The sequence below is a fragment of the Microbacterium sp. cx-59 genome, assembly GCF_020805625.1.
Taxonomy (GTDB): domain Bacteria; phylum Actinomycetota; class Actinomycetes; order Actinomycetales; family Microbacteriaceae; genus Microbacterium.
Map to the genome: position 1 here is coordinate 55,991 of NZ_JAJHGO010000003.1, position 57,671 is coordinate 113,661.

Here is a 57,671-nt window from a genome sequence, read left to right on the forward strand (position 1 = left end):
CTGATCTACCGGTATCAGGAGTCTCTGCGCCCATTCCGGATCGTCGCCGGGCAGGTGCTGCTCACCGCAGGAGACCTGGAGAACCCGACGCACCGCTCCAATGCGCGCCGCGCGATGGAGCGGCTCCTCGGGCTCCGGATCCTGCCGATCGTCAACGAGAACGACACGGTCGCAACCCACGAGATTCGCTTCGGCGACAACGACCGGCTCGCGGCGCTCGTCGCGCAGCTGATCGGCGCCGACGGTGTGGTGCTGTTGAGCGACATCGCCTGCCTCTACACCGCGCCCCCGGATGAACCGGGCGCGCGGCCGATCCACGAGGTCTCCTACGGTGACGACCTGTCGGGCTATCAGTTCGGCTCGGTCGTGGTGAACAGCGTCGGTACCGGGGGAGCGGCGACGAAGGTTTCGGCCGCGCGCCTCGCGGCAGCATCCGGAATCGGCGTGCTCGTCACGAGCGCCGACCTGGTTCACGAGGCACTCGCGGGCGGCCCGGTCGGTACGTGGTTCGAGCCGAATCCGACACCGTTGTCCGTGCCCGCGACCGGCCCCGTGGGAGTGGCTCGCTAGACTGGCGCGATGACGCAGGCCATCGCCACTCCGCTCGCTTCCGCTGCCCCGGCCACCGCACGCGAACGGATGCTGCGGGCGAAGGATGCGGCCCGCGAGATCGCCCTTCTCGATGACGCGAGCAAGCGCGATCTGCTCTACGCGATGGCCGACGCGATCGAGCGTGCGGTCGACTCCGTCGTGGCGGCCAATGGCGCCGACCTCGCCCGTGGGCGGGAGACCGGGTTGAGCATCGCCCTGCAGGATCGTCTGACCCTGGATGCGGGGCGCGTAGCCTCCCTCGCGGCGGCCGTCCGCGACGTGGCAGACCTGCCCGACCCGGTCGGACGGGTGCTGGAGCAGCGGACGCTTCCGAACGGGCTCGACCTGACGAAGGTCGCGGTGCCGTTCGGTGTGGTCGGATCGATCTACGAGGCCCGGCCGAACGTCACGGTCGACATCGCGGCGTTGGCGCTCCGCTCGGGCAACTCCGTCGTCCTTCGCGGGGGATCTGCCGCCGAGCAGACGAATGCCGCGCTGGTCGCGGCGATGCGGGAGGCGTTGGCCGCATCCGGGGTCGATCCCGATGCGATCCAGACGCTCGATGCGTTCGGACGCGAGGGGGCGAAAGAGCTCATGCAGGCGCGCGGGATCGTCGACGTTCTCGTGCCGCGGGGGAGCGCCCAGCTGATCGAGACGGTCGTGTCGGAATCGAGCGTGCCGGTCATCGAAACCGGTGCCGGCGTCGTCCACGTGTATCTGGATGAGACGGCACCGATCGAGCGCAGCCGCGACATCGTCGTCAACGCGAAGGCGCAGCGGCCCAGCGTCTGCAACGCCGTGGAGACCGTGCTGGTCCACGCCGCCGCCGCCGAGCGCATCGTGGGTCCCGTCGTCGAAGCGCTGCAGCAGGCCGGCGTCACTGTGCACGGCGACGATACGGTGGGCCGCTTAGCGCCCGGTATCGTGCCCGCGGAGGAGAAGGATTGGGAGACCGAGTACCAGAGCCTCGATATCGCGATGCGGGTCGTCGATGATCTCGACGGGGCGTTGGAGCATATCCGGCGTTACTCGACGCATCACACCGAGTCGATCATCACGGATGATGCCGCGGCGATCGACCGTTTCCTCGCGGAGGTCGACTCCGCCGTCGTGATGGCGAACGCATCCACCCGCTTCACCGATGGTGGCGAGTTCGGCTTCGGCGCCGAGGTCGGCATCTCGACCCAGAAGCTCCACGCGCGCGGCCCCATGGGTCTTCGCGAACTGACGAGCACGAAGTGGATCGTGCGCGGCGACGGTCAGGTCCGCGGCTGAACGCTGAGTGACTAGACTGGGGCACGACGCGGACGCGCCCCGCTGAATCGAACGGAGATCCCGATGAGCTTTGCCACGACCCTCGCCCTCCTCGCAGAAGAGGCCGAGCACCACGGCAACGTCGCTCTCGAGACCGTCGGCTTCGGCGTGATCGCGTTCATCGTCTTCAGCTCCCTGGCGCTCGTCACGTTCTCGTACCGCAACGTGTCGAACCGTCACGCGCACAAGGCGAAGGCGTACGCCGAGAAGCACGCGGCGGATCTGCAGCCCACCGGCCACGGACAGGGCCACTGACGGGCTCCGCGATGACCGCGGATCGACCTCCGCGTATCGGCGTGATGGGCGGCACCTTCGACCCCATCCATCATGGCCACCTCGTCGCTGCCAGTGAAGTCGCCACCTCGTTCGATTTGGACGAGGTGATTTTCGTGCCCACGGGTCGTCCGTGGCAGAAATCGACCGTCTCCCCGAGTGAAGACCGCTACCTGATGACCGTGATCGCGACGGCATCGAACCCGAGTTTCAGCGTGAGCCGCGTCGATATGGATCGCTCGGGGCCGACCTACACGATCGACACCCTGCGTGATTTGAAGACGCAGCGCCCGGATGCGGAGCTGTTCTTCATCACGGGAGCAGACGCCGTGGCGCAGATTCTCAGCTGGAGGGACCATGATGAACTGTGGGACCTCGCCCACTTCGTGGCCGTTTCCCGCCCCGGGCATCCCTTGAGCGCAGCAGGCCTGCCGGACGGCGAGGTCAGCTTGCTCGAGATCCCGGCCCTGGCGATCTCGTCCACCGACTGTCGGAACCGCGTGCGTAGCGGGCAACCGGTGTGGTACCTCGTCCCCGATGGGGTCGTCCAGTACATTGCGAAGCACCACCTCTATCGGAGCAAGGCATGAGCAACCCTGAAGATTCCCGCACGCCGCCGTTGACCCGGCGGCAGATGCGCGAGATCCGGAACACCGGATCGACACCCATCGTCACGCCCGACATGGCAGCGGCCGACGATGCCGAACGCGTGCCGGTCGAGCCCGTCGAGGCGCCGGTAGCGCCCGAAGAGCCGACCGCAGCCGAGTCGTCCGCGACGGCCGATGAGGCCCCGGTCGCGGACGACGTGGCCCCGGCGAACGAGTCGGCGCCGGAGAAGACGCCGTCGGCGGCCCCTCTCGCCCGCGAGGCTGCGCCCTCCGTGGTGCCGTCCGCGCCGCGCTCCGACGCGAGTGTCGATCTCGGCGTCTCGCCGCTCACCCGCCGCGCCGCGCGCGAGCAGGAGCGCATCCGCACGGCCTCCATTCCGGTCATCACGCCGGATGCCCCCGCGGCCACTGTGGCTGCACCGGCGGGCGCTGCATCCGAGTCCCCCGCGGAAGCGCCGGCGACGGAGGCCGACGAGCCGGAGACGGTGACGCGCACGATCGCGGGCCTCTTCGATGCGGTCGACGACGAGCGTCCCGCCGACCAGACGCCGCTGCTGACCGCGGAAGCCGCTCTGCAGGAGGACGACGCGCGCGAGAATGCGGAGCACAAGGGCGCGGACGCCGGAGTGTTCGCTCCGGAGCCCGCCGCCACGGTTTCACCGCAGCTCGGCTCGGCGTTGCTCGAGGGCGCTGCTCCCGAGGTGGAACTTCCGCCGTCGTTCGATCACCTGCTCACGCGCGACAGCGCGTCGACCGGCTCGTCGATGGCGCCGAACGCTCTGATCCTGTCGCAGACGCCCTCGACGGGTTCGCTCACATCGCCGATCGCGGCGACGGGCGAGGTGCTCATCACGGGTACCTTCGCGCTTCCCGAGGGACTCGGTTCGCACGGGCACGCGCCTGGAACGACCGACGGCAAGGAAGCAGACGCCATCCTCGTCGACGGTGAGCTTCCGGCCTCCTCTTCCCCTACTCCGATCGCGGCCAGCGCCGCGATCAGCACCGTCCGCAGTGCGGACGAGATCATCCGTCCGCCGGCTCCCGAAAAAGGCAGCCGGCTCATGCTCACCCTTGCGATCACGGCGGGCGCTCTCGCTCTTGCTCTGGTGGGCGTCCTCATCCTCGCCGTGGCGACGGGAGCTTTCGCATGACCGCAACATCCGCAGGTATCGACGCATTGCAGATCGCCGCACGCGCGGCGGACTCGAAGAGCGGTGAAGATCTGGTGGCGCTCGACGTCTCCGAGCCGCTGCCGCTCGTTGACATCTTCCTGCTCGTCACCGGACGCAACGAGCGCAATGTGGCCGCGATCGCCGATGAGATCGAGGAGCAGCTGCTCGAGGCAGGCGTCAAGCGTCTGCGTCGCGAGGGCCGCCAGGAATCCCGCTGGGTCCTGCTCGACTTCGGTGATCTCGTCGTGCATGTCTTCCACGAGCAGGAGCGTGTGTTCTACGGGCTTGAGCGCCTGTGGAAGGACTGCCCGACGGTGCCGATCGAGCTCCCCGAGCGCGCGACCACCGACTGACGCGCCCCTCGCGAGCGCTGTTCCTCGCGCGTTTCGTTGCCTTCGCGACGACACGCGCGAGCGGTGACGCGGGTTTCGAGGGGCCGTCTCGGATGTAGTACGCTAGGGGGGTTGCCCCGACAGGGGCGAAGGTTAAGGGCCTGTGGCGCAGCTGGTAGCGCACCTGCATGGCATGCAGGGGGTCAGGGGTTCGAGTCCCCTCAGGTCCACCCACGAAGAACCCCGGTCAGTCGCTGACCGGGGTTCTTTTCGCGTTCGGTGTGGGCGGGTCAGGACTGTGCTGCCGCAAGCTCCTGACGGACGATCTCGGCGCCCGCGCTGAGCGCGCTGAGCTTCTGGAGTGAGACGTCGCGGGGGAGCGGTGCCATGCCGCAGTTCGTGCTCGGGATGAGGTTGTCCGGGTCGACGAAGGCGAGTGCTTTCCGAAGGGTGTCGGCGACGTCCTCGGGACTCTCGATGCGCTCGCTCGCCACGTCGATAGCGCCGAGCATGACCTTCTTGCCGCGGATGAGCTCGATGAGGTCCATGGGGACGTGGGAGTTCTGGCATTCCAACGAGACGATGTCGACGGTCGACCGTTGCAGAAGCGGGAAGAACTCCTCGTACTGGCGCCACTCCGCCCCGAGGGACGCTTTCCAGTCGGTGTTCGCCTTGATCCCGTATCCGTAACAGATGTGGACGGCGGTTTGGGAGCGCAGTCCTTCCGTGGCCCTCTCGAGCGTCGCGACACCCCAGTCCTGAACCTCGTCGAAGAAGACGTTGAACGAGGGCTCGTCGAACTGGATGATGTCGACCCCCGCAGCCTCGAGCTCTTTCGCCTCCTGATTGAGGATGGTCGCGAACTCCCACGCCAACTTCTCGCGACTCTTATAGTGGCGGTCGTACAGCGTGTCGATCATCGTCATCGGGCCGGGGAGCGCCCATTTGATGGGCTGGTCCGTCTGTTGGCGGAGGAATTTCGCGTCCTCGACGAAGACGGGCTTCTCCCGGCTCACGGCGCCGACGACGGTCGGCACGCTCGCGTCGTAGCGATTGCGGATGCGCACGGTCTCGCGCTGCGCGAAATCGACGCCGCTGAGGTGCTCGATGAACGTCGTGACGAAGTGCTGGCGGGTCTGCTCACCGTCGCTGATGATGTCGATGCCGCGCAGACGCTGCTCCTGGACGGCGCTGCGCAACGCATCCTGCTTGCCCTCGGCGAGCGACGCACCATCCAGTTTCCACGGAGACCAGAGTGTCTCCGGCTGTGCGAGCCACGACGGCTTCGGCAGGCTGCCGACGATGGAGGTGGGCAAGAGCGTGTGCATGATCGATGTCTCTCCGCTGTTCATCAAACGACGGGCGCGGGGTAGTTGGCGGCCCACTGCTCCAGCGCTGTCCGGTGGGGGGTGATGAAGTGTTCCTCGGTGTACTTGCCCTGCGTCGCGGCGAGCCGATTTCGCTCGTCACGGTCGTAGGCGATCTCGGTCGGCGTGTAGTCCTGCCCCTCCAGACTCGGTCGATAGAGGTGCGCGGCGGAAGAGTTCGCGTTGTAGATCTCCGGTCGGTAGATCTTCTGGAACGTCTCCATGGTGCCGATCGTGCCGGCGAGCTGAAGGTCGGAGAAGTCGTTCGGGAGATCACCGCGGAAGTAGAACGCGAGGGGCGCGACGCCTCCGGGGGGCATGAAGTATCGAACGCGCAGCCCCATCCGCGCGAAGTACGCGTCCGTCAGGGAGTCGTCATCCTGCAGGTACTCGACGCCGAGCACCGGATGGCGATAGTCGCCCCGGCGGTAGGTCTTGCTGGTGGAGACGCTGATGCAGATCACCGGCGGCGTCGGGAACCGTTCCCGGTACTCGGGCGACTCGAGGAAGTGCTGGAACAGCTTGCCGTGCAGCTCGCCGAAGTCATCGGGCACCGTGAACGTTCCTGCGGCCGCGGTCGCCGCAGGCAGGCGGATGCTGAAGTCGTAATCGCGGACGTAGGACGAGAAGTTGTTCCCCACGATCCCGTGATGGCGTTCGCCTGTCCGGTGGTCGACGATATGGACGTCGAGAACCTCGAGCAGCGGGAAGATCTGATCCGCGCCTGCCGCAGCGAACTCCACCTCGACCGAGACGATCTCGAGCTCGACTCCGTATCGGTCCCGGTTCGGGTTGTCTTCGGGTGCGAGATCGTTGAATCGGCGGTCGATCATCGTCAGGGCGTTGCGGAGATTCTGCCGGCGGTGCGCGCCTCGGGCCAGGTTGGCGAAGTTCGTCGTGATCCGTGAGCTGTCGGACGGAGCGTAGTCCTCATCGAAGCGGGTGGTGGTGATGTGGAACGCGAAGTCGTTCGCCATGAGCGGCCAATCCGGTGGCTGGTCGGCCGGGCTCGGCCTTGCGGAAGTCTGTCGCTCCATCGTGCAGGCCCTCCGGAACTATCGAGTAACTTGGCCTGGCTATGCAGTCCTATAGGTTCTATCTATGGCTCGCGGATCAGGAGCAATCACGCTCCAGCAGTTGCATTACTTCGTCGAGGTTGCCGCGGAGGGATCCATCAGCGCCGCGGCCGACCTGCTCTACGTCTCGCAACCGACGATGTCGGCGGCGATGAAGGACCTGGAGGCGCGGGTGGGCCACGCCCTTCTCCTGCGCTCGGCGCGGGGCGTGACACTCACCACCGAGGGGGCCGAGTTCCTCGGCTACGCGCGGCAGGTCACCGAACAGGTGGCCCTCCTCGAGCAGCGCTATCTCGGTCGGCCGCCGTCCCGTCGCCTGCTCGGCGTCTCGGCACAGCACTACTCGTTCGTCGTCGACGCGTTCGTTCGAATGGTGAAGAGTAGCGGCGCAGCCGAGTACGAGTTCTCGCTCCGGGAGACCCGCACCTGGGACATCATCGAAGACGTCCGCACGCTCCGCAGCGAACTCGGCATCCTCTACCGGAACGACTTCAACCGGAACGTTATCGACAAACTGCTCCGGGACTCCGGGTTGATCTTCCACCCGCTGTTCCTCGCCGAGCCGCACATCTTCATCTCCCGGAAAAACCCGCTCGCCGCGCGGGAGCGCGTCACCCTCGCCGACCTCGCCGACTCGCCACGACTCACCTTCGACCAGGGTGCGAACAACTCGTTCTACTTCGCCGAGGAGATCCTTTCGACGCTCTCGAGTGCGCAGGAGATCCGGGTCTCCGACCGCGCGACGATCTTCAACCTCATGATCGGACTCGACGGCTACACGATCTCGACGGGCATCATCAGCGACGACCTGGACCCCGAGATCATCGCCATCCCGCTCGACATCGATGAACGGATCGAGATCGGCTGGATCGGCCACTCCGCCATCCCGCTCACGGAACAGGCGGAGCGTTATCTCGCCGAACTGCGCGCCGTCGTCTCAGGGTTCGGAGTGGTTCTGCTCGGCTAGCTCCGCGCCGCTCAGACCTCCCGCGTCTGCGTGTCGTCACCCACTCGCGCACGACGAGCCCGCCCGTACCCGTAGGCCCACCCCGCTGACGTAGAGAACGCCACGATCGCGACCGCGACGAACGCCGCCACCGGATTCTCCAGTCCGGTGAACACCCCGGACTGTGCGCTCCACGCCAGGACAGCGACGACGAATCCCACGCCGACGATCGCGCCGAGCGCGGCGAACGCGGCGACATGGATGCCGGGACTCGCCACATAGCGAAGTCGCTGCTCGATCGCCCGCGCGATCGGCGCCATGATCACGGTGACGATGGCCGAAACGATCGCCGATCCGACGATGTAGAACACGAACGCCAACATCTCCAGTGACGCGTACGTGCCGCTGGGTGGGTTCACGATCGTGACGGCGACCAGCAGACCGACGACGATGAGCATGAATACGCCCCACGCTGCCCACGCACCCCGCCACACGTCACGCCAGGTGAACGCCATCAGTGGCTGCGGTGCGTTGTCGACAGGCGTTGCCGTGCCCGACGGCAACTCCGGCCGGGAAGACTCTGCATCAGCATCCATCGTGATTCCCCTCGTTCGAACGATCGCGATCGCTGTCGTCTCTCATTCTGCGACGTCTCCCCGGTCGGAAGGACGAGTCCACGCCGGGGCCCGGGATCAGCGAAATCCGGGGTCAGCACTGCGGCGGCTCGCGATGCACCGGAGGCCGCTGGCGCTACGCCGGTCGCCTGACCAGGTGGTTCAGTCGCTCCGACATCAGCAGGCCGAGCGCAGCGAGCGCAGCGAGGAACACCGGGAAGATCCAGAGCCCGGAGGCCGTCGACATCGCGCCGAACAGCGGCGGGGCCACGGTGGAACCCGTGTAGGCCGCCGCCATCTGGATGCCGATGATGGCCTGCGAGTTCCGACGGCCGAAATTGACCGGGGTGGAGTGGATGATCGCGGGATAGATCGGCGCGCACCCGAGGCCGAGAGCGACGAGCCCGATCAGCGCCCCCGCATCCGTACCCAGCGGAAGCATCAACAGCACGATTCCGAGGCCGACCGTCACGAAGCCGCCGCGGATCATGTTCCGATCTCCGACCCGGTCGGCGAAGAACCCCGCGAGAAAACGCCCCGCGGTGACGCCCAGGAGGAAGAGCGATGCGAACGCGGCCGCGGTGGCGGGAGCGATCTCCCGCTCGGTGACCAGATACGTCGAGGCCCACAGGATCGCCGTGCTCTCGAGCGCGCAGTAGGCGAAGAACGCGGCCAGAATGGCGGGGACCCCCGGGATGCGCAGCACCCGACCGAGCGGGACGTGCGCCCCGCGCGTCTCGGGCTCGTCGTCGTCCGACTCAGCGGGTCCGGCACTGGGCGCGAGAGGGTTGACCTTGCCCCAGAGAGGAAGGCTGACGAGCAGCACGACCGTGAGCACCGCCTGCGCGATCCCGATGACGAGATAAGCGCCCGTCCAGCCCGCGCCGGCAGTCAGGGCGTAGCTCATGATGAACGGGCTGATCGACGCGCCCAGGCCCCAGCACCCGTGCAGCCAGTTCATGTGGCGGGCGGCGTAGTGCACGGCGACGTAGTTGTTCAGCGCCGCGTCCACGGCACCGGCGCCGAGGCCGTACGGAATGGCCCACAGGCACAGCATCCAGAACGAACCGGACATCGAGAAACCGAACAACGCCGCCGCGGTCATGCCCACGCTGACGGCTGTCACGGCACCGGCACCGAACCGGCGGGTCAGGCGCTCTGACGCGAGGCTCGACACGATCGTGCCGACCGCGATGATCGTCGTGACGATCCCGGCAAAAGCGACGGGCACGTCGAGGTCTCGCTGCATGACTGGCCAGCCGGCGCCGATCAGTGAATCCGGAAGTCCGAGGCTGACGAAGGCGATGTAGATGATCGCAAGCAGAAGGGAGTACACGGGTCCGGGAGTTGCCCTTCGATCAGCGGTCCGGAGCGTCAGCGGACACGCCGTCGCTCGACGCACGGAGCCCTCGCGGCCGCACGCACGGGACGTGCGCCTTGCGCGCACACCCCGACCATCATCTCGTACCGGCCTCCGCGAGAGCGACCGGCAGGGCGGCAGCGGTCCGCCGCCGAAGAGTCGTCCTGCGGGATGTGGCCGGACGATGTCACGACTTTTGACGGATGCCCGCGCTGGTTCGCGCTCCGAGACTGAACCCACGCGTGATCACGTCGAGACAGGAGTACGGAATGGAACCGTCCGAGAGCGCCGCCCCTCATCATGAAGCCCCGGTCCTGGGGAATCCGGACCTTCCGCCCGAGGGCGAGATCAACACGCGTCAGCACCCGCAGAGTCGCCAGATGAACGGACCGCAGAACACGGTTCTCGCAAGTCAGTTCCCGAACCAGATCGATGCACCCGGAACCGACATCAGCACCCAACCGTTCTTCTGGTCGTCCTTCAACATCTCGCCGCGCCGCGTGCAGGACGGCGGCTGGGCCCGGGAAGTGACGAAACAGGACTTCCACATCTCGGACGAGATCGCCGGAGTCAACATGTACCTGCAGGCGGGCGGCATCCGCGAATTGCACTGGCATCAGACCGCGGAATGGGCGGTGATGACGCGCGGAAAGGCGCGGGTCACGACGCTGAGCCGCAGCGGTGCCCCGAGCGTCGAAGATGTCGAGGAAGGGGACGTGTGGTTCTTCCCCGCGGGCACGCCGCACTCCCTTCAGGGCCTCGGGCCCGACGGCGCCGAATTCGTCCTCGCGTTCGATGACGGCAATCAGTCCGAGTCCAACACGTTGCTGCTGACGGACTGGTTCGCGCACACGCCCCCCGATGTGCTCGCGAAGAACTTCGGCGTGGCGCAGGAGGTCTTCACCGACATCCCGCTGCACAACCTCTGGATCTTCCTCGGCGACGAGCCGGGGGATCTCGCCCAGGACCAGGCGGACGCCGGCGTGGAATGGGGCGCGGCGGAGCCCATCATCTTCCGGCTCTCGCGGTCGCAGCCGCGGCACAAGAACAGCGGCGGCAGCATCCAGATCGCGGACAGCACCAACTTTCCGCTGTCGAACACGGTCGCCGCGGCCCTCGTCACGGTCGAGCCCGGATCGATGCGGGAACTGCACTGGCATCCGAACGCCGACGAGTGGCAGTACTACCTGCGCGGGTCGGCACGGATGACGGTGTTCAACACCGGCCCGCACGCGAACACGACCGATTTTCGAGCGGGCGACGTCGGGGTCGTGAAGAAGAATCTCGGCCACTACATCGAGAACACCGGCGGAGACGTTCTGCAGTTCCTCGAGGTGTTCCGCACCGACAGGTACGAGGAGGTGTCGCTCGCCAACTGGCTCGCGCACGTGCCCCCGTCGCTCGTGGCGGCCCACCTCAACATCGACGAGGCCACGCTCGCGACCTTCCCGCGCACGTCGCAGGGCATCACCCCGCTCCGCACCTGATCCGAGGTGCGAGGCGGACGCCGACCGATGACGTCCCGCGGTCAGAGGTCGGCGGATGCGGCGGCGATGGCCGAAAGCAGCGCGCGCCGGAGGGGTTGTGCGCGTGCGGTGAACTCGCGCTGGGCGGCGACGTAATCGGCTTTGCCGGATGCGGTCTCGATCGGCACCGGCGAGTATCCCCAGGCGCTCAGGTCGTAGGGCGATGCCCGCATGTCGAGCGTGCGGATGTCACGGGCCAGCTCGAACGCATCGAGAAGCACTGTGCCCGGAACGAGGGGACCGAGCTTGACGCTCCACTTGTAGAGGTCCATCCCCGCGTGCAGACAGCCGGGCTGCTCGCGCTCGGGTTGCGTGAGGCGATCCAACGGCGTCCGGTTGCGGGGGACCGCATCCGGGGTGAAGAACCGGAACGCGTCGAAGTGCGTGCAGCGGATGTCGTGGGCCTCGACCACGTCGTCGGTGCCGCGGCTGCCCAGGCGCAGCGGCACGTCGTGTCGGGGGGAGTCGTCTCGATAGATCATGGCCCACTCGTGCAGGCCGAAGCATCCGTACGAAGCCGGGCGATCGAGTGCCCCGCGGAGGATGGCTCGCACCGCGCGGAGGAGAACGCCGCGTTCGGCGACGTACGCCGGGGCATCGACGCGCAGGATGTTTGTATCGGCGCGGTACCACCGCCACGCCGCGCGCGGTGAATCGGTCGCGTCGGCGAGGGCGACCCCGATGCCCGGGTGCCAGCGCCGGAGCACCGACGGCTTGTACGAGTAGTACGTGTAGAGGAAATCGTCGACCGGGTGCGTTTGCCCGCGCGATGCGCGCGCACGTCGACCCGCGGTCAGGGCGTCAGCGCGATCGGTGTGCGCGGACTCCTGCGCATGCCAATCCGCACGCGACAGCACCGTTTCCGTCGCGGTCTCCACCGGTTGAGGATACGTCGTGTGCGCCGTGCGCGGCGCTCAGCCCTCGGTCGCGACCGGCTCGATCAGGTCGGGGGAGTCGTTTCGCACGTTGCCCACGGCGGCGGAGACGGGGTAGTCCTCGAGCGTCTCGGCGACGTCGGGAGCCGCGTCGTGGGCCGCATCCAGGACGTCGCCCACGTTCTCGGTGTCGGTGTCGAGCCACGCATCGGCGAAGTCGGCGTCGAGGAACAGCGGCATCCGGTCGTGGATCGAACCCAGGTGCCCGATGGCGTCGCGGGTGAGGATCGTGAACGAGAGCATCCACTTGTCGGCGGCATCGTCTGCTTTCGCCGGGTCGCGCCACCACTCGTACAGCCCGGCGAAGAACATCGGTGAGCCGTCGGCGGGACGGATGAAGTGCGGCGTCTTCGTGTCGCCCGTCACCTTCCACTCGTAGTACCCGGTGGCGGGCACGACGGCCCGGCGCTTGATCAACGCCTGCCGGAACATCGGCTTCTCTTCGAGTTCTTCGGCGCGAGCGTTGAAGGCCCGCGCGCCCACCTTCGGGTCTTTCGCCCAGGACGGCACGAGCCCCCAGCGCGCCGGCTCGAGACGCCGCGTCGGGGGGTCGGTCTTCGCCGAATCGAGCACGATCGCGGCCGTGCCGGTGGGGGCGATGTTGTACGAGGGCGGGGGGAGTTCAGGGTTCTCGATGTCGACTCGGAGGACACCCACGAGTTCGGACCCGACGTTGGCTACGACGAAACGACCGCACATGCTGCCGACCCTACGCCGCACCGCCGACATCGTTCAGAACGCCGACTTCGCCGAGCCGCTCCAACAGGTGCGCGCCGTCGCCGCCGGTGACCCAGGGCACCGACGCAGCCGAATGGTCGTCGACGGTCGATCGGCCACCGGCGAGCACGGCCTCGGCGGGCGTGAGCTGGCGGATGGCGACGGCCGCGACCTGCGCGGGATGCGCACTCGCGAACGCCGTGTAGATCTGTTCGTCGTGCTGGCCGTCATCGCCGATCAACAGCCAGGTGATGTGCGGGAACTCCTGCGCGAGCCGGTTCAGGTTCGAGGTCTTGTGCTCCTGGCCGCTGCGGAACCATCGGTCGTGCGTCGGTCCCCAGTCGGTGAGCAGCATGGCGCCGGAAGGGAAGAGATGGCGCCGCAGGAAGCGCGCGAGCGTGGGCGACACATTCCACGCGCCCGTGGAGAGGTAGATGACCGGCGCCCCGGGATACTCCGCGACGACCCGGTCGAGCAGCACCGACATCCCCGGAACTGGCTGACGCGCGTGTTCGTTCAGAACGAAGGAGTTCCACGCGGCGAGGAAGGGGCGCGGAAGAGCCGTGACCATGACCGTGTCGTCGACATCCGACACGACACCGAAGGTGGTGTCGTCTGCGACGACCAGAACACGCAGTCGTGTCGACTCGCCGTTCTCGACGCGGACGCGGAGGTCTTGCCAGCCGGGCGCGAGCGTTGCCGGAAGCACCGTGTCGACGACTCCGCCGCGATCGGCGACCACCTCGTGGTCTACCCCATCGATCGTGACGACGACCTGGGCGAAACCCACGGGAACCGCGGCGAAACTCCGCCACCCGCGCACGCCCGAGTAGTCGCCGTTCCGGCCGCGCGCGCCGCGCGGCGGGATGACGACGCGCCCGAGCACTCGCACCCAGCTCTGGGAGCCGTACCCCGGGAAGGCGCTGACCGTCGGCGTCAGACCGCGCGCGCGGGCGCGGCGTTCCCGCCAGGAGTGGAACCGACGTTCCAAGCGGGCGAGCCAGAGAATTTTGACGGGCAGGGCGGGTCGGGAAGATTCGGCCACGGCCTCAGTCTTCCATGTCTCCTCGCGCCCGCGTCGCATCCGGGGCGTGGTCCGCATCCGGGTCCGTCATGTGTCGGCGCTCGACGCGTTCGATGACCTTCTTCGCGATGAAGATCAGAACCAGGAACACGACGATGATGCCGACGAAGATGTAGCCCGCGAAGTGGATCTGATCGGCCAGCTCGCGATACGTGCCCGCGGCCGCGGCGGCTATTCCGATGTACAGCGTCGCCCACAGGATGCAGGCGGGGGCCGTCCACGCGAGAAAACGCCGGTACGAGTAGCCCGTCATACCGACGGTCAGGGGAACGAGTGAATGCAGGACGGGCAGGAACCGGGAGAGGAAGATCGCCGGACCCCCGCGCCGTTCGAGGTACCGCTCCGACCGGCGCCAGTTCGCTTCGCCGATACGGCGGCCGAGGCGCGACGCACGGATCGCAGGCCCGAGCCACCGCCCGAGGAAGTAGCCGATGCTCTCACCGAGCAGCGACCCCACGACGACGGCCACTCCGAGCAGAATCCCCTGCAGCGGGGTCTCGACCGCGGTGCCCGCAACGATCACGACGGTGTCCCCCGGAACGATGAGTCCCACGAGGATGCTCGTCTCGAGCATGATGGCGATCCCCGCGAGGAAGATGCGCAGCCCGGGGTCCACCGCGCTGACCGCGTCGAGGATCCAGGTGAGCACATCGTTCACAGCACGAAGCCTAGGGCGTGCCGCATCGATAGCCTGGGAGAGTGCCCGCCGCTGCCACGCCCGTCCTGCTCGAGGATTGGATCGACCCCGCGCGGGTGCACGCGGCCTTCCTCGACGCGTCGCACACCTTCTGGCTCGACGCGGGACCGAGTGCCACGACGGGTTGGAGCTGGGTCGGGATCGGATCACCCGCGGATGCGGCCGAGCTGCGGCGCACACCCCTCGAACGCCTGCACAGCGACGGCGCGGTGACGGCCCGGGGAGCAGCGCCGGACGCACCGCATCGCACGGGCGGACCCTTCCGCGGCGGCTGGGTGGGCTGGCTCGGGTACGAATCCGGAGCATCCGACGCCGGCGCACCGGTCGCCGCCGACGACCTTCCGGCCGAGTCGTGGATGCGCGCCGACACCCTCGTCGCGTTCGACCACGCCGCGCGGAGCGTCTGGATCGTCGCGGGCGATGCGGATGCGGTGACGCGCCGCATCCGCATCGCTCCCGACGCCGACGTTGCCGCGCCGCCGTCGGCGCCGGTCACGGCCGCCGCGCGCGTGGGCGCGGACGACTACGCCCGCCTGATCGAAGACTGCCGTGCGTCGATCGGTCGGGGCGAGGCCTATCTGCTGTGCCTCACGACGCGGTTCACCGTGCGCGGCGACATCGACCCGATCGCGGCGCACGCGGCGCTCCGTGCGGCGTCGCCGTCGCACCACGGCACGCTCATCCGCACCGGCGATGTCGCGCTGGTGAGCGCGAGTCCGGAACGCTTTCTCGAGGTCGCCGACGGGATCGTCCGGACCCGCCCCATCAAGGGGACACGGCCGCGCGGGGCGAGCGCGGACGACGATGCGGCGCTGGCGGCCGACCTGGCGGCCGACCCGAAGGAGCGCGCCGAGAACGTGATGATCGTCGACCTGATGCGCAACGACCTCGCACGCGTCTGCGATCCCGCGACGGTGACGGTCGAGCGGCTCCTCGACATCGAGAGCTACGCAACGGTGCACCAGCTGGTCAGCACCGTCGCGGGTCGGCCGCGCCCGGGCGCGACCGTGGGCGACCTGTGGGCGGCGACGTTCCCAGCCGGGAGCATGACCGGCGCGCCGAAGCTCTCGGCGATGACGATCCTGCATCGTCTCGAGGAAGAGGCGCGAGGTGCGTTCTCGGGATGTTTCGGCTGGGTCGGCGAGGACGGACGGCTGGATCTCGCCATGACGATCCGCACGGTCGTGACCTTTCCCGGGGGCGCGTACGTCAGCGCCGGCGGCGGAATCACGTGGGCGTCGGTGCCCGCGGCAGAGGTCGCAGAAGTGGCGCTCAAGGCGTCCGCTCCGCTGCGCGCGATCGGCGCGACCCTGCCCGAAGACTGGGCGAGTCGGGGTCCGGTAACCTGAAAGACGCGCAATGCGCACTTTCCCGACATACATCGATTGGTCTTCACGTGTCCGAGAACTTCCCGACCGCTCCCGCCGAGGGCGGCTTCGATGTGCACGCGATCCAGGCGAAGTGGCAGGAGCGCTGGGCCGCTCAGGACCCGTTCCGCGCCGGCGGGGATGCCGACACGCGCCCGCGCAAGTACGTCCTGGCGATGTTCCCGTACCCGTCCGGCGACCTGCACATGGGTCACGCCGAGAACTATCTGTACTCCGACATCGTCGCGCGCTTCTGGCGCCACCGCGGGTACAACGTGCTGCATCCGATCGGCTGGGACTCGTTCGGCCTGCCCGCTGAGAACGCGGCCATCAAGCGCGGTGCCAACCCGGTCACGTGGACCTACGACAACATCGCCCAGCAGAAGGAGAGCCTCCGCGCATACGGCGTCTCGTTCGACTGGAGCCGGGTGCTGCACACGAGCGACCCGGAGTACTACCGCTGGAACCAGTGGCTGTTCCAGCAGCTCTACGAGCGCGGGCTCGCGTACCGCAAGGAGAGCCCGGTCAACTGGTGCCCTCACGACCAGACCGTACTCGCCAACGAGCAGGTCATCGACGGCCGCTGCGAGCGGTGCGGCACGGTCGTGGTGAAAAAGAAGCTCACGCAGTGGTACTTCCGCATCACCGACTACGCGGACCGGCTGCTCGACGACCTGAACCAGCTCGAGGGCTTCTGGCCGCAGAAGGTCATCCAGATGCAGCGCAACTGGATCGGCCGCTCGATCGGCGCCGACATCGACTTCGAGATCGAGGGCCGCGCTGAGAAGGTGACGGTCTTCTCCACGCGCCCCGACACGCTGCACGGAGCGACCTTCATGGTCGTGGCACCCGACTCCGACCTCGCGGCCGAGCTGGCCGCCGGGGCCGGCGAAGAGGCGCAGGCGCGCTTCCAGTCGTACCTGTCGACCGTGCAGAAGGCGACCGACATCGAGCGTCAGGCGACCGACCGACCGAAGACCGGCGTGTTCCTGAACCGGTACGCGATCAACCCCATCAACGGGGAGCGCCTGCCGATCTGGGCGGCCGACTACGTGCTGGCCGACTACGGCCACGGCGCGGTCATGGCCGTGCCTGCGCACGACCAGCGCGACCTCGACTTCGCTCGCGTGTTCGACCTGCCGGTGCGGGTGGTCGTCGACACGACCGCGCCGATCACCGGTGCCATCCCGGTCATCGAAACGGATGCGGACGGTCGGCCGATCGACCCGCTGGGCGACGACGCCGACGGCGATGACGTGGATCCCGCGCGCACCGGGATCGCGCTCACCGGCGAGGGCCGGATGATCAACTCGGGCTCGCTCGACGGACTGAGCAAGCGCACCGCCATCACCCGGGTCATCGCCGAGCTCACCGCGGCCGGTACCGGTCGCGCATCGAAGACCTACCGCCTGCGGGACTGGCTGATCTCCCGTCAGCGCTTCTGGGGCACCCCGATTCCGATGGTGCACGGCGAGAACGGTCGCATCATGCCGGTTCCGGATGCGGAACTGCCCGTGCGCCTGCCCGATGCTGCCGATCTCGACCTGACGCCGAAGGGCGCATCGCCGCTCGGCGCGGCGACCGAGTGGGTCACGACGGTCGACCCGGAGACGGGTGAGCCGGCCCGCCGCGACCCCGACACGATGGACACCTTCGTCGACAGCTCGTGGTACTTCCTGCGCTTCCTCGCGCCGGGGGACTCGACCCAGCCGTTCTCATCGCGCGAGGCGCTGCGCTGGGCGCCCGTCGACTTCTACATCGGCGGCGTCGAGCACGCGATCCTGCACCTGCTGTACGCACGGTTCATCACCAAGGCGCTCTACGACATGGGGCACCTGGACTTCACCGAGCCGTTCTCGAGCCTGATCAACCAGGGCATGGTGATCCTCGACGGCGCCAAGATGTCGAAGAGCAAGGGCAACCTGGTGCTCTTCCAGGAAGAGCTCGACGCTCACGGCGCCGACGCGCTGCGCGTCGCACTCGGTTTCGCGGGTCCCGTGGAAGACGACAAGGACTGGAAGGACGTCTCGACCACCGGCGCCACGAAGTTCCTGGCGCGCGCGCTGCGCGTCGCCGCCGACGTGTCGAGCCCGACCGATGTCGTCTGGGCAGAGGGAGATGCGGCGCTCCGCCGCGTCACGCACCGGCTCTGGGCCGAGGCGCCGTCGCTCATCGAGCAGACCAAGTTCAACGTCGTCGTGGCTCGCCTGATGGAGCTCGTGAACGCGATCCGGAAGACCATCGACTCCGGTGCCGGCGCGGGCGACCCGGCTGTCCGTGAGGCGGCCGAGGCCGTGGCGATGATCCTCGACCTGTTCGCGCCGCACACGGCGGAGGAGATGTGGGCGCAGCTCGGCTACCCGCCGTCCGTCGGCCTCGCGGTCTGGCGCCAGCCGGATTCCACTCTGCTCGTCGAAGACACCATCACCGCGATCGTACAGATCGACGGCAAGGTGCGAGCGACCCTCGAGGTGTCCGCACGGATCGACGGCGCCGAGCTCGAGCGCCTCGCCCGCGAGGACGCCCGCGTGCAGCGCGCGCTCGGCGACCGCGCCATCACCCGGGCCATCGTGCGGCCGCCGAAGGTCGTCAGCTTCAGCACGACGTAACCTCCCCAGCACCGCGTCGGCCCCCTTCTGTGCACACGGGAGGGGGCCGACGCTCGTTCGACGGCGGCGACTGCCTACCGTGGGCCGGGTGACGTCCTCCGATCCGGTTCCCCCGCGCGCGCGTGCGCGCCTAGGAGCCGGAGCGGTTGTGGTGATCGTGCTGCTGGCGCTCGCGGCCACGGCGGGGATCGGGATGCTGCGTCCCGCGGGCGGTCCGGAGGTCGTGCCGCCCGCGGTGGCATCGAGTGCGCCCGGTGACGCCTCCGTGGCGAGCGGCCACATCTTCGTGCACGTTTCGGGTGCGGTGACCGAGCCGGGCCTGTATCAACTCGTCGCCGGCGCCCGCGCGTTCGACGCGGTGGCGGCAGCCGGCGGGTTCGCGGAGGGAGCCGATCGCGCGGCGGTGAACCTGGCCCGGACCGTCGACGACGGGGAGCAGCTGCACGTCCCGCTGGTCGGGGAGGCTCCGGACCCCGCGAGCCCGGGAGCGGCGGGTCCGCTCGCGGGCGGCAAGATCGACCTCAACACGGCCGATCTGGCGGGCCTCGACACGCTGCCCCGCGTGGGACCGGCGATCGCGCAGCGCATCATCGATTGGCGCACGGCGAACGGCCGGTTCACGAGCGTGGACGACCTGCTGGGGATACCCGGTATCGGCGACAAGATGCTGGCCGGTATCCGCGACCTCGTGACGGTGTGACGGCGTGACGGTGGATTCTCGAGCCTTCCGGATGGTTCCCGCCGCCGTCGCGACCTGGGCGGCGGCCGCGGCGTCGACGTTCTTCCCCGAAATGGCGGGCGCGATCGCGGCCGGATGCGGCGGACTGGTAGTCGTCGCTCTCGCGCTGCTGATCCGCATCCGGATGCGGCCGAGCACCCGCGCCGAGCGGGCCGTCGATCCGGTGACGGTTCTTGCGGTCGTCATCGTCGCGCTCGCGTTCGCCGCTGCGGCCGCCGCGACCACGGCGGTCGCGGCGCCGGCGCGCGAGGCGGCGGTCGCGTCAGCGACGTCGCGCGCGCTCGAGATCACCGCGCAGATCACGGCGAAACCCGAGCGATCGATCCTCGGGTGGCGCGTCGACGCCGTCGCAGAGAGCATCCGCGCCGGAGCGCATGATCTTCCTGCCGGCGTACCCGTCACGCTTCTTCTCGAGGAGCGCCCCGAGGGTCTCGACGTCGGCGCTCGGCTGCATGCCGACGCGACCGCGTTCGCGGCCGATGCGGGGGAGCGTGCGGTGCTGGTCGTTCGCGTCCGCCCGTCCGGAGCGGTGGTCGAACCTCCCACGGGGACGATGGCGGTCTTCGCCGGCCTCCGGGCCGCTCTTCTCGCGGCGAGCGGCGGTCTGCCGGCGCCCGGAGCCGGCCTGATTCCCGGGCTGGCGGTGGGCGACACCTCGCAGGTCGCGCCCGAGCTCGACGAACAGATGAAGGCCGCATCGCTGTCGCACCTCACGGCCGTGTCCGGCGCGAACTGCGCCATCGTGGTGGGCCTCGCATTCCTCCTGGCCGCGGCGCTCGGCCTGCCTCGGGGTGCCCGAGTTGCCGCCGGGCTGTTGACCCTCGGTGGATTCGTGCTCCTGGTGACCCCCGAGCCGAGCGTCGTTCGGGCGGCGACCATGTCGGCCGTGGCGATGCTCGCCCTCCTCCTCGGGCGGCGGGGCGCCGGGGTCGCGGTCCTCGCTCTGTCGGTGGCCGTGCTGCTCGCCGGGGATCCGTGGTTGGCGTCGTCGCTCGGTTTCGCCCTGTCGGTCGCCGCCACCGGTGCGCTCCTGGTGCTCGCGCCGCCGCTCGCGCGGGGCTTGGAACGTGTTCTGCCCCGCGCGGTCGCGGTTGCCCTGGCGGTGCCTCTGGCGGCTCAGCTCGTCTGCGGCCCGTTGATCGTGCTCATCACCCCCGGGGTCTCGCTGTACGGAGTCGCCGCGAATCTCCTCGCGGGGCCGGCGGCTCCGGCGGCCACGATCCTCGGGCTCTCGGCCTGCCTGGCCGCGCCGCTCCCCGCTCTGGCGGCGGGACTCACCGCGCTCGCCTGGGTGCCCGCGGCCTGGATCGCGGCGACGGCGGAGGCGGTCTCGGCCCTCCCGGGGGCGATCCTGCCGTGGGCGGAGGGTCTTTCCGGCCTCCTCGCTCTCACGATGGCCGGCGTGGCCATCACCCTCGTGATCCTCCGGCCGGGTCGGCGACGCATCGCTCTGGTTGCGCGCCGCCTGAGCGCGCTGGGTCTCCTGATCGCTGCCGGGGTGCTCGCGGGAACGGTCGTGGTCGCGGCCGTGATCGTGCCGATGCGCACACCCCACGACTGGCGGATCGCGATGTGCGACATCGGGCAAGGCGACGCGGTGCTCCTGCGTTCGGCGGGCCGGGTCATGCTCGTCGACACGGGGCCGGATCCCGATCTCCTCACGGGGTGTCTCGACCGGCTCGGGATCGGTCGGCTCGACGTCGCCGTGCTGACGCACTTCGACCTCGATCACGTCGGTGGTGCCGCGGCCCTCGCCGGTCGCACCGACCTCCTGGTGCACGGTCCGGTCGGTGAGGCGCAGGACGAACGCACGGTATCCGGGGTCGGGGCGGCGCGGACCGTCCAGGGCGAGGTCGGGATGCGCGGCACGCTCGGCGACGCGATGTGGCGGGTGCTGTGGCCGGCCTCCGCCGCGTTCCCGCCGGGCAACGACGCGAGCGTGGTGGTCGAGATCGAAGGGCCCGATCTGCCGCGCACGATCCTGCTCGGAGACCTCGGCGCCGACGCGCAGCGCGCCCTCCTTTCGTCGAGAGTGCTGCATCCGCCCTACCGCGTCGTGAAACTGTCGCACCACGGCTCGGCGGACCAGGAGCCGGCGCTCTATCGCGCCCTCGGGGCGGAACTCGCGCTGATCTCGGTCGGCATCGATAACGATTACGGGCATCCTCGAGACGAAGCACTCCGGATGGCGCAGAACCTGGGAATGAGCATCGCCCGCACGGATCAGGACGGTCTGGTGCTGGTCGGAACGGTGTCGACCGACACCGGCATCCGCCTGACACTCTGGCGCGAGCGGGCGCCGCCCGGCGTCGGTGGGGCTGAGTAGGCTGGAGCGATGGTTACTCGTCGACCGTCCGCCCCGCGGTCGGCCATCCCGCAGGTGTCATGGCGGGAACCCCGACCGGCGCCCATCGTGCTGATCTCGGGTCCCGAGGAGGTCTGCGCGGAGCGCGCGACATCGCGGCTTCGCGAGTACCTGCGCGCAGAAGACCCGAGTCTCGAGATCTCCGACATCGACGCGGCCGACTACACGGCGGGAACGTTGCTGGCGGTGAGCGCGCCGTCGCTCTTCGGCGAGCCCCGCCTCGTTCGAGTCAGCAGCGTCGAAAAGTGTTCCGACGCGTTCCTCGCGGAGGCCATCTCGTACCTCGCTGGTCCCCAGGACGGCGCGACGATCGTGCTCCGCCACACGGGCGCGAGCGTGCGTGGCAAGAAGCTCCTCGAGGCCATCCGCGCCGGTACCGGTGGCGGCATCGAGATCGCGTGCCCCGCGGTGCGCCGCGATTCCGACCGGTACGACTTCGCCGCGGGGGAGTTCCGCGAGGCAGGACGCCGGATCGCGCCGAACGCTCTGCGCTCGCTCGTGGCGGCGTTCGCCGACGATCTGACCGAACTCGCGGCGGCCTGTCAGCAGCTCATCGTCGACGTCGAGGGCGATATCACCGACCAGATCGTCGAGCGGTACTACGGGGGTCGCGTCGAGACATCGGCGTTCACGGTGGCCGACACCGCGATCGCCGGTCGCTACGGAGACGCGCTGGTGAGCCTGCGGCAGGCGCTGGCATCGGGTGCGGATCCCGTGCCGATGGTCGCGGCGATCGCCATGAAGCTGCGCACGATGGCGCGGGTGGCCGGAACCCGCGAGTCATCCGGTGTCCTCGCGTCGCGGCTCGGGATGAAGGACTGGCAGGTCGATCGCGCGCGGCGCGATCTCGCCGGCTGGAACCAGGATGCGCTGGGGCTCGCGATCCAGGCGACCGCACGTGCCGACGCCGAGGTCAAAGGCGCCTCCCGCGACCCGGTGTTCGCCCTGGAGCGGCTCATCACCGTGATTGCGACGCGCGCTCCCTACGGCTCCGCCTGAGACCGGCGCCAGAAATGACGAAGGCCCGTCGCGAACGACGGGCCTTCGAACAAAAGCGGTGCTTAGAGCGACGCGACCTGCTTGGCGATGGCCGACTTGCGGTTCGCCGCCTGGTTCTGGTGGATGACGCCCTTGCTGACGGCCTTGTCGAGCTTCTTGGTCGCCGTGCCGAGGGCCTTGACCGCAGCGGTCTTGTCGCCGGCGGCGACAGCCTCGCGGGTGCGGCGCACAGCGCTACGCAGCTCGCTCTTGACGGCCTTGTTGCGCTCGCGCGCCTTCTCGTTGGTCTTGTTGCGCTTGATCTGCGACTTGATGTTTGCCACGTGTGTCGTCGGACTTTCGTTTGAGAGAAATAGGATCGTGCCGGTCGGCGAAGAGGGCGCTTTCCGGCGGTCATGAGGGACGGGAAAATCCCCGCATGCAAGCCAAGGAACAACTCTATCAGGTCTGCGCGGAAACCCCGTGGTCCTGCGGGTCGCTCGCGTGCCGGGCATCGATCGTGGCGATGGCGAGCGCGAGGACGGCGTCGAACGCGGCGGGACGCATGGCGGTCACGAGATGGCTGGTGCGTGGCACGACGATCAGTTCCGCGCGCGGCGCGAGCCGGGTGAAGAGGCGTTCGTGGAGGCGGAGCTGGTCGTACTGGCCGTTGACGAACCAGAGCGGCACGCGGATGCGGGCGACCGCTCCCGCGACGTCGAGGGTGGCGAGCAGGCTCAGGGCGAGGTCCTGGGTGTCGAAGGCGTACCCGCCCGCGCCGAAGTCGGCGCGGGTCTCTTCCGGCAAAGTGGCGGCCAGCATCCGCTTCGTCATCCACATCCCGCGGTCGGGGAGCGCGTCGACGGTTCGTGCGAGCGCACGGTAGGTGCGGAGCCCGACACCGCGCGGGATCGACGTGCACGACGCCGCGACGAAGCCCGCGATGGGGGGCGGATCGATCGCACCCGCGTACTCGGTGCAGAGCAGACCGCCCATGGAATGACCCACCAGCAGCACCGGCCCGCGCTCAGCCGCCGTGCGCACGGCCCGATCGATCGTTGCGAAGGCCTCCGCCAGGGTGAACGTCTCCGCCATCCGCGTTCCATGCCCGGGGAGGTCGACGGCCGTCGCGGTGATGCCCCGCGCCGCGAGGGTTTCAACCTGTGCCCGCCACATCGACGCGGACGTGCGGATGCCGTGGACCAGAACGACCTGCACCGTCATCCGACCAGGCTATGCGCGGGGAACACGGTCCACGGTCGCCGCCCGTAGAATCGACGGAACATGTCACCGCGCGCGCTTAAGTCCCTGCAGCCGAGTGCGACTCCTCCCGAGTCGCTCCGGAACTTCTGCATCATCGCCCACATCGACCACGGCAAGTCGACCTTGGCCGACCGGATGCTGCAGATCACGGGCGTCGTCAACGACCGCGACATGCGCGCCCAGTACCTCGACCGCATGGATATCGAGCGCGAGCGCGGCATCACCATCAAGAGCCAGGCCGTGCGCATGCCATGGGAGTCGAACGGGCAGACCTACGCGCTGAACATGATCGACACCCCCGGGCACGTCGACTTCACCTACGAGGTGAGTCGGTCGCTCGCCGCCTGCGAAGGCGCTGTGCTGCTCGTGGACGCCGCGCAGGGTATCGAGGCGCAGACGCTCGCGAACCTCTACCTCGCGCTCGAGAACGACCTGCAGATCATCCCGGTGCTCAACAAGATCGACCTGCCGGCCGCCGATCCCGACAAGTTCGCCGCGGAGCTCGCCGGCCTCATCGGGGGCAAGCCGGAAGACGTGCTCCGCGTGAGCGGTAAGACCGGCCAGGGCGTCGAAGAGCTGCTCGAGCGCATCGTCGCCGAGATCCCCGCCCCCCAGGGCGACCCGAACGCGGCGGCCCGCGCGATGATCTTCGACTCCGTCTACGACGCCTACCGCGGTGTCGTGACCTACGTGCGCATGATCGACGGCAAGCTCGAGCCCCGCGAACGCATCCAGATGATGTCGACGCGCGCGACGCACGAGCTGCTGGAGATCGGCGTCTCGAGCCCCGAGCCGACGCCGTCCACGGGTCTCGGCGTGGGCGAAGTGGGGTACCTGATCACGGGCGTGAAGGACGTGCGCCAGTCGAAGGTCGGTGACACGATCACGACGGCCCGCAAGCCCGCGACCCAGGCCCTGCCCGGGTACACCGACCCCAAGCCGATGGTGTTCTCGGGTCTCTACCCGATCGACGGCAGCGACTACGCGATCCTCCGTGAAGCGCTCGACAAGCTGAAGCTCTCGGATGCGGCGCTGGTGTACGAGCCGGAGACGTCGGTCGCGCTGGGCTTCGGCTTCCGCTGCGGGTTCCTGGGGCTCCTGCACCTCGAGATCGTGACCGAGCGTCTCGCTCGGGAGTTCGACCTCGACCTCATCACGACCGCGCCGAGCGTGATCTACGAGGTGCAGACCGACACCGGGCAGACGGTCACGGTCACGAACCCGAGCGAGTATCCGGATGGCCGCGTCGCCTCCGTATCCGAGCCGATGGTCAAGGCCGCGATCCTGCTGCCGAAGGATTTCGTGGGCACCGTGATGGAGCTCTGCCAGTCCCGTCGCGGCACACTGCTCGGTATGGATTACCTGAGCGAGGAACGCGTCGAGCTGCGCTACAACATGCCGCTCGGTGAGATCGTCTTCGACTTCTTCGACCAGCTGAAGAGCCGCACGCAGGGGTACGCGAGCCTCGACTACGAGCCGTCGGGACAGCAGGAGGCCGATCTCGTGAAGGTCGACATTCTGCTGCAGGGCGACAAGGTCGACGCGTTCAGCGCCATCGTGCACCGAGAGAAGGCGTACGCGTACGGCACGCTGATGACGGAGCGCCTGCGCAAGCTCATCCCGCGCCAGCAGTTCGAGGTGCCGATCCAGGCGGCCATCGGCGCGCGGATCATCGCCCGAGAGAGCATTCGCGCCATCCGCAAGGACGTGCTCGCGAAGTGCTACGGCGGCGACATCACGCGAAAGCGCAAACTGCTCGAGAAGCAGAAGGAGGGAAAGAAGCGCATGAAGATGGTCGGTCGCGTGGAGGTCCCCCAGGAGGCGTTCATCGCTGCGCTCTCGGGCGATGTGGAAACCAAAGACAAGAAGTAGTGGCGGGGCGCGCTCCGGAGGATGATCGCCGGGCGTGCCGCGAACCACCACGGTTAGGCTGAGGGATATGCGCCGCGGGACCTTCCGGGACGAGACCGTCGACTATGCCGCCGTCGGGGCGACCCAAGCATCCGATCTCATGCAGTACCCGCCGGAACGCAGTCTTCCGGCCCAGGAGTCGTGGAAGATCGGCAGCGGCGAAGATCGCTTCCGCGCCGCGGGCGAGGCGTTGCTGTCGTGGCGCGCGCTGCGCGACGGGGGTCTGGAGTTGCGCGACATCCGTCCGGCCGCCGGGCCCGCCTACTCGGGTGTGAGTTTCGACGACGAGGGTCAGCCGATCGCGCCGAGCCGTCTGGACGCCGACCTGCGCTTCGACGCCGACGGCACGCCGTACGTCGGCGCGGGCGCGACGGTGCACGTCCACGGCCGCGTGGGCGGCATGAGCGTGGATGCGGAACTTCGCGTGATCTTCGTCGTGGAGGAGAAGCGTCGCATCGGTTTCGCGCTGGGCACGGTCGAGGGCTCGGTGGTGAGCGGCGAGGAGTCGTTCATGATCGAGTGGCGCAGCGACGATGAAGTGTGGTTCACGGTGCGCGCGTTCGACCGCCCGGTGGCGCTCGCGTACCGGATGCTGCCGGTGCTGGTTCGGCGTCGGCGTCGCGAGCTGTTCGGCCGGTACCTGCGGGCGATCTCGCCGATGTACACCTGATGTCGCCCTCGGTTCTTCCCGACGGTGACCCGGTTCCGGCCGACGGCGCATTGCCGCACGGTGTCGTCGCCGATCCGGAGGTCGACTTCGGCGTCTACCTGCACGTGCCGTTCTGCCGGGTGCGCTGCGGGTACTGCGACTTCAACACGTACACCGCCGAGGAGCTCCGCGGAGAGCGCCGCGAGGACTACCCCGATTCGGTGTCGCGGGAGATCGCGATGGCGACGCGGGTGCTCGGTGAGCACCGCCGGCCCGCTCAGACCGTGTTCTTCGGGGGCGGTACCCCGACCCTCCTGCCGTCCGGAGCTCTCGCGCGGATGCTGGGCGACGTGCGGGACGCGTTCGGCATCGCGCCCGGCGCGGAGATCACGGTCGAAGCCAATCCCGACACGGTCTCGATGGAGTCGCTGCAGGAGCTCGCGGACGCGGGCGTGACGCGCGTCTCGATCGGGATGCAGTCGGCGGTGCCGCACGTGCTGGCGGCGCTCGACCGCACTCATGATCCGGCGAACGTCGCGCATGCGGTCGCCGCGGCGCGCGCCGTGGGCCTCGCGGTGAGCCTCGACCTGATCTACGGCGCTCCCGGCGAGAGCATCGAGGACTGGCGCACGTCGGTCTCGACCGCGCTCGCTCTCGAGCCCGATCACCTCTCGGCGTACGCGCTCATCATCGAAGACGGCACCCAGCTCGCCCGCCGCATCCGCCGCGGTGAGGTGCCGGCGCCCGACGACGACCTGCAGGCCGACATGTACGAGCTCGTCGACGATGCGGCCGCCGCCGCGGGCTTCGACTGGTACGAGGTGTCGAACTGGGCGCGCACGCCGTCGCAGCGCTCGCGCCACAATCTGGCCTACTGGCGGGGCACCGACTGGTGGGGCTTCGGTCCCGGTGCGCACAGCCACGTCGCCGGCGTCCGGTGGTGGAACGTGAAGCACCCCGCGGCGTACGCGCAGCGCCTGACGCAGGACGTGTCGCCGGCGGCGGCGCGGGAGGTTCCGGATGCCGAGGCCCGCACCCTCGAGCGGATCCTGCTCCAGTCGCGCATCCGCGAGGGGTTGTCGACGCAGGCGATCCCCCCGGCACGGCGAAGCGCCGTCGCGGGGCTCATCGCCGACGGCCTGATCGAGGGGGCATCCGCCATCGGCGGTCGCATCGTGCTGACACGGCGCGGCCGGCTCCTCGCCGACGCCGTCGTCCGCGCGCTCACGGAGTGACTCGCACGGACGTGCGTCGACCGTCGGTCAGGACCGGCTGAGCACGTGCAATGCCGCGGCGCGGGGGAGCGGCACGGGCGACGAGTCGACGTCGTAGCGCTGCACGGGGCCGTCTGCATCCGCCGTCCAGGTGTCCCAGCCGGGCGAGCCCGTGAAAGCGAATCGCACCCAATCGGCGTGCATCCGCTGCGCGAGCGAAACGGGAGCGTCCGGGCCGGCGAGTGCGATGGATGCGTCGTCCTGGACGCCGTCGAAGACGAATCCGATCTCCAGTGCGTGTGCCGCGCGAAGGTCGCGGACGGGGCTCTGCCAGGCGAACTCGTAGACCCAGGTGGGGGCGGATCGCGCCGAGGCGAGCTCGATCGCCGGCACGCGGAGCACGCGGTCGGTGAACACCTGACCGAGTCGCTCGGCCGAGGAGGCGGACGGGAGCGCGTCGCGGTACGCCCGCCAGGCCCGGAACGGCACCTTCATGCCGAGGAGGGCGACGGCAGGGGCGACTCGGTTGAGACGCTGCAGGGCGTCGGGCGTGAACCACAGCCGGTACTCGTCGGTGTTCGTGCCGATCAGCAACGGGAACTCCGCATCTCCCACGGCGGTGCGCGGACTGACGGGCAGGCTGACCGGATCGAGTGCGATCGTGTGCCCGGGGGCTGATCGCAGGAGCGAGCTGCGGGCGGCGAGTGCATCGCGTGCGGCGACGAGACGCTCCGGCGGAACATCCGCGAACGCCTCCCGCGTGGCAGGGATCCCGAGGTGCTTCGCAATGGCGGCGGTGACTCGCGCGGCGCGTTCGACGGGTTCTGCATCCAGCGGGCCGCTCTGCACGATGGCACCCGCGAGGGCGCCGCGGACGTCCGGCCGGGACGCGAGCGCCGCAACGATCGCGCCGCCCGCCGATTCGCCGAAGATCGTCACGCGGGCGGGGTCGCCGCCGAAGGCCGCGATCTCGCGCTGCACCCAGTGCACGGCGGCGGCGGCGTCTTCGAGCCCGAGGTTCCGCGGCACGCCGTCGAGGACCGAGAATCCCTCCGCGCCGAGGCGGTAGTTGATCGAGACGAACACCACGCCGTCGCGCGCGAACGATGTGCCGTCGTACGACGGCAGGGCGCTCGTCCCGCGCTCGAGAGCACCGCCGTGGATCCACACCATGACGGGCGCTCCCGCCGCATCCTCGGGGGCCCAGATGTTCAGCGTGAGGATGTTCTCGCCCGCGATCGCCACGGACGGGAGCAGCTTCCCGATCGCGCCGGGGTACGGGGACTGGGGTGCCGTGGGTCCGAAGTCGGTCGCGCGGAACTCGCCATCCCACGCGGGAACGGGCTGCGGCAGGCCGAAGCGGTGTTCGCCGAAGGGCGGCAGCGCGTAGGGGATGCCGAGGAAACGGCGGATCCCCGCGTCGCTGCGTCCGGCGATCGTGCCGCCGGTCGTGGGTACGGTGGTGTCGTTCATCAGAGCCTCCGCCGCGAGTCTACGGACCCGTCATCTGCCCACCGCGCGAACGACCGGTTAGAATTGGCACTCCCCGTACACGAGTGCCAGGAAGGATCCGCATGGTCAGCGAACGTGGTCTGGATGTCCTCCGCGCGATCGTGCAGGACTACGTGGAGACCCGAGAGCCGGTGGGCAGCAAGTCCATCGTCGACCGCCACTCGTTCGGTGTGTCCGCGGCGACGATCCGCAACGACATGGCGCTCCTGGAGGACGAGGAACTGATTGTCGCGCCGCACACCTCGTCGGGTCGCGTGCCCACCGACAAGGGCTACCGCGTCTTCGTCAACCACCTCGCCGAGCTCCGCCCGCTGACGACCGCGCAGCGGAGCGCGATCACGGCGTTCCTCGACGGCCCCGCCGACCTCGACGACCTGCTGGCGCGCACGGTCCGCGCGCTCACCCAGCTCACCGGTCAGGTCGCGCTCGTGCAGTATCCGTCCTTCGAGCGTGCGAACATCACCCACGTCGAGCTCGTGCACCTCGGGGGGTCGCGACTCGTCGTGATCCTCGTCACCGACACGGGCCGCGTCTCCCAGCGCGTGGCGTTCGCGCCCGACGAGCTCGACGAGACGGTGGTCGCACAGCTGCGGACGTCGGTGTCGGCACTCGTCACCGGGGCGTCGGTGCGAGAGGGCACCCGCCGGGTCGAGGCAGCCGTCGCCGCGCCCGCCGTACCGACCCGCGCGGACGGCGCGCTGCGCGCCATCCTGCGCGTGGTGGGGGAGGAGCTCGACGAGTTCCGACAGGACCGGCTCGTGATGGCGGGGGCGGCGACGCTCGCTCGCTCTGAGGGCGACTTCCGGGGCAGCATCTACCCGCTCCTGGAGGCCATCGAGGAGCAGGTGACGCTCATGCGGCTGATGAGCGAGATGGTGGCCGACGGGCAGGGGCTGGCCGCATCGATCGGGCGTGAGAACGCGTCGTTCGGCCTGGTCGAGGCATCCGTGGTCGCCAGCGATTACGAGGCCACGGTGGGGCAGGCGCGCATCGGCGTGCTCGGCCCCATGCGCATGGACTACTCCAGCAATCTGGCGGCGGTGCGGGCTGTAGCCCACTACCTCAGCCGACTGCTCGACGAAGACGACCGGGCGCGCTGAGCGCTCGCAGACGATCTCCGCGCACGGCGCGGACGGGAAGGCGAAAGTGGCTGACCACTACGAAGTACTGGGCGTCTCGCGCGAGGCGACCACGGATGAGATCAAGAAGGCGTACCGAAAGCTGGCCCGCCAGCTGCACCCGGACGTCAACCCCGGTGACGATGCGGCCGAGAAGTTCAAGCTCGTCACGCACGCGTACGACGTGCTGAGCGACACCGAACAGCGTCGGCGCTACGACATGGGCGGCGACTCCGGTGGGTTCGGCGGAGGCGGCGGCGCGAATTTCGGCGGCTTCGGCGACATCTTCGAGACGTTCTTCGGCGGAGGCGGTGGCGGTCAGGGTGGTCGAGTCCGCGCCCGGTCGCGCGCCGAACGCGGCCAGGACGCCCTCGTCCGCGTCTCCCTGGAGCTCAGCGACGTCGTCTTCGGGGCGCACCGCGACCTCGAGGTCGACACGGCCGTGCTCTGCGAGACGTGCGAGGGCGGATGCTGTCAGCCGGGCACGACCCCCGTGACCTGCGACATCTGCCACGGCTCCGGACACGTGCAGCGCACGGTCCGCAGCCTGATCGGCAACGTCGTCACGAGCGCGCCGTGCGCCACCTGCCAGGGCTACGGCACCACCATCCCGTACCCGTGCGCCACCTGCCAGGGACAGGGTCGCGTGCGCGCTCGTCGCACCGTCTCCGTCGACATCCCGGCCGGGGTCGAGACGGGTCTGCGTCTGCAGCTCCCGGGCTCGGGCGAGGTCGGACCGGCGGGCGGACCTCACGGCGACCTGTACCTGGAGATCACCGTCACACCTCACGAGGTCTTCAGCCGTGACGGCGACGACCTGCTCGCGACCCTCGATGTGTCGATGCCCGATGCCATCCTCGGAACGACGACCCGCATCGAGTCGCTCGACGGACCCGTCGATCTCGAACTGCGCGCGGGCGTGCAGGCGGGAGACGTGCTGACGATCAAGGGGCGAGGCATCACCCCGCTCCGTGGCACGCAGCGCGGCGACCTCCGCATCGGAGTGCACGTCGTGACGCCGACGCGCCTGGACGCGAAGGAACGCGCGCTCATCGAGGACTTCGCGAAGAAGACCAAGGCTCCTGCTCCGAGGCTGTCCGAGTTCCAGCAGGGATTGTTCGCCAAACTCCGCGACCGCTTCCGGAACGGGTGACCGGTGGCGCTGCACTTTCTGGTCGAGGATGCGGCCGCGGCCGCAGTCGGTGACATCGTCGCGCTGACCGGAGCCGAGGCGCACCACGCCGCCTCGGTGCGGCGGGTGCGCCCGGGCGAAGCGGTGACGGTCGGCGACGGCTGTGGCCTCTGGATCGAGGGTGCCGTGGAAGACGTGACGCCGCGCGAAGTCACGGTGCGCGTCACTGCGCGTCGGCACGTGCCGGCGCGCACGCCGCGTCTGGTGCTGGTGCAGGCTCTCGCCAAGGGCGACCGGGATGAGCTCGCCATCCAGGCCGCCACCGAACTCGGCGTCGATGTGATCGTGCCCTGGCAGGCCGTGCGCAGCGTTTCCCGCTGGGGCGCGGAGAAGGCCGAGAAGGGTCGCGTCCGCTGGGCCGGCATCGTCCGGGAGGCGGCGAAGCAGGCCCATCGCGCGTGGATTCCCGAGGTGGAGCCGGTAACGACGACCGCCCGGATCGCCGCGCGCGCCGCCGCATCCGTGGTCCTCGTTCTGGAGCCCACCGCGTCGGACCGCTTGACCGACGTCGTCCGCGAGCTCGACGAATCGGTGACCGAGGTGCTCCTCGTCGTCGGGCCCGAGGGCGGAATCGACCGCAGCGAGCTCGACGCGTTCGCCGCCGCCGGTGCGCGTGCGGTGCGGCTCGGGGAGAGCGTGCTGCGCACGTCGACGGCGGGTCCGGTCGCGTTGGCCGCGTTCGAGGTCGCGCGGGGGCAGTGGTGACGCTCCGCCGACGGCGGGACGCCGTCGGTAGACTGGACGAATGAGCGAGCCCTCCGTCTTCACGCGCATCCTGCAGGGCGAGATCCCGTCCGAGATCGTCGCCGAGACCGAGCGAGCCTTCGTCATTCGTGACATCGCGCCGCAGGCGCCGGTGCATCTGCTGGTGATCCCGAAGACCCAGCAGTACCGCGACGTCGTCGAACTCGCCGCTGGAGACCCCGCACTGCTCGCCGAGGTGGTCGACCTCGCCCACCGGGTCGCCGCCGAGCACGCGGACGGCGAGTTCCGCCTGGTGTTCAACACCGGAGCTTCGGCGGGCCAGACCGTGTTCCACGTGCACGCCCACGTTCTCGCCGGCGGACTCGACGAGGGGAGCACCGGTGCCTGATCCCGGCGTTCCCGCATCCGGGGGAGATGAAGACCGCACCGTCGAACGTCTGCTCGCGGACGGCATCGCGATGGTTCGCGTCCTCGGTCCGCAGGACCGACTGCTCCGCGTCGTCGAGCGCGAACATCCGACCGTCGACGTGCATGTCCGCGGCAACGAGATCACCCTGTCGGGGACGGCGGCCGACGTCGCCGCGGCGAAGAAGCTTGTCGAGGAGTTGCTCACTATGACCCGTGACGGACACGACGTCGGCCCGGCCGACGTGACCTCGGCGGGACGGATGCTGCGCGCGGACGGCGACATCCGCCCGTCCGAGGTGATGGGCGAGGCGATCCTGTCGTCCCGGGGCAAAGTCATCCGCCCGAAGACCCTCGGTCAGAAGGCGTACGTTGATGCGATCGAGGAGAACACGATCGTGTTCGGCATCGGTCCGGCCGGTACCGGAAAGACGTACCTCGCGATGGCGAAGGCGGTGCAGGCCCTGCAGCGCAAGGAAGTCAGCCGCATCATCCTCACGCGGCCGGCGGTCGAGGCGGGGGAGCGGCTCGGGTTCCTGCCGGGCACGCTGAACGACAAGATCGACCCGTACCTGCGCCCGCTCTACGACGCGCTCAACGAGATGCTCGATCCCGACATCGTGCCGAAGCTCATGGCGTCCGGCACGATCGAGGTCGCACCCCTGGCGTACATGCGCGGCCGCACGCTCAACGATTCGTTCGTCGTCCTCGACGAGGCTCAGAACACGACGCCCGAGCAGATGAAGATGTTCCTCACCCGCCTCGGCTTCGGCACCCGCATGGTCGTCACGGGCGACATCACGCAGGTAGACCTTCCGCAGGGAACGTCCGGGCTCCGCCTGGTCACCCGGGTGCTGAAGGACATCGACGACATCCATTTCGCGACGCTCACGAGCGAGGACGTCGTCCGCCACACTCTCGTCGGACGAATTGTCGACGCGTACAGCGAATACGACGAACAGCGACTCGCCACCCGCCGCGAACGCGACGAGGCGAGCGAATTCGCGAACCGCGCCGACCGCCGCGGCGGCGCGCGCGATCATCTACCGAAGCGAGGACGACCATGACGATCGAGATCACCAACGAGTCGGGCGTCGCGATCGACGAGACCGTCCTGCTGCGGCTCATGGAGAGCAACTTCGCCGAACTGAACGTGAGTCCGGATGCGGACGTGGCGATCCTGCTCGTCGACGAAGGCGCGATGGAAGCCCTCCACGTGCAGTGGATGGACGAGCCCGGTCCGACCGACGTGCTCAGCTTCCCGATGGATGAACTGCGCCCCGGAACCGAGGAATCGCCGACCCCGCCGGGCCTCCTCGGCGACATCGTGCTGTGCCCGCAGGTCGCCGAGACCCAGGCGCGAGAGGCGACCCCCGCGCATTCGACGCAGGACGAGCTGATCATGCTCACCACCCACGGGCTCCTGCACCTGCTCGGTTTCGACCACGCGGAGCCCGAGGATGCGACCGAGATGTTCGGGCTGCAGCGTGACCTGATCGTCGCGTTCGCCACCCAGGAGCGCCGCCGGGCGCGCGGATGACCGCACTTCTCCTGCTCGTCGCCGCCGTTCTGCTCATCGCGTTCGGCGCGCTCATGGCCGCCATCGACGCGGCGCTCGGTGTGACATCGCGGGCCGACCTCGCCGATCTCGGGTCGTCGGGACGCAACGCCCGGATGCTGACCCGCATCGCGGCCGACCCGGAAGCGCACGCGAACGTCGTCGTCTTCATCCGCGTGTTCGCGGAGACCGCGGCCGCCGTGCTGGTGACGGCCGCGTTCATGCTGCTGTTCGACAGCATCGGCTGGGCGCTGCTGGCCGCCGTCGTCCTGATGACCGGCATGTCGTTCGTCGCGGTGGGCATCAGCCCGCGCGCGGTCGGACGGCGCCACGCCTGGGCGCTGCTCCGCGGCGCGGCCCCCGTCATCCGGGGCGTTCGCATCCTGCTCGGCCCGCTCGCGCACGGACTCGTCGCCCTCAGCAGCCGCGTGACCCCGGGTGGCGCGCGCGCGTCGTCGTTCGATTCCGAGGAGCAGTTGCTCAGCATGGTCGATGAGGCCGCCGAGCAGGATCTCATCGAAGAGGACGACCGCGAACTCATCCACTCGGTGTTCGAGTTCACCGGCACGTTCGTCCGCGCCGTCATGGTGCCGCGCACCGACATGGTCTCGGTCTCCGGATCCGACACCGCGCGCACCGCCCTCGGCCTCTTCCTCGACAAGGGTGTTTCGCGGATGCCGGTCCTCACAGAGGACGGCGAGGATGTCGACGGGGTGCTGTACCTCAAGGACCTCGTACAGTTCTCCTTCCGCGACGAACTGCACTGGGACCAGCAGCCCGTGTCGCGCATCTCGCGGCCGCCGGTGTTCGTGCCCGAATCGATGCGCGCCGAAGCGCTGCTGCAGCAGATGAAGCGCGACGCCGTGCACGTATGCATGGTCGTCGACGAGTACGGCGGCATCGCGGGTCTCGTGACTCTCGAGGACCTCATCGAGGAGCTCGTCGGTGAGATCGCCGACGAGTACGACGCGCGGGCCACCGAGGTCGTCGAAATCGAACCGGGTCGGTACCGCGTGAGCGCTCGTCTCGGGCTCGACGAGGTCGGCGATCTGTTCGACATCGAACTCGACGACGACGACGTCGACTCCGTCGGTGGACTGCTCGGCAAGGCGCTCGGGCGCGTTCCGCAGCCGGGTGCGACCGCCGTGCACGAGGGACTCGTCTTGACGGGCGGCACATCCCGTGGCCGCGGGCGGGGTCTCGCGACGGTGTTCGTCGAGCGGGCAGCACAGGAAGACGGCGCGGACGACGATCGTCCGCGCACCGGCGAGATCGCCGTAACGACGAAGGCCGGTTCGGCCAGGGGAGAACGATGACCGACCAGTTCCGCAGTGGATTCGTGACCTTCGTGGGTCGACCCAACGTCGGCAAATCGACGCTCACGAACGCCCTCGTCGGTGAGAAGATCGCCATCACCAGCGAGAAGCCGCAGACGACCCGTCGCGCCATCCGCGGGATGGTGAATCGTCCCGGCGGGCAGCTCATCGTCGTCGACACCCCGGGGCTCCACCGGCCGCGAACCCTTCTCGGGCAGCGGCTGAACGACCTGGTGGGTGATGTGCTCGGCGATGTCGACGTCATCGCCTTCTGCGCTCCCGCCACCGAGAAGGTCGGCCCCGGTGACCGCCGGATCGTCGAATCGCTCGACGGGTACGGCCGCGCGAAGAAGGTGGCGATCGTCACGAAGACGGATGCCGCGACGCGGGAGCAGATCACCGAGCGCCTGATGGAGGTCGACGCACTCCGCGAGGACTGGACCGCCGTCATTCCACTCTCCGCCATCACCGGCGACCAGTTGGACGTCCTCGCCGACGAACTGCTCGCCCTGATGCCCGAGGGTCCCGCGCTCTACGCCGACGACATCGCGACCGACGAGCAGGACGACGACCGGATCGCCGAGATGATCCGCGAGGCCGCCCTCGGCGACGCCCGCGAGGAGCTGCCGCACTCCATCGCCGTCGTCGTGCAGGAGATCCGCGCGCGCGAGGATTCCGACCTCACGGATGTGTTCGCCGACATCATCGTCGAGCGCGACAGCCAGAAGGCGATCATCATCGGACGCAAGGGGGCGCGGCTGCGTGATGTCGGCGCCCAGGCGCGGGCGGGGATCGAAGAACTGCTCGGCACGCGCGTGTATCTGAGCCTGCACGTGCGCGTCGCGAAGGAATGGCAGCGCGACCCGAAGCAGCTGGGCCGACTCGGGTTCTGACCGACCCGGTGTAAGGTGGGGCGCATGCGTGCGCGACTTCTCCTTAGCCGCCGCGACGAGACCTCGATCTAGGGCCTTTCTCGTCGCGGAGCCCGTCGTCGGCCCGTCACATCAGACGAGAGAGAACCAGTCATGAAGAACACGCAGAAGCCGTCGGGCATGCCGACGCACAAGTACCGTCCGTTCCACGAGCAGATCCGGGTCGATCTGCCCGATCGTACGTGGCCGGCCTCGCGCATCACGGAGGCGCCGCGCTGGTGCGCCGTCGACCTGCGCGACGGCAATCAGGCGCTGATCGATCCGATGAGCCCGGAACGCAAGCGCGTCATGTTCGACCTGCTCGTGCAGATGGGCTACAAAGAGATCGAGGTCGGTTTCCCGAGCGCCAGCCAGACGGACTTCGACTTCGTACGGCACCTGATCGAAGACGACGTCATTCCGGATGACGTCACCATCCAGGTTCTGACCCAGGCGCGCGAGCACCTCATCGAGCGCACGTACGAGTCGATCGCCGGCGCCAAGCAGGCCATCGTGCACCTGTACAACTCCACCAGCGTGCTGCAGCGCGAGGTCGTCTTCCGCACCGACAAGCAGGGCATCATCGACATCGCCCTCGAAGGTGCCCGACTGTGCCGGGAGTTCGAGAAGCGCATCCCCGAGACCCAGGTGTTCTACGAGTACTCGCCCGAGAGCTACACAGGAACCGAACTCGAGTTCGCGCTCGACATCTGCAACCAGGTCATCGAGGTCTTCGAGCCGACTCCGGAGCGGAAGGTCATCATCAACCTGCCCGCGACCGTCGAGATGGCGACCCCGAACGTCTACGCCGACTCGATCGAGTGGATGAGCCGCCACCTGGCGCACCGGCAGAACGTCATCCTGTCGCTGCATCCGCACAACGACCGCGGCACGGCGGTCGCGGCGGCAGAGCTCGGCTACATGGCCGGGGCCGACCGCGTCGAAGGCTGCCTCTTCGGCAACGGCGAGCGCACCGGCAACGTCGACCTGGTTGCGCTCGGTGTCAACCTGCTGACGCAGGGCATCGACCCGCAGATCGACTTCAGCGACATCGACCAGGTCAAGCGCACGGTCGAGTACTGCAACCAGCTGCCCGTTCCCGAGCGGAGTCCGTGGGCCGGTGACCTCGTGTTCACCGCCTTCAGCGGCTCGCATCAGGATGCGATCAAGAAGGGCTTCGAGGCGATGGAGGCCCGCGCGAAGGCGGAGGGTCGATCCATCGACGAGATCGAATGGGCGGTGCCGTACCTGCCGATCGACCCGAAGGATCTCGGACGCTCCTACGAGGCCGTCATCCGCGTGAACTCGCAGTCGGGCAAGGGCGGAGTCGCGTACCTGCTGAAATCCGACCACGCGATCGACCTGCCGCGGAAGCTCCAGATCGAATTCTCCGGTGTCGTGCAGGCCAAGACCGACGAAGAGGGCGGCGAGGTGACGAGCGATCAGATCTGGTCGGTCTTCACCGACGAGTACCTGCCCGCGACGGTCGCCGAAGACCGCTGGGGACGGTTCGAGCTGCTCAGCACGCGCACGCAGAGCGACATGTCGGGCGATGTGCGCCTGGACATCACCCTGCGCGACGGCGACGACCGGTTCGATGCGTCCGCATCCGGAAACGGTCCGATCGCCGCGTTCCTCGAGATCGTGCGCACTCAGGGGTTTGACGTGACGCTGTACGACTACGTCGAGCACGCGCTCAGTGCCGGCGGCGACGCGCAGGCCGCAGCGTACGTTGAGTTGCAGGTGGATGGTCAGCGCCTGTGGGGCGTCGGGATCGACGGTGACATCTCGACCGCGAGCCTGAAGGCGGTCGTGTCGGGCGTGAACCGCGCCATCCGTTCCCGCGCCCGCGAGCTCACGGCCGTCTGACCCCGCGCGCCCGAGGTCCGCTTTTTCCGCGAGACGGGATCTTCGCGCCGAGACGTTGGGGTAACCCCACGGTTTCGGCGCGCAGATCCCGTCTCGCGGGCTATGACGGACCGGGGAGCGCGGGTCAGCGGGGGGAGTCGGGCGTGCGGACGATCGGGATGGCGGCGGTCTCCACTGCAACCTTCCGTCGGTAGAGCATGCGCTGTTCGGGGAGGGACAGGTCGAAGACGACGGCCAGGATGCGGATGACGGTCGTCACGGCCACGCCGATGACCGCTGCGACCGGCAGCGCCAGGCCGAACGTGTGCGCCGAGGCCAGCACGAGACTGCCGACAGCGGCCGCCACGGCGTAGAGCGACCCGACGTGCATGATCGCCACCGGCAGGCCCATCATGATGTCGCGCAGGATGCCGCCGCCGACTGCGGAACACACGCCGACGAACACGGCGGGCACGAGCGGCAATCCGAGCGCGAGTGCCTTGCTCGTGCCGAACGCGCCGAACAATCCGATCACGAGCGCATCGAGGCCGACGATGACCCGGTTGAGGCGCTGGAACACGCCCGCCAGGAGCATGCCCACGAGCGCTGCCGCGGTCGCGGTGAGCAGGTACCAATTGCTCTGCAACGTCGTCGGGGAGAGTCCGAGGAGCAGGTCGCGGATGAGGCCGCCGCCCATTCCGACGACGATGCCGATGATGGCGACTCCCAGCAGATCGAGGCGTCGCTCGCCGCGGAATCCGGACGCGAACAACGCGCCCTGCACCCCGCCGAGGGCGACGGCGGTCAGATCTGCCCACAACGGGATCACGAAGAGCGGCTCGGTCACCCCCCTATTGTCCCGGACGGCGGGATAATGGAGGGTGCCCACATATCGCGATGAAGTCGTGGTCCTGCGCACCCACAAGTTGGGTGAAGCCGACCGCATCGTGACGATGCTCGGGCGACGTCAGGGCAAGATCCGCGCCGTCGCCAAAGGTGTTCGGCGCACCTCGTCGCGGCTCGGCGCGCGGCTCGAGCCGTTCATGGTCGCCGACGTGCAGTTCTACAAGGGCCGTTCTCTCGACATCGTGCAGCAGGCGGACTCGCTCGGCACCTACGGGGCCGACATCGCCGCGGACTACGACCGTTATGTCGCCGCGAGCGCGATGGCCGAAACGGCCGACCGACTCGGCGATGCCGAAGCCTCCGCGTCGCACTATCTGCTGCTCGTCGGTGGGCTCCGCGCCCTGTCGCAGGGCGAACACGCGGCGCGCAGCATCCTCGACTCGTATCTGCTGCGGGCACTGGCGCTGTCGGGCTGGGCTCCCGGGCTCGACGAGTGCGCGCGATGCGGCGCGCCCGGTCCGCACCGGTCGTTCGTCGCGCAGGCGGGTGGGATGGTGTGCAGTTCGTGTGCGCCGGTCGGCTCCGCCCGTGTCGAGGAAGACACCACCGTGCAACTTCGTGCTCTGCTCTCCGGTGACTGGACGCACGTCGATGCGGCTCCTGCCCGCACCTCGGCGGCCGCATCCGGTCTCATCGCGGCGTACGCGCAGTGGCACCTGGAGCGTGGAATCCGATCGCTGTCGCACGTGGAGGGCGCCCGATGACCCCCAAACCTTTCACGCACCGGGATGCGGTGCCGTACCGACCGCTGGACTGGACGGGCGTGTACCCGCCCGAGTTTCCGAAGAACAGCGTGCCGGCCCACGTGGCGATCGTCATGGACGGCAACGGGCGGTGGGCCAACGGGCGGGGTCTCACCCGGGTGGAAGGGCACAAGGCCGGCGAGGCCGCCCTGCTCGACGTCGTCGCGGGGGCGATCCAGGCGGGCGTCCGCCACCTGTCGGTGTATGCCTTCTCGACGGAGAACTGGTCGCGCTCTCCCGACGAGGTGCGGTTCCTGATGGGGTTCAACCGCGACGTCCTGCACCGCCGCCGCGATCAGTTGAACGAGTGGGGCGTCCGCATCCGTTGGGCAGGGCGGAAGCCCCGCCTGTGGGGATCGGTGATCAAAGAACTGCAGTACGCCGAGCAGCTGACCCGCGACAACGATGTGCTCACGCTGACGATGTGCGTCAACTACGGCGGTCGCGTCGAGCTAGTCGATGCGATGCGATCGATTGCCGACGACGTCGCCGCGGGCCGGATGAAGCCGTCTGCGGTGACCGAGAAGCTCATCGCGCGCCGGATGTACGTCCCGGAGATGCCGGACGTCGACCTGTTCATCCGGTCGAGCGGCGAGCAGCGCACGTCGAACTTCCTTCTCTGGGAGTCGGCCTACGCCGAGTACGTCTTTCTCCACACGCTCTGGCCGGACTTCACCCGGCGTGACCTCTGGCAGGCGATCGATCAGTACCTCGGTCGCGATCGCCGCTTCGGCGGGGCGATCGACACACCGCAGGCCCACGCGTCTTCGGCCGACGCGGGGGAATAGCCGCACCCCGGATCGGTGTTGCGTTTGTCATGACAGACCCGATCCGGATCGACGTATGGAGTGACATCGCGTGCCCGTGGTGTTACATCGGCAAGCGCAACCTCGAGGCGGGGCTCCGCGACATCGAGTCAGATGAGAATGCCCCCCAGGTGGAGGTGACATTCCATTCGTATGAGCTCTCGCCCGACACACCCGTCGACTTCGACGGTGACGAGCTGGACTTCCTGGTCGATCGCAAGGGACTGGATCGGCCGCAGGTTCGGCAGATGCTCGACAACGTGACCGAGGTGGCCGCGAAGGCCGGCCTCGAATACCACTTCGACACCGTCAAGCACACCAACACGGTGAAGGCGCACGAACTGCTGCACGCGGCGAAGGCCGTGGGGCGTCAGCACGAGATGGCGGAGCGACTCATGTCGGCATACTTCGTCGAGGGCCGGCACGTGGGCCGCGTCGACGATCTCGTCGACCTCGCCGCCGAGGTCGGGCTCGACCCCGCCGAGATGCGCGCCGCCCTCGAAGACGAGCGTTACGTCGCGGACGTTCGGGCCGACCAGGCGCAGGCCGCGGCGTACGGAATCAACGGGGTGCCGTTCTTCGTGATCGACGGCAAGTACGGCGTGAGCGGAGCACAGCCCCCGGAGGCGTTCTCGCAGATCGCCCGCCAGGTGTGGGCCGAGCGCGCCGCTGAGGCCGCCGAGGATTCGGCGGCCGTCGCCGGCTGACTCAGGCCGACAGGTTCCGTTCGATGAGTCCGACGATCGCCGCGTCGTCGGGCTTCACCGTCGGGCGGAACCTGTGGACCTCGCCCGCGGGCGTCAGGAGGAACTTCTCGAAGTTCCAGATCACCGGTCCGCGCTTGCCCTCGGCATCCTTCGCCTTCTTCAACGCCTTGTAGAGCGGGGCCGCGTTCGCGCCGTTGACCTTGATCTTGTCGAGGATGGGGAACGAGATCCCCCAGGTCGTGGAGCAGTACTCGAGGATCTCGTCCATCGAGCCCAGTTCCTGCAGGAACTGGTTGCAGGGGAAGCCCAGCACCTGGAGGCCGCGATCGCCGTAGGTGCGCTGAAGCTCCTCGAGCTGCTCGTACTGGGGCGCCAAGCCGCAGCGCGATGCCACGTTGACGATCAGGAACACGCCGTCGCCGTAATCGGCGAGCGTGGAATCCGTGCCCTCCGCGGTGGTGAACGGGATGCTGCGGAGGTCGGTTTCGGTCGTGTCGCTCATGCGTCCACAGTACGCCGCGACATCGGCTCCGGGATGGGAGAATGGAACGATGACCACGACAATCGCGCCCGCGCGTCCACTGCGCATCGGCCCCATCGAGGTCGACGTTCCCGTGGTGCTCGCGCCGATGGCCGGAATCACGAACACGGCGTTCCGTCGCCTCTGCCGCGAGTACGGCGCGGGCCTCTACGTGAGCGAGATGATCACGTCCCGCGCTCTCGTGGAGCGCAACGAGACGACCATGCGGCTCATCCAGCACCACGAGTCGGAGACTCCCCGCTCGGTGCAGCTGTACGGTGTCGATCCGCTCACCGTCGGTCGTGCTGCCCGCTTGCTCGCGGACGAGGATCGCGCCGATCACATCGACTTGAACTTCGGTTGTCCTGTGCCCAAGGTGACGCGGAAGGGCGGGGGAGCAGCGCTTCCCTGGAAATCCGACCTGTTCGCCGCGATCGTTCGCGCGGCCGTCGAGAACGCGGGCGACGTGCCGGTGACGGTCAAGATGCGCAAGGGCATCGACGACGACCACCTGACTTTCCTCGACGCCGGCCGGATCGCCGAAGACGCGGGGGCCTCCGCGGTGGCGTTGCACGCGCGGACCGCCGCGCAGTTCTACTCCGGCACCGCCGACTGGGCGGCCATCGCCGCGCTGAAGCAGGCGGTGACCAGCATCCCGGTGCTCGGTAACGGCGACATCTGGTCAGCCGAAGATGCGGTGCGCATGCTCGATGAGACCGGGGCCGACGGCGTCGTCGTCGGACGCGGATGCCTCGGCCGGCCGTGGCTGTTCGGCGATCTGGCCCGGGCCTTCGGCGCGGAGGCCCCGCCGGTCGACGCGACCCTCGGATTCGTCGCAAACGCCTTCCGCCGCCACGCCGAGCTCCTCGTGGAGTTCTTCGAGGACGAGGGCCGCGGCTGCCGTGACATCCGCAAGCACGTCGCCTGGTACTTCAAGGGCTATCCGGTCGGGGGCGACACGCGCGCCGCTCTCGCCACCTCGTCCACTCTCGCGGAATTCGACGATCTGCTCGCGACGCTGGAGCTCGACGCTCCGTACCCGGGAGAGGCGGCGGAGGGGCAGCGCGGCCGGGCCGGTACCCCGAAGCGCCCCGCGCTCCCGGATGGCTGGTTGAACAGTCGCGAACTCGCAGCCGACGCCGCCGGTGTGCTGGCCGATGCGGAGCTCAGCCACAGTGGGGGCTGACGCGATCGCCGCGGTGGGAACGAGACCCGCGGGCTACGACACGACGGATGCGGAGCGGTTCCTGCAAGAGCAGCACCGTTCGCAGCGCGACGACTTCGCGCGAGACCGCGCCCGCGTGCTGCACTCGGCATCGCTGCGTCGTCTCGCGGCGAAGACCCAGGTGCTGAGTCCCGCGAGTCCCGCCGACTTCGCGCGGAACCGACTCACGCACTCGCTCGAGGTGGCGCAGGTCGGGCGTGAACTCGCGACCGCTCTGCAGCTCGCTCCCGATGTCGTCGATACCGCGTGCCTGAGCCACGACCTCGGGCACCCGCCGTTCGGGCACAACGGTGAGCGCGCTCTCAACGAGTGGGCCGAAGACATCGGCGGGTTCGAGGGCAACGCGCAGACGCTCCGCATTCTGACCCGGCTCGAGTCCAAGGTCGTGGGGGCCGACGGCGAGAGCTACGGCTTGAACCTCACGCGCGCGAGCCTGGATGCCACGTGCAAGTACCCGTGGACGGTCGACAGTCCGGTGCCCGACCCGGGTGGTCGGCTCAAGTTCGGCGTCTACCCGGAAGATGAAGCCGTCTTCCGGTGGATGCGCGAGGGGGCGCCCGGCCGCATCCGGTGCATCGAGGCCGAGGTGATGGACCTGTCCGACGACATCGCCTATTCCGTGCATGACTTCGAAGACGCGATCGTCAACGGCTACCTCGACCCGGCCCGCTTGTCGGACCCGCGTCAGCACGCGGCGATCCTGAGTGCGATCCAAACCTGGGTGGGGTACGACTTCACCCGCGACGAGCTCGCCGACGCCCTCTTCCGGCTCATGCGTCTTCCGGAGTGGTTGCCGGAGTTCGACGGATCGCGTGCGGCGCACGCGCGTCTGAAGAACCTCACCTCCGACCTCATCGGCCGATTCGCCCGTGCGGCGACCGCCGCGACCCGCGAGGCCTACTCTGCTCCGGTGCTCACCCGCTACCGGGGCCACGTCGTCGTGCCCCGTGTGATCGAGGCGGAGATGGCTGTTCTGAAGGGAACGATCGGCGCGTTCGTCGTCACGATCGAAGGCCGCAAGACCCTCTACAAAGAGCAGCGCCGCGTCCTCAAGCGGCTCGCCACCGCACTCTGGGACGCGCCGGAGAACCTCGATTCGCTGCACGCCGAAGACTTCACCCAGGCGGAGACGGATGCGGCGCGTCGGCGGGTCGTCGTCGACCAGGTCGCGAGCCTCACGGACCGCGGCGCACTCGGCTGGCATCACTCGCTGGTCGGCGAACTCGACAGCGAATCCCTCGACGTCTGGATGCCGGGCGGTCGCGCGCTCGCGCGATCGGTGTACGCGCTGCCCGAACCGCTCGAGGGACTCTGATGCCCGGCCGCATCGCGCAGGCCGATGTGGAAGAGGTGAAGTCCCGCACCAACATCGCCGACATCGTGGGGGAGCGCGTCGCGCTGAAATCGGCCGGCGTCGGTTCGCTGAAGGGGCTGTGTCCCTTTCACGACGAGCGCAGCCCGAGCTTCCATGTGCGTCCGCAGGTGGGTTTCTACCACTGCTTCGGATGCGGTGAATCGGGCGACGTCTACACGTTCCTCCGGCAGATGGATCACGTCTCGTTCACCGAGGCGGTCGAACGCCTCGCCGCGCGCATCGGTTTCACGCTGCACTACGAGGAGGGCGGCGCCGCGCCCGAGACCTCCGGGCGTGCGCGTCTGTATGCGGCGAATGCCGCCGCGGCCGAGTTCTACCGCTCCCAGCTGCTCACGCCCGAGGCCGAGGTGGGTCGACGGTTCCTCGGCGAGCGCGGCTTCGACGCCGGCGCCGCCGCGCACTTCGGAGTCGGGTTCGCCCCGCCCGGGTGGTCTGCGCTGCTGGACGCGCTGACCGCGAAGGGATTCACGCGTGACGAGCTGACGACGGCCGGCCTCGTCTCGCAGGGGCAGCGCGGTGTGTACGACCGATTCCGCGGGCGGCTCGTCTGGCCGATCCGCGACGTGACCGGTCAGGTGATCGGTTTCGGCGCCCGCAAACTTCTCGAAAGCGATCAGGGTCCGAAGTACCTGAACACCCCCGAGACGCCGATCTACCGCAAGTCTCAGGTCCTGTACGGTCTCGACCTCGCCAAACGCGACGTCTCCCGTGATCACCGCGTCGTGGTCGTCGAGGGCTACACCGACGTGATGGCCTGCCACCTCGCGGGCATCACGACGGCGGTCGCGACGTGCGGTACGGCGTTCGGCACCGACCACATCACCGTGCTCCGGCGGGTGATGGGAGACGATTCCGCCGCGGGTGAAGTGGTGTTCACGTTCGACCCGGATGCGGCTGGCCAGAAGGCGGCGCTGCGAGCGTTCGGTGAGGAGAAGAGGTTCGCCGCGCAGACCTACGTCGCCGTCGCTCCGGCCGGACTCGACCCGTGCGACCTGCGCTTGCAGCGCGGTGACGGCGCGGTGCGGGCACTGTTGGAGACCAAGGTGCCGATGTTCGAATTCGTCATCGACCAGCGCGTCGGCACGTTCGATCTGAGCACGGTCGAGGGCCGGGCGGGCGCGCTCCGCTCGGCGGCTCCGATCGTCGCGGAGATCCGTGACCCCGCCCTGCGCCCGGGCTACACGCGCGTGCTCGCGCGGCGGCTCGGCCTCGACCTGTCCGAGGTCGGTCAGGCCGTCGATCGGGCAGGGCGCGCCTCCCGGGCCGGCGATTCGTCGACGTCGGGGCGGTCCGCATCCCGCCCCGGTCCCACGCCTGATGGTGGGACTCCGCCCGTGGCAGAGGTTCCGCGGGTCACGATCGCGACGCTTCCGCGCGACCCCGACGTCGCCCTCGAGCGGGACGCGTTGATGGGCTTCCTGCAGTACGGGCACCGCATCGATCCGGAGGATCTGCGCGCCGCCCTGGACGAGAGCTTCCGGCATCCGGCGCTCGAGGCCGTGCGCTCGAGCATCGCGGCCGTTCCCGACCACACGCGGCCCGGGTGGGCGGCGGCCGCCGTCGACGCCGTCCGTGAGCCGTACCGCTCTTTCGCCGCAGAGCTGCTCACGGGCGACTTTCCCGCCCGCGACGACCGGCACGCGATCACCTCGGCGAAGGACCTCGCACGACGCATCCGGCTGCGCGGCATCGAGCGTGAGAAACGCGAGCTGGTGGCGGCGATCCAACGTCTCGCGGCGGACTCCGAAGAAGGGCGCACGGTGCGCCTTCGCCTGCGCGAGCTCGACGCCGACCGACAGCGACTGACCGGCGAGCAGTAGCGCCGTCCGGCTGCAGCGGGCAGGATGACACCTGTGACTTCCGACATCGCCGCTGACAGCATCGTCTGCTCCGACCTGAGCATCACCCACACGGGTGCGCGCGGCGATGTCGAGCGAGTCGTCGACGGAGTCACCTTCACGGTGGCCCGCGGTAAGGCGCTTGTTCTGCTCGGCGCCACCGGATCAGGAAAGTCGACGCTCGCCGCGGTGCTCGCCGGCGCGGCCGGTGCCGGCGTCGAGATCGTCGGGGGCGATGCGGTGGTCGAGGGCATCTCCGTGCGCCGCCCAGGGCGAAAGCGACGACTGCTGAGTGTGCTCACCGGTCATCTCGGACAGTCCGACGGCGCCACCCTGCCGGCGCGATTGACCGTCGGTGAGATCGTCGCCGAGCCGGTCACCAGTCGGCAGCGGAAGGTCAACGGTCGGGCGCTGTCTTTCCGGGTGGCGACGCTGCTGGACGAACTCGGCCTGCCGCTCGGGGCGGTCGGCAAGTACCCGTACGAATTGAGCGCCGGGATGCGGCAGCGCGTCGCCCTGGCGCGCACCCTCATGCTCGAGCCGCGCCTGGTGGTCGCGGATGAGCCGCTGGCGAACCTCGATGTCGAAGCGCGGGAGATCGTCCGCGCCGCCCTCGCGGGGCGCCAGCGGGAACAGGGCCTGTCGCTCCTCATGGTCGCGAACGAACCGGAGACCGTGGCCCGATTCGATGCCGATGTGCTCGCGCTGCAAGCGGGTCACGTCGTGGGCATCGGGCACGGTGTGCGGGGGATGGTGTGGACGCCGAGTTCGGAGGCGGATCGGCGTCTGGTGTCGTCGTGACCCCCAGAGCTTTGCTACGATAGCGGGGTTGCCTTCGCGAGAACGGCGATATTCCTCGGTAGCTCAATTGGCAGAGCAATCGGCTGTTAACCGATAGGTTCTTGGTTCGAGTCCAAGCCGGGGAGCGAGAGTACCGCGTCATCTAACGTGGCTCTCACCAAGGCCAGGGCTTCCACCCCTGGCCTTACTTTTTTGCCCGTCAGTCGATCCAGATGACGACGCCCGTGAGCCCCGTGAGCACCGCGGTCACGCCGGCGTGGACGGCGGATGCGGAACGCTCCGGTGTGAAGGTGGCGGGGTCGTACTCGGTCGAGGTGACGAGCCCTTCGCCCCGGTAGCCGGCACCGTTCCACTCCACGGCCGTGACGTTGCTCGTCGGCTCCGGGAGTTCGGCGCCGAGCACCAGGAACGGCACATCGAGGTGACTGGCGGAGACGAGCGCCAGCGGGTCGATCAGGGGCGCCCCGGCGCTGATGATGAGGTTCGGCTGCAGTTCCATCGCCTCCACGATGCCGCCGAGGGCGTCGTCGTCCGCGCGCACGGTGCGCAGCGTGACCTGCTCCTTCTCCGCCCACGACGCCACGGCGTCGGTGAGGGTTGCTGTCGGCGCATCGTCTCCGGCTGTCAGCAGCACGACGCGGTACCCCGGCGCGGGACGAACGCCCTCCCATGATCCCGCCACGGGATCGACGGTCGCCTCGGGGGCGGGTGCGTCATCCGGATGGAAGCCCTCGCCCGGTGCGCCGACGGCGCCGGCGTCGACGCGCGGCTGTTGCCAGGGATCGGGCGCGCACGCGCTGAGCACGGCGACCGCGAGAAGCGCCGCGGCGAGGGCGGCGAGAGGTGGTACGCGACTGGGCACGGGAGACAGACCTCGACGGGAGAGAACGGAGACGTCTCCACCCTGCGGGATACGGCCGCAGCATCCGCGCTCGGGGCGCCGATGTTTGCAGATCGTTCCACCGCCATCGGTCCGCCGTTCACGACGCGGGTGCACGGTCGTCCTGCTATGAAATCATCGTCACACTCCCTGTCCAATTCTTCCTCTGCCTCGGCAGTGCGCTTTCGAGCGGGGGGAGGAGCGGTTGGGTTGCTCCTCACCGCGATCGCGCTGGTCGTGGCGGTCGCCGCGCCGGCCGCCGCGCACGGCTTCAGCTCGGTGGTGTACGCCGACGTGACGCGCACGCACGATCGGGTGGCGGTCACGCTGCAGCTGGAGTACGACCTGCTCGTCGTCTCCGCTGCCGATGAGGCCTCGGACGATGCGTTGTTCCAGGAGGGCACGTCGGCGTTCGACGACGGGGATGCGGACGCGCAGGCGGCGGCTCTCGAGCGCCACCGCGACAGCGTTTCGGCGTACGTGAGCGACCGGTTCACAGTTGCGGCCGGTGACGCGGCGTGCGCCCCGGTCGTGGGCGACTCGGTGGAGATGACGGAGCGCGACGGAGTGCCGTACGCGGCCGTGATCGTTGACTACGACTGCCCGCCGGGGACGGCGGGAGATGACGCCGCGTACACGGTGGCGTCGGATTTGTTCCCGGATGCGGAAGGCTTCGTCACGGGGACGAAAACCATCCTCACGTACGAGGTCGGGGTGCACACCGGGACCGCCGCGCTCGACGCGGAGCATCCGTCGTTCTCGACGGCCCAGAGCATCGGTGAGCGTTTCGGCGAGTTCTTCCTGCTCGGGGCGGAGCATCTCCTCAGCGGTATCGACCACATCCTGTTCCTGCTGGCTCTGATCGCCGGATCCCGGCGCCTTCGCGAGCTGGTGTTCGCGGCGACCGCGTTCACGGTGGCGCACTCGGTGACGTTCATCCTGGCGGCGACCGGATTGCTGGGCGTGCCCGCGACGATCATCGAGCCGATCATCGCGCTGTCGATCGCGATCGTGGGGGCCTGGCACCTGTGGAACCTCGCGCGTCGGGGGCGCGTGGCCACCGAGCTCACCGCACGCAGCGGTTACGGCGGGATCGATGGCCCCGGTTGGCTGCGGATCGGGGTCGTCTTCCTGTTCGGGCTGGTGCACGGACTCGGCTTCGCCTCCGCGCTCGGCATCGACGAACCCTGGTCGTGGACACTGCTGTGGAGTCTTCTCGTGTTCAACGTCGGCATCGAGACCGTGCAACTCGGCATCATCGTGATCGTCTTCCCGCTCCTCGTGCTTCTGCGTCGTCGTTCGCCCCGGATCGGCACGGGGGCGACGGGTCTGATGGCCGTCACGGTGACCGTCTTCGGGCTCATCTGGTTCGTCGAGCGCCTGCTCGGCCAGTGACGTCACCCGGTGCATGACGACCGTTCGTGCGCGTCGCGTGCGTGCGTCGTCGTCCGTTCACACGCTCGCAAGCTTCTGGGTTGATTCTCAGATTCGGGGACCTCGCAGCGACTTCCCCCTCCACCTGAGAAAGAAGAGAATCCATGCTCCTGCTCGAATCTCACCAGCCTCGTCGCCGGGCGGCGATGTGGCTATCGGCGGCCGCGATCGCGGCGACCGCCGTGATCGGTGCGTCCCTCGTGCCCGCGGCCGCTTACGCAGCCGGCGCGTCGTACACGGGAATCGTGCTCGGTGTCGGCGCCGATGAGACGCAGCGCGTCGTCTCCTGGTACAGCTCCGACGACTCCGCGCAGATCGTTCAGCTCGTCCCGACCACGGCCGTCGTCGGCGGTGTGTTCCCGGCCACCGGCGCCACGTCGTTCACGGCGACGGGAACAGCGAACATCGCCTCGAGCGGCGGGTACAACCGGCACGCCGCGCTCTCGGGGCTGCAGGAGAACACGCAGTACTCGTACCGGGTCGGCTCCGATGGCGCGTGGTCCCAGACCTACTCGTTCAAGACGCAGTCCTTCGAGGGGGACTACGACTTCCTGTTCCTCGGCGACCCGCAGATCGGCTCGTCCGGCAACGTGGCGAAGGATGGCGCCGGCTGGGCAGACACGCTCGCCGTCGCGACCTCCGCGAACCCGAACGCAGAGCTTCTCGTGTCGGGCGGCGACCAGGTGGAGACCGCGAACACCGAGACCCAGTGGGACGCGTTCCTCGCACCCGACCAGCTTCGCCAGTACCCGTGGGCGGCGACGATCGGAAACCACGACGTCGGCGGCAAGGCGTACGAGCAGCACTTCTACACGCCGAACACGGACTACTCCTCGGCCTACTACCGCAAGGGCAACACGGCCACGGAGTCGGGCGGTGATTACTGGTACATCTACAAGGACGTGCTGTTCATCGACCTGAACAGCAACAGCTACGACAACGCCACCGGTGGCGGCGATGCGGCGCACGTCTCGTACGTGACGGACGTCGTGAACAAGCACGGCGGCGAAGCGAAGTACACGGTGCTGGTGTTCCACCACTCGATCTACTCGCCGGCCGACCACGCGAAGGACTCCGACAACAAGGTGCGTCGCGTCGACTTCCCGACGACGTTCTCGAACCTCGGCGTCGACCTGGTGCTCCAGGGTCACGACCACAGCTACGCCCGCACCTACGAGATCAAGAACGGCGCCAAGGCGAACCCCGACGAGCAGCCCGGGCAGGATGAGGTCTTCGAGGGGCCGGGTGGGGTCGTGTACGTGACCGCGAACTCCGCATCCGGTTCGAAGTACTACGACATCACCGCACCCGACGCGAGCGGAACGTCCGGCGCGGGTAACGGCGCCGACCCGCTGAACCCGGGCAACTACTGGTACGGCTCGGTCGAGAACCAGGAGCACGTGCGCAGCTACGTCAAGGTGCAGGTGAAGAAGGACGCTCTGGTGGTCGAGGGCATCCGCAGCGGCACGTGCGATGCGCCGAACGCGGCGGTCGAGCTCGGCAAGGTTCTCTGGTGCGGCCCGAACAACGGCACGGCCGCGGCCAAGCCGATCGGCTCGATCATCGACCAGGTGACCATCCACCCCGATCACGGTGACGGGCAGGAGATCCAGGTCGACGTGCCTGCGGCGGCCCCGGGCGAGTTCGGCTGGACGATCGACGGTCAGAACGGCCTCGTCGACCTCGGCACGGCCGTCGAGAAGGACGGCTACTTCGAGGCGACCGGCGCGATCAACCCGATCGCGGTGTCGGACACGCGGGCTGCGCAGTCGCCCTGGTCGCTCTCGGCGGTCGTCGGTGAGTTCCAGGACGGGTCGAAGACCTTCCCGGGTGACAATCTCGGCTGGACGCCGCGCGTGGTCACGGCGGGTGCGGGTGCGACCGCCGGTGCCGCCGTCGGCTCCGGGTGGGACGGCGGCAAGGGGCTCGCGATCTCGCGCGTGCTCGGTTCCGCAGCCCAAGGACACGACCGTGGTTCTGCGGTGCTCGGCGCCGACCTGGATCTGAAGATCCCGGATGCGACCGACAAGGGCACCTACCGCGCCACGCTGACGGTCACCGCGCTGGCCGGCTGAGCGCGTTTCCCGTCGTCTGCGGGAGGGGGACCAAGGGTCCTCCTCCCGCAGACCCTGTTCATCTCCACACACAGAAAGCCCCGTCGTGCACACTTCGTCCTCGTATTTCCGCCGCGTCCGCCGTGCCATCCTGATCGGTGCGGCGACGATCGCGGCGGCAGCCTCGCTCCTCACCGTTCCCGCCGCCTTCGCCGATACGGCCGATGAGGTGACGTGGACCGTTCGCACCGCGTCGAACGAGCGAGGGGACAGCAGAACGAGCTTCGGCTACACCGTGGAGCCGGGTTCAAGCGTGTCGGACGGCATCGTGATCTCGAACCGCGGCGCCCAGGCCGTCGAACTCGATCTCTATGCGATCGACGGCTACACCTCGGACGACGGCCAGCTCGCGTTGCTCGTGGCGGGCGAGGAATCCCACGGCGTCGGAGCGTGGGTCACGCCCGACAACGACCACATCACCGTGGGTCCGGGACAGGTCGCGACCGTGCCGTTCACCGTTTCGGTCCCGCAGAACGCGACTCCGGGCGACTATGCGGGCGGGGTCGTGACCTCCCTGACCGTGCCCGATCAGGCCGCCGGGGTCAACGTCGACCGCCGCCTCGCCGTGCGCCTCGATCTGCGGGTCGGTGGGGAACTCGCGCCTTCGCTGAGCGTCGATGACGTGCATGTCGCGTGGAACGGCGGATGGAACCCGTTCGTCGGAGGTGACGCGACGCTCACGTACACGCTGCACAACACCGGCAACGTCTCCGCATCCGCTGCGCAAACCGCTCAGGTGAGCGGCCTGTTCGGGATATTCCCGACCGACGCGGATGCGGTGGACCCGACGCCGACTCTTCTCCCCGGCGAGGAATGGACCCAGACCGTCACGGTTCGCGATGTGCCGGCCGTCGTCCTGCTGACGGCGACGGCGACGCTCACGCCGCTCGTGACGGATGCGGCGGGATCGACCGCTCCGCTCGACGCGGTCACGGCGTCGGCGACTGGATGGGCCGTGCCGTGGACGCTTCTGATCCTGGTTCTGCTGCTGGCGGTCGCGGCGGTCCTGTTCTTCCGCGGTCGTCGCGGCCGGAAGCGCGCGCGGGATGCGGGGGAGGCCGAACGGGTCGAGCGCGCCGTTGCCGAGGCCCTCGCGCAGGAGCGCGCGAAGGCCAGCGCCACGACGGGCGACTGACCCCGAGCGCCGTCACTCGCCCACACCCTCGCGAGCCTTCAGCCCCCGCGCGCCACTTTCCTGCATCCGCGCTACAGATCTGAGGCGCGGGAGCAGGAAACTGGCGCGCGGGTGGAGCGCCGGTTTGGACGGACTGTCCAAAACCCTCTGTCGCTCGGGCCCCTCCGGATAGGCTGGAGAGAAGGCGGCATCCGAATGTCGGTGCCGAACGACCCACAGGAGGACCAATGGAGTTCGCTGCCCTCGGAGCGATCGGACTGTTCGCCCTCATCGGCGTCGTCATCCTCATCGTCGTACTCGTGATCGTCGCGGTTCTCATCCGCGCCTGGTACCGCGTGGCGAAGGCCGACGAAGCGCTCGTCATCGTCGGTAAGCGCCAGAAGCGCAGCGACGGTGAGACGTCGCGCATCACCGTCATCACCGGTGGTGGGGCGATCGTCAACCCACTGACGCAGCGCGCCGAGATGATCTCGCTGCGCGCGCGACAGATCAAGATGGAGCCGACCGCGCAGTCGTCCAACGGTGTCACGGTGAACGTGAGCGGTGTCGCCCTCGTCAAGATCGGATCCGATCCGGAGTCCGTGCGCCGTGCAGCCGAGCGCTTCGCGTCGCAGGACAAGGCCATCGAGCAGTTCACCACCGAGCAGCTCGAGGGTGCGCTTCGCGGGGTCGTCGCCACGCTGACGGTCGAAGAGCTCATGCGCGACCGGCAGCGGCTGTCCGATCAGATCGCCGAAGGCATCAAGGCCGATCTGTCGTCGCAGGGTCTGATCCTCGACTCGTTCCAGATCCAGGGCATCACCGACCTGAACGGCTACATCGCGGCGCTCGGCGCGACCGAGGTCGAGCGCGTCAAGCGCGACGCGGAGGTGGCGAACATCAACGCCCACCGCGAGATCCGGGCGCGGCAGATCGCGACCGACGAGGCGAACCTCATCGAGCAGACCGCCCTCGACAAGAACTCCGCAGCCGCGAAGGCGCAGGTCGGTCGTGCCAACGCCGAAGCGGAGCAGGCCGAAACGCTGGAGCGCGCCGAACGCCAGCAGGCGGTGCTGCTGCAGGAAGCGGAGAACACTCAGGCCCGGCTCGATTCCGAGGTCAAGAAGGTCGCCGACGCGAACCTGTACCAGCGCGAGCGGAACGCGGACGCGGATGCGTACGCCAAGATCCGTGCCGCGCAGGCGCAGGCAGAGATCGCGACGCAGGAGGCTGCCGCGACGCGTTTGCGCGCGGAGGCGGATGCGGATGCCGTGCGCTTGGCCGGTGAGGCACGCGCTTCGGCGATCTCCGCCGAGGCCGATGCTCTCAGCAAGAACCAGCAGGCGCTTCTCGCGCAGCGGGCGCTCGAGGCGCTCGTGCCCATGATGACCGAGTTCGCGAAGGGCTACGACAAGGTCGGGTCCATCACCGTGCTCGGAGGCGAGGGCGCCAGCAGCCATCTGGCGAACGAGTCCGCGGGCGGTCTCCGGGCGACGTTCGACGCAGTCCGCGCCGCGACGGGAATCGATCTCGCCGAGATCATCCAGGGACGGGCGATCGGGCACGCGATCGCCGAGGGAAGCGCGGGAGGAACGGTTCCCGAGCAGGCGCACAGCGCGGGCACCCCCGCACAGGCGCCGAAGGCGACGACCGACCCCGGGACTGCGGAAGCCTTCTGATCCACGAAAGCCCGGATCGATGGCGGGATGACCGCCTCGATCCGGGCTTTCGTCGTTGCCGTCTGCGGGGGGATCAGGCGTCGAGATCGTCGACGCCCGGCAACCATGCGCTGCCCGGCCGCCCCCACCCGCGTTTGCGAGCGATCTTCTGAGTCGTCTTCCAATCGGCGTCGCCGAGCCGGTCGATGTAGAGAATTCCGTCGAGATGATCGAACTCGTGCTGCATGATGCGTGCACGCCATCCGTCGACCTCGATGACCACGGGGGCACCGTCGAGGTCTGTGCCGGTCACCCGGGCGCGCTCGGAACGACGAAGCGGAAAGCGTTCGCCGGGGAACGACAGGCATCCCTCCGACTCCTCGTCGGGATCGGGATCGCCCGGCTCGGCCGGGGTGATCCAGAGCTCCGGATTGAGGATGACCCCCCGCCACGCGGTGCCGTCATCGTCGGGGTACGAGTAGGTGTAGATGCGCAGCGGCACGCCGACCTGAGGTGCGGCGAGTCCGACGCCGGGGGCGCGGTCCATGGTCTCGAACATGTCGGCGACGAGGGTGCGGATCTCGTCCGTCACCTCTTCGACGGGTGAGGCGGGGGAGTGCAGAACGGGATCGCCCATGATGCGAATCGGGAGTACGGCCACGCCTTGAGCCTATCGAGCCGGGTTCGCCGTTAGTGTCTAAGGGTGATCTGGACCGATGTGATCCTGGACGATGTCGCCGATGGGCTCATCGGAGTGTTCCGGGATCCCGGCATCCTGATCGGCATTCCGCTGGCGTTGCTCGGCGCGGTGTTCATGTCTTTCGGCGCGCAGTACCAGCACCGCGGTGTCATGAAGGTCGAACGCATCTCGGGTTCGTCGGGATCGAGCGGACTGAGCGGCGGGCAGCTCTTGCAGCTTCTGACCCGCCCTTCGTGGGTCGCCGGTACCGTCATGCTCGGACTCGCGATCGCCTGTCAGCTCGCCGCCCTGGCGTTCGCACCGCTCATCCTGGTGCAGCCGCTCGGGGCGGTGTCGCTGGTCATCACCACGCTCCTGAATGCGCGGGTCTCGGGTCACAAGCCGACCGGCGCGTCGATTCGATCGATCGCGTTCTGCATCGGCGGCATCCTCGTGTTCGTCACGATCGCCGCGTTCGTCGCCACCGAGATGCCGATCTCCGACGGCCAGCTGCTCACGATCCTCGGTCTGTTGGTCGTCGTTCTCGCGGTGCTCACGACACTGTGGCTCCTGCTTCGGCGTGCGCACGGCGCGGCGCTGTTCTACATCGCCGCCGCCGGGGTGCTGTACGCCTTCGTCGCGACCCTGGCCAAGGTCGTCATCAAGAACATCCAGTCGGGCGACTTCGGCTGGCTGAGTGTGCTGTGCATCGTCGGACTTCTGCTGGCCGTGTCGGTCGGCGCGTACTTCGTGCAGACTGCGTACTCGGTCGGCCCGCCCGATCTGGTGATCGCCGGGCTCACCGTCATCGACCCGATCGTCGCGGTGCTGATCGGTCTCGTCATCCTGCAGGAAGCGGCGACCGCCGGTCCGTGGGCGATCGGCGGCTTCGTGTTGGCCGGTGTGATCGCGATCTACGGCGTGTTCTCGCTGACGAAGAATCACCCGCAGATCGTGAGCGACAGCCAGGAACTCCCGATTCTGCGCGGGCGACTCGGCGACGAGAAGTAGCCCGGCGCCGGGCACTAGGCTTTTCCTCACAGGGGGCGGTGGCCAAGCTGGTCAAGGCAGCGGGCTCATAACCCGACGATCGTGGGTTCAAGTCCCACCCGCCCTACTCCGTTGTCTTGCGGGGTGTCCCGGGCGCCGTCCGATGCCTACGACGCGTTCGAACGGGCCCAATCGGGCGCGTCGATGCCCCACGGACCACCCACGTCGGCATAGTCGTCCGGCGCGCCGTCGAAGGCGAGGACGGGCGGCGCGTACGTGAGCGAGAAGGGCCGGCCCTCGCTCGGTGCACGCGTTCGGCACGGTGCAGCCGGTGCGCCCGCATCGGGCGGGACGGTCGCGCCATCGGGGGAGTCGAGAAGAGCGTGGGCGACCCGGGCGAGCGACATCCGCACGTCGACGGAGCCGCCGACCGTGCGCTGCCCGACGAGGGCCATCGTCAGCGCGGCGGCCAAGAAGTGCCCTGTCGAATGATCGAGTGCCTGCGCCGGCAGCGTGCCCGGGGTTTCGCCATCGGCGGTCACCGCGACCGCGATCCCGGTGACCGCCTGCACGATGCTGTCGAAGCCACGTCTGCCCGCCCAGGGGCCCTGCGTTCCCCACGCCGAGACCGAGCCGGTGACAAGACCGGGATGCCGCTGCGCGAGATCCTCCGGGTCGAGACCGAACCGCGTGAGGGCGCCCGGGCGGTACCCGGTGAGCACGACATCGGCGCGCTTCAGCAGCGATTCGAACCGCGCGCCGTCAGTTCGGTCGCGGAGATCCAGCAGCGTCGAGCGCTTTCCCTGGCCGGTGTCGAGATGGATCCACCCTGTCTCCGGCAGGAACGGCGCGTCGACGCGCAGCACCTCGGCGCCCGCCAGCGCCAGATCACGTGCGGCGATCGGACCGGCGAGGACCCGGGTGAGATCGAGAACGCGGATGCCGGCGAGGGGCGCGGCATCCGTGGTCCAGGCGCGCGGCCGGCCGGCACCGGTGCGGGTCACCTCGACGATCGGCGCGGCGGCGATCGAGCGCGCCTGCGGATGCTCTCGCCACTGCTCGCTCGTCCGCACGGCGCCGACCACCGCTCCTGCCTGTGCTGCGGCGGTCTCCAGCTCGACCGCATCCCGCTCGGCGATCGCGGCGCTTACACTGGCCGCGTCGGCCCCGTCGCCAAGGCCGAGCACCCGGCGCAGCGCGTTCTCGTGGTGGGGATAGTTCGCGTGGGTGCGAACGAAACCGTCACGCGCGGTCCGGAAGCCCGAGAGCGGTGCCCATACGGCCGGATGCTGGCCGTCGATCTGCAGGATCCGCTCACTCGTGAAGGAGGTGGCGACCCGCGCTCGGTCGACGCGGACGGGTGAGGCGGGGGCGGGGGTGCGGGCGTTCCGCGCGAGGCCGAGAGCCAGCGAAGCAAGAGCGACGCTGTCGCACGCGAGCGTTCCGACGGCGAGCGGTGATGACCACGGCAGAGATCCGCGTGCCTCCGCAATCTGCCCGAGCGCGTGCTCCATACCCAGCGCTTCGGCCACGTCGATGCCCACCGATCCCACGTTCACGGCACCACCGAATCACAGACTTGTGATTCCCGGGCGCGCCGGAGATAATG

General features: G+C 68.9%; 53 protein-coding genes and 3 tRNA genes (1 of these 56 cut by a window edge). 40 read left to right on the plus strand and 16 right to left on the minus strand.

Translation table 11 applies throughout. The features are described from left to right. The 7 genes from proB to LMI96_RS02730 all read left to right on the plus strand — a co-directional run. On the plus strand, window positions 1-570 hold the 3' portion of the coding sequence (gene proB, locus LMI96_RS02700) for a glutamate 5-kinase (protein WP_223721051.1). The gene continues 258 nt to the left of window position 1, outside the view; 570 of the gene's 828 nt are visible here — the last part of the coding sequence; the start codon falls outside the window, past its left edge; the stop codon is at window positions 568-570. A gap of 9 nt (window positions 571-579) precedes the next feature. Next, window positions 580-1,866 carry a glutamate-5-semialdehyde dehydrogenase gene (locus LMI96_RS02705; protein ID WP_228360399.1) on the plus strand — a complete coding sequence of 429 codons (1,287 nt, stop codon included), beginning with the start codon at window positions 580-582 and terminating at the stop codon, window positions 1,864-1,866. Window positions 1,867-1,929: 63 nt separating this feature from the next. Next, window positions 1,930-2,160 (plus strand): hypothetical protein, encoded by a 231-nt coding sequence (locus LMI96_RS02710; RefSeq protein ID WP_223721053.1) that lies wholly within the window; start codon window positions 1,930-1,932, stop codon window positions 2,158-2,160. Between the two features lie 11 nt (window positions 2,161-2,171). Beyond that, complete coding sequence (gene nadD / locus LMI96_RS02715; RefSeq protein WP_223721054.1) at window positions 2,172-2,768, plus strand: nicotinate-nucleotide adenylyltransferase; 597 nt, start codon at window positions 2,172-2,174, stop codon at window positions 2,766-2,768. After that, complete coding sequence (locus LMI96_RS02720; RefSeq protein ID WP_228360400.1) at window positions 2,765-3,937, plus strand: hypothetical protein; 1,173 nt, start codon at window positions 2,765-2,767, stop codon at window positions 3,935-3,937. The genes nadD and LMI96_RS02720 overlap by 4 nt, the downstream gene beginning before the upstream one ends. After that, complete coding sequence (gene rsfS, locus LMI96_RS02725) at window positions 3,934-4,311, plus strand: ribosome silencing factor (protein ID WP_223721056.1); 378 nt, start codon at window positions 3,934-3,936, stop codon at window positions 4,309-4,311. Before LMI96_RS02720 ends, rsfS begins: the two co-directional genes overlap by 4 nt. Window positions 4,312-4,447: 136 nt before the next feature. Continuing rightward, window positions 4,448-4,520 (plus strand) — tRNA-Ala (locus LMI96_RS02730). Window positions 4,521-4,580: 60 nt separating this feature from the next. On the opposite strand, the gene LMI96_RS02735 is transcribed toward LMI96_RS02730, so the two are convergent. Together LMI96_RS02735 and LMI96_RS02740 are read right to left on the minus strand one after the other, a co-directional pair. Next, window positions 4,581-5,618 carry a methionine synthase gene (locus LMI96_RS02735; protein ID WP_228360401.1) on the minus strand — a complete coding sequence of 346 codons (1,038 nt, stop codon included), beginning with the start codon at window positions 5,616-5,618 and terminating at the stop codon, window positions 4,581-4,583. A 23-nt stretch (window positions 5,619-5,641) separates the two neighbouring features. Further along, window positions 5,642-6,634: a putative oxygenase MesX gene (locus LMI96_RS02740; RefSeq protein WP_228360488.1), complete on the minus strand. Its 993-nt coding sequence runs from the start codon at window positions 6,632-6,634 to the stop codon at window positions 5,642-5,644. A 124-nt stretch (window positions 6,635-6,758) separates the two neighbouring features. On the opposite strand from LMI96_RS02740, the gene LMI96_RS02745 reads away from it, so the two are divergent. After that, window positions 6,759-7,700, plus strand: coding sequence for a LysR family transcriptional regulator (locus tag LMI96_RS02745; protein ID WP_228360402.1), 942 nt, complete (start codon window positions 6,759-6,761; stop codon window positions 7,698-7,700). Between the two features lie 11 nt (window positions 7,701-7,711). Here the strand turns inward: LMI96_RS02745 and LMI96_RS02750 are convergent, their stop codons facing one another. Continuing rightward, window positions 7,712-8,275 (minus strand): hypothetical protein, encoded by a 564-nt coding sequence (locus LMI96_RS02750; protein ID WP_228360403.1) that lies wholly within the window; start codon window positions 8,273-8,275, stop codon window positions 7,712-7,714. A gap of 154 nt (window positions 8,276-8,429) precedes the next feature. Next, complete coding sequence (locus LMI96_RS02755) at window positions 8,430-9,629, minus strand: sugar MFS transporter (protein ID WP_223721060.1); 1,200 nt, start codon at window positions 9,627-9,629, stop codon at window positions 8,430-8,432. 404 nt (window positions 9,630-10,033) lie between these two features. Here LMI96_RS02755 and LMI96_RS02760 point away from each other — a divergent pair, with 404 nt between their 5' ends. Next, window positions 10,034-11,140, plus strand: a complete 1,107-nt coding sequence (locus LMI96_RS02760; RefSeq protein WP_223721061.1) for a cupin domain-containing protein — start codon at window positions 10,034-10,036, stop codon at window positions 11,138-11,140. Window positions 11,141-11,181: 41 nt separating this feature from the next. Here the strand turns inward: LMI96_RS02760 and LMI96_RS02765 are convergent, their stop codons facing one another. Genes LMI96_RS02765 through LMI96_RS02780 form a run of 4 tightly spaced genes read right to left on the minus strand, consistent with a single transcriptional unit; the run spans window position 11,182 to window position 14,573 of the window. Next, window positions 11,182-12,057 (minus strand): 3-methyladenine DNA glycosylase, encoded by an 876-nt coding sequence (locus LMI96_RS02765; RefSeq protein ID WP_223721062.1) that lies wholly within the window; start codon window positions 12,055-12,057, stop codon window positions 11,182-11,184. A gap of 36 nt (window positions 12,058-12,093) precedes the next feature. Then, window positions 12,094-12,813, minus strand: coding sequence for an SOS response-associated peptidase (locus LMI96_RS02770; protein ID WP_223721063.1), 720 nt, complete (start codon window positions 12,811-12,813; stop codon window positions 12,094-12,096). A gap of 10 nt (window positions 12,814-12,823) precedes the next feature. Beyond that, on the minus strand, window positions 12,824-13,915 hold the full coding sequence (locus tag LMI96_RS02775) for an App1 family protein (RefSeq protein WP_374197461.1): 1,092 nt from the start codon (window positions 13,913-13,915) through the stop codon (window positions 12,824-12,826). After that, window positions 13,881-14,573, minus strand: a complete 693-nt coding sequence (locus LMI96_RS02780) for a DedA family protein (RefSeq protein ID WP_223721065.1) — start codon at window positions 14,571-14,573, stop codon at window positions 13,881-13,883. The genes LMI96_RS02775 and LMI96_RS02780 overlap by 35 nt, the downstream gene beginning before the upstream one ends. A 41-nt stretch (window positions 14,574-14,614) precedes the next feature. On the opposite strand from LMI96_RS02780, the gene LMI96_RS02785 reads away from it, so the two are divergent. The 5 genes from LMI96_RS02785 (at window position 14,615) to holA (ending at window position 22,691) form a co-directional block, all read left to right on the plus strand. Further along, a complete protein-coding gene (locus LMI96_RS02785; protein WP_223721066.1) occupies window positions 14,615-15,961 on the plus strand; it encodes an anthranilate synthase component I family protein in 1,347 nt (448 codons plus the stop codon). 47 nt (window positions 15,962-16,008) lie between these two features. Continuing rightward, window positions 16,009-18,588: a leucine--tRNA ligase gene (leuS, locus tag LMI96_RS02790; protein ID WP_223721067.1), complete on the plus strand. Its 2,580-nt coding sequence runs from the start codon at window positions 16,009-16,011 to the stop codon at window positions 18,586-18,588. An 88-nt stretch (window positions 18,589-18,676) separates the two neighbouring features. Next, window positions 18,677-19,288 carry a ComEA family DNA-binding protein gene (locus LMI96_RS02795; protein ID WP_223721068.1) on the plus strand — a complete coding sequence of 204 codons (612 nt, stop codon included), beginning with the start codon at window positions 18,677-18,679 and terminating at the stop codon, window positions 19,286-19,288. A gap of 4 nt (window positions 19,289-19,292) precedes the next feature. Next, window positions 19,293-21,653: a ComEC/Rec2 family competence protein gene (locus LMI96_RS02800; RefSeq protein WP_228360404.1), complete on the plus strand. Its 2,361-nt coding sequence runs from the start codon at window positions 19,293-19,295 to the stop codon at window positions 21,651-21,653. A gap of 9 nt (window positions 21,654-21,662) precedes the next feature. Beyond that, entirely contained in the window at window positions 21,663-22,691 is a 1,029-nt protein-coding gene (holA, locus tag LMI96_RS02805) for a DNA polymerase III subunit delta (protein ID WP_228360405.1), read from the plus strand. A gap of 62 nt (window positions 22,692-22,753) precedes the next feature. Here the strand turns inward: holA and rpsT are convergent, their stop codons facing one another. After that, on the minus strand, window positions 22,754-23,014 hold the full coding sequence (gene rpsT / locus LMI96_RS02810; RefSeq protein ID WP_223721071.1) for a 30S ribosomal protein S20: 261 nt from the start codon (window positions 23,012-23,014) through the stop codon (window positions 22,754-22,756). Window positions 23,015-23,132: 118 nt separating this feature from the next. Beyond that, entirely contained in the window at window positions 23,133-23,894 is a 762-nt protein-coding gene (locus LMI96_RS02815; protein ID WP_228360406.1) for an alpha/beta fold hydrolase, read from the minus strand. Window positions 23,895-23,954: 60 nt separating this feature from the next. Here LMI96_RS02815 and lepA point away from each other — a divergent pair, with 60 nt between their 5' ends. The 3 genes from lepA to hemW all read left to right on the plus strand — a co-directional run bounded on the left by lepA (window position 23,955) and on the right by hemW (window position 27,728). Then, a complete protein-coding gene (lepA, locus tag LMI96_RS02820; protein WP_228360407.1) occupies window positions 23,955-25,805 on the plus strand; it encodes a translation elongation factor 4 in 1,851 nt (616 codons plus the stop codon). 67 nt (window positions 25,806-25,872) lie between these two features. Beyond that, the gene (locus LMI96_RS02825) at window positions 25,873-26,514 is read left to right on the plus strand and encodes a DUF1990 family protein (protein WP_223721074.1); all 642 of its coding nucleotides are present in this window, start codon (window positions 25,873-25,875) and stop codon (window positions 26,512-26,514) included. Next, window positions 26,514-27,728, plus strand: a complete 1,215-nt coding sequence (gene hemW, locus LMI96_RS02830; RefSeq protein WP_228360408.1) for a radical SAM family heme chaperone HemW — start codon at window positions 26,514-26,516, stop codon at window positions 27,726-27,728. The genes LMI96_RS02825 and hemW overlap by 1 nt, the downstream gene beginning before the upstream one ends. A gap of 27 nt (window positions 27,729-27,755) precedes the next feature. Here hemW and LMI96_RS02835 read toward each other — a convergent pair whose 3' ends face one another. After that, entirely contained in the window at window positions 27,756-29,180 is a 1,425-nt protein-coding gene (locus tag LMI96_RS02835; RefSeq protein WP_228360409.1) for a carboxylesterase/lipase family protein, read from the minus strand. A 101-nt stretch (window positions 29,181-29,281) separates the two neighbouring features. On the opposite strand from LMI96_RS02835, the gene hrcA reads away from it, so the two are divergent. The 9 genes from hrcA (at window position 29,282) to leuA (ending at window position 38,293) form a co-directional block, all read left to right on the plus strand. Then, complete coding sequence (hrcA, locus tag LMI96_RS02840) at window positions 29,282-30,319, plus strand: heat-inducible transcriptional repressor HrcA (protein WP_223721077.1); 1,038 nt, start codon at window positions 29,282-29,284, stop codon at window positions 30,317-30,319. 46 nt (window positions 30,320-30,365) lie between these two features. Next, on the plus strand, window positions 30,366-31,490 hold the full coding sequence (gene dnaJ / locus LMI96_RS02845; RefSeq protein WP_228360410.1) for a molecular chaperone DnaJ: 1,125 nt from the start codon (window positions 30,366-30,368) through the stop codon (window positions 31,488-31,490). A 3-nt stretch (window positions 31,491-31,493) separates the two neighbouring features. Next, window positions 31,494-32,234: a 16S rRNA (uracil(1498)-N(3))-methyltransferase gene (locus LMI96_RS02850; protein ID WP_228360411.1), complete on the plus strand. Its 741-nt coding sequence runs from the start codon at window positions 31,494-31,496 to the stop codon at window positions 32,232-32,234. Between the two features lie 40 nt (window positions 32,235-32,274). Next, the gene (locus LMI96_RS02855; RefSeq protein WP_228360412.1) at window positions 32,275-32,622 is read left to right on the plus strand and encodes an HIT domain-containing protein; all 348 of its coding nucleotides are present in this window, start codon (window positions 32,275-32,277) and stop codon (window positions 32,620-32,622) included. A 70-nt stretch (window positions 32,623-32,692) separates the two neighbouring features. Next, window positions 32,693-33,706: a PhoH family protein gene (locus tag LMI96_RS02860; protein WP_223721623.1), complete on the plus strand. Its 1,014-nt coding sequence runs from the start codon at window positions 32,693-32,695 to the stop codon at window positions 33,704-33,706. Then, on the plus strand, window positions 33,703-34,179 hold the full coding sequence (gene ybeY, locus LMI96_RS02865; protein ID WP_223721081.1) for an rRNA maturation RNase YbeY: 477 nt from the start codon (window positions 33,703-33,705) through the stop codon (window positions 34,177-34,179). The genes LMI96_RS02860 and ybeY overlap by 4 nt, the downstream gene beginning before the upstream one ends. Next, a complete protein-coding gene (locus LMI96_RS02870) occupies window positions 34,176-35,513 on the plus strand; it encodes a hemolysin family protein (RefSeq protein ID WP_223721082.1) in 1,338 nt (445 codons plus the stop codon). The genes ybeY and LMI96_RS02870 overlap by 4 nt, the downstream gene beginning before the upstream one ends. Then, entirely contained in the window at window positions 35,510-36,406 is an 897-nt protein-coding gene (era, locus tag LMI96_RS02875; protein WP_223721083.1) for a GTPase Era, read from the plus strand. Before LMI96_RS02870 ends, era begins: the two co-directional genes overlap by 4 nt. 132 nt (window positions 36,407-36,538) lie before the next feature. After that, window positions 36,539-38,293 carry a 2-isopropylmalate synthase gene (leuA, locus tag LMI96_RS02880; protein WP_228360413.1) on the plus strand — a complete coding sequence of 585 codons (1,755 nt, stop codon included), beginning with the start codon at window positions 36,539-36,541 and terminating at the stop codon, window positions 38,291-38,293. A 124-nt stretch (window positions 38,294-38,417) separates the two neighbouring features. Here the strand turns inward: leuA and LMI96_RS02885 are convergent, their stop codons facing one another. Continuing rightward, window positions 38,418-39,119, minus strand: coding sequence for a trimeric intracellular cation channel family protein (locus LMI96_RS02885; protein ID WP_223721085.1), 702 nt, complete (start codon window positions 39,117-39,119; stop codon window positions 38,418-38,420). 34 nt (window positions 39,120-39,153) lie between these two features. Between LMI96_RS02885 and recO the strand changes: the two genes are divergently transcribed. The 3 genes from recO to LMI96_RS02900 are packed head-to-tail and all read left to right on the plus strand — an operon-like array spanning window position 39,154 to window position 41,434. Next, window positions 39,154-39,882 (plus strand): DNA repair protein RecO, encoded by a 729-nt coding sequence (recO, locus tag LMI96_RS02890; protein WP_228360414.1) that lies wholly within the window; start codon window positions 39,154-39,156, stop codon window positions 39,880-39,882. Continuing rightward, window positions 39,879-40,709: an isoprenyl transferase gene (locus LMI96_RS02895; protein ID WP_228360415.1), complete on the plus strand. Its 831-nt coding sequence runs from the start codon at window positions 39,879-39,881 to the stop codon at window positions 40,707-40,709. Before recO ends, LMI96_RS02895 begins: the two co-directional genes overlap by 4 nt. Window positions 40,710-40,738: 29 nt before the next feature. Further along, entirely contained in the window at window positions 40,739-41,434 is a 696-nt protein-coding gene (locus LMI96_RS02900) for a DsbA family protein (protein ID WP_223721088.1), read from the plus strand. Window position 41,435: 1 nt separating this feature from the next. Here the strand turns inward: LMI96_RS02900 and LMI96_RS02905 are convergent, their stop codons facing one another. Next, window positions 41,436-41,936 carry a glutathione peroxidase gene (locus LMI96_RS02905; protein WP_228360416.1) on the minus strand — a complete coding sequence of 167 codons (501 nt, stop codon included), beginning with the start codon at window positions 41,934-41,936 and terminating at the stop codon, window positions 41,436-41,438. Between the two features lie 49 nt (window positions 41,937-41,985). Between LMI96_RS02905 and dusB the strand changes: the two genes are divergently transcribed. The 5 genes from dusB to LMI96_RS02930 all read left to right on the plus strand — a co-directional run bounded on the left by dusB (window position 41,986) and on the right by LMI96_RS02930 (window position 47,318). Beyond that, window positions 41,986-43,140, plus strand: coding sequence for a tRNA dihydrouridine synthase DusB (gene dusB / locus LMI96_RS02910; RefSeq protein WP_223721090.1), 1,155 nt, complete (start codon window positions 41,986-41,988; stop codon window positions 43,138-43,140). After that, a complete protein-coding gene (locus LMI96_RS02915; RefSeq protein ID WP_228360417.1) occupies window positions 43,112-44,494 on the plus strand; it encodes a deoxyguanosinetriphosphate triphosphohydrolase in 1,383 nt (460 codons plus the stop codon). Before dusB ends, LMI96_RS02915 begins: the two co-directional genes overlap by 29 nt. Next, on the plus strand, window positions 44,494-46,374 hold the full coding sequence (gene dnaG / locus LMI96_RS02920; RefSeq protein WP_223721092.1) for a DNA primase: 1,881 nt from the start codon (window positions 44,494-44,496) through the stop codon (window positions 46,372-46,374). Before LMI96_RS02915 ends, dnaG begins: the two co-directional genes overlap by 1 nt. Before the next feature lie 33 nt (window positions 46,375-46,407). Further along, window positions 46,408-47,193, plus strand: a complete 786-nt coding sequence (locus LMI96_RS02925) for an ATP-binding cassette domain-containing protein (RefSeq protein WP_228360418.1) — start codon at window positions 46,408-46,410, stop codon at window positions 47,191-47,193. 52 nt (window positions 47,194-47,245) lie between these two features. Next, window positions 47,246-47,318, plus strand: a tRNA-Asn gene (locus tag LMI96_RS02930). Window positions 47,319-47,392: 74 nt separating this feature from the next. Here LMI96_RS02930 and LMI96_RS02935 read toward each other — a convergent pair. Next, a complete protein-coding gene (locus LMI96_RS02935) occupies window positions 47,393-48,055 on the minus strand; it encodes a hypothetical protein (protein WP_223721118.1) in 663 nt (220 codons plus the stop codon). Window positions 48,056-48,283: 228 nt separating this feature from the next. Between LMI96_RS02935 and LMI96_RS02940 the strand changes: the two genes are divergently transcribed. From LMI96_RS02940 to LMI96_RS02955, 4 genes are all read left to right on the plus strand, one after another. Next, window positions 48,284-49,468, plus strand: a complete 1,185-nt coding sequence (locus LMI96_RS02940) for a HupE/UreJ family protein (RefSeq protein WP_228360419.1) — start codon at window positions 48,284-48,286, stop codon at window positions 49,466-49,468. A 143-nt stretch (window positions 49,469-49,611) separates the two neighbouring features. Then, the gene (locus LMI96_RS02945; RefSeq protein WP_223721120.1) at window positions 49,612-51,582 is read left to right on the plus strand and encodes a metallophosphoesterase family protein; all 1,971 of its coding nucleotides are present in this window, start codon (window positions 49,612-49,614) and stop codon (window positions 51,580-51,582) included. A gap of 85 nt (window positions 51,583-51,667) precedes the next feature. Then, window positions 51,668-52,756, plus strand: a complete 1,089-nt coding sequence (locus tag LMI96_RS02950) for a WxL protein peptidoglycan domain-containing protein (RefSeq protein WP_228360420.1) — start codon at window positions 51,668-51,670, stop codon at window positions 52,754-52,756. Window positions 52,757-52,983: 227 nt separating this feature from the next. After that, window positions 52,984-54,414, plus strand: coding sequence for an SPFH domain-containing protein (locus LMI96_RS02955; RefSeq protein WP_223721122.1), 1,431 nt, complete (start codon window positions 52,984-52,986; stop codon window positions 54,412-54,414). Window positions 54,415-54,487: 73 nt separating this feature from the next. Here LMI96_RS02955 and def read toward each other — a convergent pair whose 3' ends face one another. Then, window positions 54,488-55,054, minus strand: a complete 567-nt coding sequence (gene def, locus LMI96_RS02960) for a peptide deformylase (RefSeq protein ID WP_223721123.1) — start codon at window positions 55,052-55,054, stop codon at window positions 54,488-54,490. A gap of 42 nt (window positions 55,055-55,096) precedes the next feature. On the opposite strand from def, the gene LMI96_RS02965 reads away from it, so the two are divergent. Together LMI96_RS02965 and LMI96_RS02970 are read left to right on the plus strand one after the other, a co-directional pair. Further along, window positions 55,097-56,083, plus strand: coding sequence for a DMT family transporter (locus LMI96_RS02965; RefSeq protein WP_228360421.1), 987 nt, complete (start codon window positions 55,097-55,099; stop codon window positions 56,081-56,083). 32 nt (window positions 56,084-56,115) lie between these two features. Then, window positions 56,116-56,189 (plus strand) — tRNA-Ile (locus LMI96_RS02970). A gap of 40 nt (window positions 56,190-56,229) precedes the next feature. On the opposite strand, the gene LMI96_RS02975 is transcribed toward LMI96_RS02970, so the two are convergent. Beyond that, complete coding sequence (locus LMI96_RS02975; RefSeq protein ID WP_228360422.1) at window positions 56,230-57,621, minus strand: CoA transferase; 1,392 nt, start codon at window positions 57,619-57,621, stop codon at window positions 56,230-56,232. Window positions 57,622-57,671 lie beyond the last annotated feature (50 nt).

Coding starts and splice junctions, on each gene's coding strand:
- LMI96_RS02945 (WP_223721120.1), top strand. CDS start 49,612: ATGCTCCTGCTCGAATCTCACCAGCCTCGTCGCCGGGCGGCGATGTGG.
- LMI96_RS02750 (WP_228360403.1), bottom strand. CDS start 8,275: ATGGATGCTGATGCAGAGTCTTCCCGGCCGGAGTTGCCGTCGGGCACG.
- LMI96_RS02760 (WP_223721061.1), top strand. CDS start 10,034: ATGAACGGACCGCAGAACACGGTTCTCGCAAGTCAGTTCCCGAACCAG.
- dusB (WP_223721090.1), top strand. CDS start 41,986: ATGACCACGACAATCGCGCCCGCGCGTCCACTGCGCATCGGCCCCATC.
- LMI96_RS02955 (WP_223721122.1), top strand. CDS start 52,984: ATGGAGTTCGCTGCCCTCGGAGCGATCGGACTGTTCGCCCTCATCGGC.
- ybeY (WP_223721081.1), top strand. CDS start 33,703: ATGACGATCGAGATCACCAACGAGTCGGGCGTCGCGATCGACGAGACC.
- dnaG (WP_223721092.1), top strand. CDS start 44,494: ATGCCCGGCCGCATCGCGCAGGCCGATGTGGAAGAGGTGAAGTCCCGC.
- LMI96_RS02815 (WP_228360406.1), bottom strand. CDS start 23,894: ATGACGGTGCAGGTCGTTCTGGTCCACGGCATCCGCACGTCCGCGTCG.
- era (WP_223721083.1), top strand. CDS start 35,510: ATGACCGACCAGTTCCGCAGTGGATTCGTGACCTTCGTGGGTCGACCC.
- LMI96_RS02870 (WP_223721082.1), top strand. CDS start 34,176: ATGACCGCACTTCTCCTGCTCGTCGCCGCCGTTCTGCTCATCGCGTTC.
- nadD (WP_223721054.1), top strand. CDS start 2,172: ATGACCGCGGATCGACCTCCGCGTATCGGCGTGATGGGCGGCACCTTC.
- LMI96_RS02835 (WP_228360409.1), bottom strand. CDS start 29,180: ATGAACGACACCACCGTACCCACGACCGGCGGCACGATCGCCGGACGC.
- LMI96_RS02855 (WP_228360412.1), top strand. CDS start 32,275: ATGAGCGAGCCCTCCGTCTTCACGCGCATCCTGCAGGGCGAGATCCCG.
- hemW (WP_228360408.1), top strand. CDS start 26,514: ATGTCGCCCTCGGTTCTTCCCGACGGTGACCCGGTTCCGGCCGACGGC.
- LMI96_RS02860 (WP_223721623.1), top strand. CDS start 32,693: ATGGTTCGCGTCCTCGGTCCGCAGGACCGACTGCTCCGCGTCGTCGAG.
- LMI96_RS02895 (WP_228360415.1), top strand. CDS start 39,879: ATGACCCCCAAACCTTTCACGCACCGGGATGCGGTGCCGTACCGACCG.
- rsfS (WP_223721056.1), top strand. CDS start 3,934: ATGACCGCAACATCCGCAGGTATCGACGCATTGCAGATCGCCGCACGC.
- LMI96_RS02770 (WP_223721063.1), bottom strand. CDS start 12,813: ATGTGCGGTCGTTTCGTCGTAGCCAACGTCGGGTCCGAACTCGTGGGT.
- LMI96_RS02745 (WP_228360402.1), top strand. CDS start 6,759: ATGGCTCGCGGATCAGGAGCAATCACGCTCCAGCAGTTGCATTACTTC.
- LMI96_RS02740 (WP_228360488.1), bottom strand. CDS start 6,634: ATGGCGAACGACTTCGCGTTCCACATCACCACCACCCGCTTCGATGAG.
- LMI96_RS02915 (WP_228360417.1), top strand. CDS start 43,112: ATGCGGAGCTCAGCCACAGTGGGGGCTGACGCGATCGCCGCGGTGGGA.
- LMI96_RS02735 (WP_228360401.1), bottom strand. CDS start 5,618: ATGCACACGCTCTTGCCCACCTCCATCGTCGGCAGCCTGCCGAAGCCG.
- LMI96_RS02905 (WP_228360416.1), bottom strand. CDS start 41,936: ATGAGCGACACGACCGAAACCGACCTCCGCAGCATCCCGTTCACCACC.
- LMI96_RS02900 (WP_223721088.1), top strand. CDS start 40,739: ATGACAGACCCGATCCGGATCGACGTATGGAGTGACATCGCGTGCCCG.
- leuA (WP_228360413.1), top strand. CDS start 36,539: ATGAAGAACACGCAGAAGCCGTCGGGCATGCCGACGCACAAGTACCGT.
- LMI96_RS02720 (WP_228360400.1), top strand. CDS start 2,765: ATGAGCAACCCTGAAGATTCCCGCACGCCGCCGTTGACCCGGCGGCAG.
- hrcA (WP_223721077.1), top strand. CDS start 29,282: ATGGTCAGCGAACGTGGTCTGGATGTCCTCCGCGCGATCGTGCAGGAC.
- LMI96_RS02710 (WP_223721053.1), top strand. CDS start 1,930: ATGAGCTTTGCCACGACCCTCGCCCTCCTCGCAGAAGAGGCCGAGCAC.
- LMI96_RS02775 (WP_374197461.1), bottom strand. CDS start 13,915: ATGCGACGCGGGCGCGAGGAGACATGGAAGACTGAGGCCGTGGCCGAA.
- holA (WP_228360405.1), top strand. CDS start 21,663: ATGGTTACTCGTCGACCGTCCGCCCCGCGGTCGGCCATCCCGCAGGTG.
- LMI96_RS02825 (WP_223721074.1), top strand. CDS start 25,873: ATGCGCCGCGGGACCTTCCGGGACGAGACCGTCGACTATGCCGCCGTC.
- LMI96_RS02705 (WP_228360399.1), top strand. CDS start 580: ATGACGCAGGCCATCGCCACTCCGCTCGCTTCCGCTGCCCCGGCCACC.
- lepA (WP_228360407.1), top strand. CDS start 23,955: ATGTCACCGCGCGCGCTTAAGTCCCTGCAGCCGAGTGCGACTCCTCCC.